This is a genomic window from Nonomuraea cavernae (assembly GCF_040655715.1).
GTDB lineage: Bacteria > Actinomycetota > Actinomycetes > Streptosporangiales > Streptosporangiaceae > Nonomuraea > Nonomuraea cavernae_A.
The window spans coordinates 1-57,671 of record NZ_JBFAKL010000041.1 but is presented as its reverse complement, the minus strand read 5'-3'; the positions used below and the strand labels follow the sequence as shown (position 1 = coordinate 57,671).

The window sequence follows — 57,671 nt, the reverse complement described above, 5'->3', positions numbered from 1 at the left end:
GCAGGGGAAGCCGGCCCGCAGCCGGAGCGTCCGAGCCGTGGTGAGTAACTCCAGATTGTCACGCATTGGCTTCTCCCCGTAATCGAAAGGCGCCTCATCGTGACACGGTCGTCACTCTCCGGGAAGACCCATGTTTTCGGGCGGAGTGGCTTTCTTCCCTCCCGGGTGGAAAAGATCTAGAGCCGGAAATCCAGGTCCGGGGTGATGTCCACCACGTCCATCTGGGCCTTCTGGAGCCGGCCTGAATGATCCCAGTTCATCGCCTGCCAGCGGGTGAACTGGTCGAGCACCCACATGCCCGACTGCCGGCTGCCGTTGCCCGACTTGCCGTTGCCGCCGAACGGAAGGTGCGCCTCGGCCCCGGAGGTGGAGTTGTTGACGCTGACCATCCCGGCCGAGACGCCCTCGCGGAAGCGGAAGGCGTGTTTGGGGTCGGTCGTGTAGATGGAGCTGGAGAGCCCGTAACCGGGGAGGTTGGCCAGCTCGACGGCCTCGTCGAAGGTCTGGAAGCCGGTCACGCCGACGATCGGCCCGAACGTCTCCTCCAGGAACAGCCGGTCGGTGGCCTGCACGCCGTCGACCACGACCGGGTGGTAGTAGAGCCCCCCGTCGCCGGTGAAGTCGCCGCGCGGGTTGTCGGGCGTGATCCTGCCGACCTCTCCCGGCACGACCCGGTGGTGGGGCTGGATCCAGGTCAGGTACTCCTCATAGCGGTCGGCGAACTTCTGGTCGAGCAGCGGCCCGGCCAGCACGTCCTGCGTGGGGTCGCCGATCCTGGCCTCGCGCACGGCGCGGGCGAACCGCTCGACGAACTCCTCGTGCACGCTCTCGTGCGCGATGACCGTGCCCAGGCTGGTGCAGCGCTGGCCGGCGGTGCCGAACCCGGCGAACAGCGCCCCCTCGACGGCGAGGTCGAGGTCGGCGTCGGGCATGATCACCATCGGGTTCTTGCCGCCCAGCTCCAGACAGGCCGACTGCAGGTGACGCCCGGTCAGCTCGCCGACGCGCCGGCCCACCTCGCTCGACCCGGTGAACCCGACCTTGTGCACCGTGCCCTCACCGAGCGCCCGCTCCAGCCCCTCGAACGTCTGGTCGCCGTCGGCGAACACGATGTTGAGCACCCCGTCGGGCAGCCCCGCCGCCACGAACAACTGGTACATGGCGTGCGCGGAGGCGGCGGCGTACTCGGCCGGCTTCCACACCACGGCGTTGCCGCACAGCAGTGCCGGAACGAGATACCAGGACGGCACCGCGACCGGGAAGTTGCCCGCCGTGATGACCGCGGCGACCCCCACCGGGGTGCGGAACGTGAACAGGTTCTTGTCCGGCATCTCCGACGGCACCGTCTGCCCATAGAGGCGACGCCCCTCGCCGAGGAAGAAGTCGCACGTGTCGACGATCTCCCGCACCTCGCCCAGCGCCTCGGCGTACGGCTTGCCGATCTCCTCGGTGACCAGCCGGGCCAGGCTCTCGGCGTTGGCCTCGACCAGCCGGCCGATCGACGCGATCACCCGCCCGCGGACCGGCGGCGGCACCTTGGACCACTCCCGCTGCGCCTCCTTGGCCGTACGGCAGGCGTCGGCGAAGGCGCCGGCGTCGGCCAGCCCGACGTCGGCCACCACCTGGCCGGTGCGCGCGGGGTTGGTGGACTGGTAGGCGCCGGCGCTGGGCACGTCCTTACCACCCACGACGGAGACAATCTGACGGGTCACCGGGTCCTCCTCGTAGTTACTCCGGACAGACAATCATCTCGCCGCAAAATACCCAAGACGCCACGATGTCAGCCTCGATCGTCGAGCCCGAGCGCGTCGGCCAGGTCCCGCAGGCACTCCTCGAAGACCGGCTCCAGGTCGGAGAAGGCGAAGTCGAGTTGGTGCAGCACCTCCATGCACAGCAGGCCGTACAGCCTGATCCAGCACGACAGGAAAACATGCACGGCCTCGGGCGGCAGGACCGCGCCGATCTCCGCGGAGTAGGCGCGCAGCTGGTCGCGTAGGGAGGGCGGCAGGTCGGAGAGGTCGGGCACCGGGAAGGGACGTGTCTGCCACAGCTGCACGATCGGCTCCAGGAAGACCTGCTCGAAGCGCTGCCCGGCCTCGTGGCGGGTGGAGCCGGAACGGCGGTCGGGCGGTGCTATGGGGCTGGCGAAGATCCAGCCGAACTCGGCCCGGTGTGTGGTCGCCCAGACGCGCATGGCGCGGCAGGCGGCCAGCAGTCGCAGGTCGAGCGCGCCGGGCGGCTGCGCGTCGCGGGCGGCCCGCATCTGCTCGGCCAGCTCCTGGTAGAAGTCGGCGGTGACCGCGGCGACGAGCTCCTCGTGGCCCGCGAAGTAGTGGTAGAGGGCAGGACCGCTCATGCCCACCTCCCGCGCGACCGCGTTGATCGTCACCGCCGCCGAACCCTGTGTGACGAGCAACCTGCGCGCGGCGGCGTGGATCTCCGCCAGGGTCTCCTGGCGGACCCGGTCGCGCCGTCTCGCGCTCTGCGGCGTCATCGCGGCCCTCCCTTCTCTGACGACGTTGACATCCTAGAGAGTCTATGTTTGTTTAATGCCTCTAAGATAACTTAGAGGCATTAAGGAGATGGACATGGCGCGTAACCCGCTGACGGCGGCCTTCGCCAGGTATGTCATGGAGGCGACGGTCGCCGAGACCGGTCTCGTCACCCCGGCGATGCGGCGGATCCGGCTGGTGGCCGACGAGCCCATCGCCTTCCCCTACACCCCCGGCCAGCACGTCCGGATCCAGATCAACGATCCCCTGTCGGTCCAGGGGATCCTGCGCCCGGCCGACACGCTGCGCACGTACACGATCTGGGAGTTTCAGCCGGAGGAGCGGGCGCTGGAACTGCGCGTGCACCTGTACGAAGGCGACGGCATCGGCCTGCGGTGGGCGCGGGAGGTGGAGGCCGGTGAGCGGGTCGCCTTCTGGTGGCCACAGGGCGACTTCTTCATCCGCGAGGCCCCTTACCACCTGTTCGTGGGCGAGGAGACGGCCGGCGCCGCCTTCGGGCCGATGTTGCGGGGGCTGGACGCCTCGGCCCGGGTGTACGGCGTGCTGGAGAGCGAATCCGCCCGGCACGATCTGCCGATGCCGGGGTCGCACCGGCTGCGCCGTGTCCACCGCGAGGGGGCCTCGGCCGCCTCCTCGGGAACGCTGCTCGCCGCCGTGGCCGCGCTCGACCTGCCCGGCGACGCGGGTGCCGCCTACGTGGCCGGCGAGGCCGGGACCTGCCGGCTCGTCCGCGACCATCTCGTACGCGAGCGCAACTGGCCCCGGAAGTCGATCAAGGTCAAGCCCTTCTGGGCTCCGGGCAAGCGTGGTCTCCACTGACTCGCGCGGCGGTGCCTTTCGAGCGGCGCATCTAATTGCTTACGTTGTAAGCTATTGTTCGACGGACAACTCCTTACGTCCTAAGGAATTAGATGATCTCCACGACCAAGGCCACGCTGCACGATGGCGCCACCATCGAGATCGAGGTGCACGGCGACGGCCCCGCCCTGCTGCTGCCGGTCGACCCCCGGCCCGTCGAAGGGCCGCAGGCGGACGAGATGCGCCGGTGGGGGGCCGACCCCGCCCTCGGCCGCTCGCTCATCGACGGGCTCCGCGACGCCTTCCGGGTCGTCGCGTTCGACTACGAGAAACACGTCCTGGCCGCGCCCAAGCCCAACACGCTAACCCCCGCCAACATCGCCGCCGACCTGCTCGCCGTCGCCGACGCCGCCGGGGCCGACCGGTTCGCCTACTACGGCTACTCATGGCTGGCGCTCAGCGGCCTGCAGCTGGCGATCCGGACCGACCGGCTGTCGGCCCTGGTCATGGGCGGCTACCCGCCGCTCGACGGGCCGTACACGGAGATGCTGGCCGTCACCCTGGCCGCCCACGCGATGTCCACCGCCCCCAAGACCGCCCCCGAAACCGGCACCCAGGCGACCCCCGAGACCGGCCCCGAGACCGGCGCGAGCGCCGGCGACCAGACGGCCTCCGGCGAGCCCGACTGGTCGACCGTCGAGGTGGCGACCACGCCCGACCAGACGCAGCAGTTCGTCACGCTGTACGAGGCGCTGCGCGGGTTCGACGACCGGGCGGCGCAGCCGGCGGTCCGCTGCCCGCGCCTGTGCTTCGCCGGGTCCGCCGACCAGATCGTCTACGACGAGCGCTGGGGCGGCGTGACCGTGGACCTCGGCGGCCCGCTCGTCCGCCGGCGCGCCGAGCTGGAAGCCCTCGGCTGGGAGGTGAGGGTGCTGGACGGGCTGGACCACATGACCGGCATGCAGGCAGCCGCCGTGCTGCCGATCATCCGGCCCTGGCTCGCCGCGGCCGCTCAGGTGTAGTAGCCCGCGACGGGGACGCGGCCCTGCTCCGGCAACGCCGGGCCCTCCAGGCGCACGCCGGGCGCGGCAGCGGGCGGCTTGAGGGCCGTGAGCTGCTCGGTGGACAACGCGTACACCACCCGGCCGAGGAAGGACCGCTCGATGGCGCCCATGCACATGCCGCACGGCTGGCAGCTGGTGTACATGGTGGTGTCGGCGGCGGTCGCCGGATCCAGCTCGCGGCCTGCCCACCTGGCCAGCTTCAGCTCGGGGTGGGCGGTGATGTCGCCGCCGGTGACGCTGGTGTTGCGGTCTTCGGCCAGCACGACCCCGTCGGGGCCGACCAGCAGCGAGCCGAAGGGCGGGTTGCCGCCCGCCCGCGCCTCGGCGGCCAGCTCGATGGCCCTGAGCAGGAAGCGTTCGTCGTCGGTCGTCATTGCCTCTCCATCGGCAGGTGGGCGCGTACGGTGGCGAGGGCCTGCCAGGCCACCTCGGGGCACAGCGTCTCGTCCGGGTCGCCGGCGAACGGGTCGAGCACCACAGTCTCGGCGCCGAGCAGGCGTAGCTGCCCGAGGTCGTCGACGACCTGCTCGATGGTGCCCTCGCCGGCGAGCCGGTCGTCATCGGTGATGGGCGCCTCGGTGAGCCGCAGCACGATCCTGGGCACCAGCTCGGGCACCGGCCGCCCCAGCTCGTCGGCGACGGCCTTCATCCGGTCCACCGCCGCCCGCAGCCGGGGCAGGGGGAGCCGCAGCGGGTGCCAGGCGTCGCCGAGCCGCACCGCCCGGCGCACGCCGGCGTCGCTGTTGCCGCCCACCCAGAGCGGGATCCGCCCCGCCCGGTAGTCGGCGTCGTCGGCCCAGGCGTCGCGCATCGCGCGCAGGTGCTCGTCGGTCAGCGCCCCGCGCCGCTCGAACGGCACCCCCAGCGCCTCGAACTCCTGCCGCGCCCAGCCGACGCCCACGCCGAGGACGAGCCGCCCCCCGCTGAGCTGGTTGAGATTGGCCGCCATGCGGGCGACCAGCAGCGGGTGCCGGTAGGGGACGATGAGCACCGTGGTGCCGAGCCGGATCCGGCCGGTGACGCCGGCCAGCCAGGACAGCGTGGTGAACGGCTCGTAGAACGGGGCCGGATACTGCTCGGCCACGTCGGGTGTCACCGCGATATGGTCCGACACCATGAGCAGGTCGTAGCCGAGGCCCTCCACCGTGCGCGCCCACTGACGCAGCACGCCGGGGTCGGTCCCTGGTCCGAAATTGGGAACGTTCACTCCTAGTCGCACCGATTCAGGCTATCGACCCGATCATCGGAGCTGAAGAGAACTATCCCCGGGTACGTCATGATTCGCCGTGGATATCCCGGTAGTTTGGCCGGATGGCCGACAATCTCGATCCGACCGACTGGGCGATCCTGGCCGAGCTTCAGCGGGATGGCCGCCTGCCGCTCACCGAGCTCGGCCGCCGGGTCAACCTCAGTCCTTCGGCGGCGACCGAGCGCGTGCGGCGGCTGGAGACGACCGGCGTCATCACCGGCTATCGGGCCGACGTCGACCTGGCCAAGGTCGGCCTCACCGTGCTCGCCGTAGTCCGCCTCAAGTACCCCGGCAGCAGCCACCAGCCGCTCCACCAGCTGCTCGCCGAACGCTCGGAGATTTTGGAGTGCCTGCGCACCACCGGCGACGACTGCTACACGCTCAAGGTGGCCGCCACCTCCATGGGCCACCTCGAACAGATCATCGACGAGCTGGCCGAGTTCGGCAGCACCACCACCAACGTCGTCTACAGCCAGACCCTGCCCTACCGGGGCCCCCGGAAGCTCCCGACCGTCGCGGGCACCGGCCGGGGCGCGGAACGGTGAGACGGTCGTCGTCGCTGAGAGCCTCTAGGGCGCGGGCGAGCCGGGCGACCAGCCCGTCGGCGGGAGGACGGGGTGATCCCGGGTCAGCCGGTGGCGCTGCCGGGATCGTCCATGGCCGAGAGGCGGTCGATCCACACGTCGGCGGCCTTCACCCGGCCAGGCTCCTTGTCGGGGCGCAGGCCGCGCCAGGAGGGGTGACGCAGCCGCCCGTCGGCCGTCACCTCGGCGTAGCGCACCTCGCCCACCAGGCGCGGCTCCACCCAGTGCGCGTCGCGGGCGTACTCGCGGGGGACCGGCTCCGCGAACGGTGAGTCCGGCCGTTCCAGCGGCGCCAGCCGTTCCCGCAGGTCGGTCAGCATGGCGTCGGTGAAACCCGTGCCGACGTGCCCGACGTACACCAGCCGGCCCGCCGGGTCGTGAGCCCCCAGCAGCAGCGAGCCGATCCGGCCGCCGCGCCGCCCCGAACCCGGCTTCCAGCCGCCGATGACGACCTCCCGGTGGGAGACGTTCTTCACCTTCGTCCACTCCGGGCTGCGCCGCCCCGGCCGGTAAGGGGAGGTGCGCCGCTTGACGACCACGCCCTCCAGGCCCAGTTCACGGCTGGCCGCCAGCCCCGCCCGCGAGCCGCCGCGGAAGGCCACCGGCGTCTGCCACCGGAAGCCGGGCGTGACCAGCCGTTCGAGCAGCTCGCGCCGCTCGTCATAGGGCAGCCGTATGACGCTGCGATCGTCGACGTGCAGCACATCGAAGATCATGTACGTGACGGGCACGGCCCTGACGAGCTGGGCCACCTTGAGCGGGTTGCGCTGCTGCATCCGGGGCGCCAGCGTGCCGAAGCTGGGCCGCCCGGCGTCGTCGAAGGCGATGATCTCGCCGTCGAGCACCACGTCATGACCGCCGACCGCCCCGGCCATCGGATACAGCTCCGGATAGGACGGTGTCATGTCCCTGCCGGTGCGCGACACCAGCCGCAACGCCCCCGCCTCGACGTAGGCCAGGCCGCGCACTCCGTCCCACTTCATCTCGGTGCTCCACGCGTCGTCCTGCGCGGCCGGCGGCAGAGAGCCGAGCTGGGCGAGCATCGGGTGGTAGGTGGGCAGGCGCCCCATGCAGGTGGGCCTTCCCCGCCCTTTCCGCGCGTACGGTGAAGGCCGCGGCAAGTCCCGGTAATGCCGGCGGATCTCTCAGACGGTGCTGAAGTCGGCGAAGTCGAAGCCCGGCGACACGACGCAGCTCACCAGCACGGCCTCGTCCCCGGCCGGCCGGGCCGACTGCCGGACACCGCCGGGCACCACGGCCTGCGGCACCTGTCCCGCCTCGACCAGCGGCCCCAGCACGACCGTCTCGTCACCGACGGTCAGCGACAACGGCCCGCCCCGGTGCCACAGCCACACCTCGTCCGACCGGACCCGGTGCGGGATCGACTCCTCGCCCGGCTGGAGCAGGAAGTAGATGCCCGTGGCGCTGGCCCTCGGGCCCGGGTAGCCGCCGGGGCTGACCTCGACCGGCGACCGCCAGGTCTCCCTGAACCAGCCGCCCTCTGGATGCGGCAGTAGGTCCAGGGCCCGTGCGATCGGCGGGCGTTCGACGAATCCGACGGGCGCGCCGGTCACATCGCGGCGCAGGAAGCGGGTGCCGTCGAGCACGAGCTGCCCGTCCAGGCCGCTGGCCAGCGCCTCGGCCTCGTCGGCCACCTCGACGGCGGGACCGTCCGGATAGATCGTCAACTCCACGCCGGTGAGTCTACGGCCCGAGTTCCCACCTCGATCCCCGCGTGTCGTGTGCCGTCTGGTGGGGCGGAGAACGAGGGTGGAGGGATCATCAGGAATAGGCGCGAATTGTCGGTCGTCCTGGCTAATGTGCGGCGAGTGTTCAAACGGTGGAGCCGTGATCAGGTGCTCGCTCTCGCCCCCGACGCGTCGTCACAGAAGGCGGCTCAGCGCGTGGCCGGGCCGGGCTCGTGGCCGGTGTGCGGCGCGGCCGGTGACGTGGTGTTCGGCGAGTGCGAGGGCAGCGGCGCCAAGCCCTACCTGGCCTGTGCCGACCTGAGCGAGCCCGCGTTCCGCTGCAGTTGCCCCAGCAGGAAGTTCCCGTGCAAGCACGCGCTCGGGCTGCTGCTCCTGTGGTCGGCGGGGGCGGTGCCCGACGCCGAGCCGCCGGCCTGGGCGGCCGAGTGGCTCGTCCAGCGTGCCGAGCGCGCCGCCAAGGCGGCCACCCGAGCCGAGGCCGTTCGCACCGCGCCCGGCACCGGCGCCACGTCCGGTTCCGATGGGACGTCCGGTTCCGATGGGACGTCCGGTTCCGATGGCACGTCCGGATCCGGTGCCGCGTCCGGTGCGGTGGCCGGTGGTGATCCCGCTCCCGCCGGCCGGGGCGGGGCGCGAGCCGCCGCTACGGAGTCCGCGCGGCACGCGCGCGTGACGGCGGGGCTGGCGGAGCTGGAGCGGTGGCTGGCCGACCAGACGCGCCAGGGGCTGGTCGGAGCCGGTGAGCGCGACTGGGACGAGCTTGCCAAGCGCTTGGTCGACGTCCAGGCGCCCGGCGTCGCGAGCGTCGTGTCGCGGCTGGCTCAGGTGCGGGCCGAGGACGACTGGCCGGGGCGGCTGCTGGAGGAATACTCCCTGGTCAACCTGCTGGCCGTGGCCTACCGGCGCCGCGCCGAGCTGCCGGAGGCGCTGGCCGCGACCGTGCTGACCCGCGTCGGCTTCCCGGTCACGCGCGAGGACGTGCTGGCCGGTCCCGTGATACGCGACCGCTGGGACGTGCTGGGCAGGCGCGACGAGGAGCAGGACCGCCTGACGGCCCGCCGCGTGTGGCTCCGCGGCCGAGGCACGGGCCGGGCCGCCCTGGTGCTGTCCTTCGCGCCGCAGGGGCAGGCCCTCGACACCTCCCTGGTCACGGGCGTCACGATCGACGCCGATCTGGCCTTCTATCCCGGCGCCGCGCCGCTGCGCGCCCTGGTCGCCGCCCGCCATTTCCCCGCTTCCGGAGGAGGAAAGGCGCCGGGGATCGTGTCCGGGCAGGGGACGCCGCCAGGGATCGCGTCCGGTGAGGTGATGCCACCGGGGATTACGTCCGGTGAGGGGACGCCGCCGGGGGTGACGCCCGACCAGGCGATGGACGAGGTCGCGGCGGCGCTGGCCGCCGACCCGTGGACCTCGTCCTGGCCTGTCGTGCTGGCCGGCGTGGTGCCCGCTCGGACGGCGCTCGGCGGCTTCCCGCTGCACCCGAGAGAGCACGACCCGTGGCGGCTGCTCGCCGTCTCCGGTGGCCATCCGGTCACCGTCGCGGCCGAGTGGACTCCACGCGGCCTGCACCCCCTGACCGTCTGGGACGACGAGGGAATGGCGGTGATCCTGTGAGCGATCGTGTGAGTTGGGACGCGCTGACGTCCACGGCCCTCGTCGGCACCGACCGCAGGCCGTACCAGGGGAGCCTGCTGGAGGACGCGGCCGTGGAGGTCGCGCGGCGGCGCGCCGGTCGCGGGCCGGTCACCGGGGGCGCGCCCGAGGACGGCGGGCACGGGCACGTACCTGTTGGGGACGCGCCTGAGCAGGGCCGGATCGAGGGCGGCGGGCGGGCGCACGGACATCCCGGGGAGGCGGCTGAGCAGGGCCGGATCGAGGATGGCGGGCGGGCGCCCGAAGAGGAGCAGGCGGCGGTCGCGCGGCCGGCGGCCGATCGGCTGGCGACGATCATGGCGGGCCAGCACGAGCGGCTGCTGCCCGAATGGCTGGCCGAGGCGGCGCGCGGCGGGCGGCGGGTGCCGCCGTTCGTGCTGCCCGAACTGCTCGACCGGGGCAGGCGCGACCGGTCGATCCGGGCGCACCTGGGCGTGCTCGCCGGGCAGCGCGGCCGGTGGCTGGCCGGACACAACCCGGCCTGGGCCTACCTGCTGGAAGAGCCGACCGGCGAGACCTGGGAGCTGGGCGGCACCGCCGACCGCCGCGCCCACCTGCGCCGGCTCCGCACATCCGACCCGAAGGCGGCCAGAGAGCTGCTGGAGGGCACCTGGGAACAGGAGACTCCCCAGGACCGGGCGGAGTTCGTCGGCGTGCTGGCCGCCGGGCTGTCCATGGATGACGAGCCGTTCCTGGAGCACGCCCTCGACGACCGCAGGCTTGAGGTGCGCCAGCAGGCCGCCAACCTGCTCACCCGCCTGCCCGGCTCGGGCCTGGCCGGGCGGATGGCCGCGCGCGCCCGCGACTGCGTCACCATCACCGGCGGCACGATCGCCGTCGAGGCGCCGGAGGCGTGCGACCGGGCGATGGAACGCGACGGCATCCGGCCCAAGCCGCCTCGCGGCACCGGCGAGCGGGCCTGGTGGCTGCAGCAGGTCATCGCCCGCGCCCCGCTGGCCATCTGGGAGCGACCGCCGGACACGCTGCTCGCGATGCGCATCCCCGAATGGGACGCCGAAATGAAGGCCGGCTGGATGCGGGCCGCGGTGCTGCAGCGCGACCCGGAGTGGGCGCGGGCGATGTTCGCCTGGGACCCGATCGCCGACCTGCTGGAGGCACTCGGTCCCGAGGAGCAGCAGCGGCTCGCCGCCGACTTCGTGAAGAGGCACGACCTGGACAGCCAGTTGATCATGGTGCTGGGCGGGGTCTCCCCGCACTGGCGGGAGGAGCTGGCCACGGCCGTGCTGCGCAAGATCCTCAAGGTGGCCGGCAGCCAGCCGTGGAACCTCGGCGAGCTGGTCAGGCTGGCGGGCGAGCGCATCGACCCCGGCCTGGCAGACCTGGCGGGGCGCTACTCGCCGGAGCCGCCCGTCCAGGAGGTCGCCGCCCTGCTGCGGTTCCGCGCAGACATGATCAAGGAGCTCACGTGAGCGAGGGAACGATGAAGACCAGCACCACGGCCACGGGGCCGGCGAAGGAGGCCTCATGACCGTCCTGCGGCCACATGCCGAAGACCAGTACGCCGAGGAGTTGTCGCTTCTCGCCAAGGACGACGACCGGCCGAGACCGCCCGGCTGGAAGCTGTCGCCGTGGGCGGTGACCACCTACCTCCTGGGCGACGGCGACCGGATCACGCCGAAATACGTGGGGGCCCGCCGCATCGTCGAGGTGGCCGTCGCCACCCTGGCCACCGACCGGGCGCTGCTGCTGCTCGGCGTGCCCGGCACGGCCAAGACCTGGCTGTCGGAGCACCTGGCCGCCGCGGTCAGCGGCGACTCCACGCTGCTCGTGCAGGGCACGGCCGGCACCGCGGAGGAGGCCATCCGCTACGGCTGGAACTACGCGAGGCTGCTGGCCGAGGGCCCGTCGATCGAGGCCCTGACGCCGTCGCCGGTGATGCGGGCGATGGCCGAGGGCCGTGTCGCCCGCGTCGAGGAGCTGACCCGGATGCCGTCCGACGTGCAGGACGCCCTGATCACCGTGCTGTCGGAGAAGACGCTGCCGATCCCGGAGCTCAACCGGGAGGTCCAGGCCGAACGCGGCTTCAACGTGATCGCCACCGCCAACGACCGCGACCGCGGCGTCAACGAGCTGTCCAGCGCGCTGCGCCGCCGCTTCAACACGGTCGTCCTGCCCGTCCCCGCCACGGCCGAGGAGGAGGTGGACATCGTCTCGCGGCGCGTCACCCAGCTCGGCCGCTCGCTGGAGCTGCCCGAGACCAGCACCGGCCTGGCCGAGATCCGCCGCGTGGTGACCGTCTTCCGCGAGCTGCGCGCCGGGGTCACCGAGGACGGCCGCACCAAGGTCAAGTCGCCGAGCGGCACCCTGTCCACAGCCGAGGCGATCTCCGTGCTGACCAGCGGCATCGCGCTCGCCGCGCACTTCGGTGACGGCGTCCTGCGGCCGGCCGACGTGGCCGCCGGGATCGTCGGCGCGGTGGTGCAGGAGCCGGTGTCGGACCGGGTGGTCTGGCGCGAGTACCTGGAGACCGTCGTGCGCGAGCGTTCAGACTGGCGCGACTTCTACCGAGCCTGCCGAGAGGTGTCGTGACCGTCTCGGTCCTCGGCGTACGCCACCACGGCCCGGGATCGGCCCGGGCCGTGCGCGAGGAGCTCCTGCGGCTCCGGCCCGACGCGATCCTGATCGAGGGCCCGCCGGAGGCCGACGCGCTCATCGAACTGGCGCCGGAGCTGGAGCCGCCGGTGGCGCTGCTGGCGCACGTCCCCGGCAGGCCGTCCGGCGCCGCCTACTGGCCGTTCGCCGCCTTCTCCCCGGAATGGCAGGCCATCCTGTACGGCACGGCGCACGGGATCCCGGTGCGCTTCTGCGACCTGCCCGCGGCCCACACGCTGGCCGAAGAGCCCGCGGACGACCCGCGGGCCGAGGCGGCCGAGCTGCGCGTCGACCCCATCGGGGCGCTCGCCCGCGCCGCCGGCCACGACGACCCCGAACGATGGTGGGAGGACGTCGTCGAGCACCGCGGCGACACTCCGTTCGAGGTGATCGCCGAGGCCATGGCCGCCGTCCGCGAGGGATACGCGCCGGACGAGCGGGAGGCCCGGCGCGAGGCGTACATGCGCAGGACCCTGCGCGCCACCGTCAAGGCGGGCTTCGAGCGGGTCGCGGTGATCTGCGGCGCCTGGCACGTGCCCGCCCTGGTCGAACCCCTCCCGCCGGCGAAGGCCGACGACGCGCTCCTGCGCGGCCTGCCCAAGGTCAAGCCCGAGATGACCTGGGTGCCGTGGACGCACGGGCGGCTGGCCTGGTGGAGCGGCTACGGCGCGGGCGTCGGCTCGCCCGGCTGGTACGACCACCTGTTCAGCGCCCCCGACCGGCCGGTGGAGCGCTGGCTGGCGCGCGCGGCCGCGGTCCTGCGCGACGAGGGGCTGGCCGTGTCGCCGGCGCACGTCATCGAGTCCGTACGGCTCGCGCAGGGCCTCGCGACGCTGCGCGGCCGCCCGCTGGCCGGGCTGGGCGAGGTCACCGAGGCGGCCCGGGCGGTGCTGTGCGAGGGCGACGACCTGGCGGTCGAGCTGATCCAGCGTCACCTGGTCGTCGGCGATCGGCTCGGCCACGTCAGCGACCGGACGCCCATGGTGCCGCTTCAGCGCGACCTGCGCGACCGGCAGCGGCGGCTCCGGCTCAGGCCCGAGGCGCTCGACCGGGAGCTGACCTTCGACCTGCGCAAGCCGCTCGACCTCGAGCGCAGCCATCTGCTGCACCGGCTGCGGCTGCTCGGCGTCGAGTGGGGCACGCTGGGGGAGTCGCGCGGCAAGGGCACCTTCAAGGAGACCTGGACCCTGTGCTGGCGCCCCGAGTACGACCTGGCGCTCATCGAGGCCGCCGCGCTCGGCGTCACGGTCGCTGGAGCCGCCGCGCAGCGCGCCCGCGATCTGGCCGCCGGCGAGCCGGTCCCGCTGGCCGACCTGACCGCGCTGGTGGAGCGGTGCCTGCTGGCCGAGTTGCCCGAGGCGTTGCCCGCCGTGCTGGCCGCCCTGTCGGCCAAGGCGGCGCTCGACACCGATGTCACCCGCCTGATGGCGGCGCTGCCCGCGATGGTCCGCGCGCACCGCTACGGCGACGTGCGCGGCACCCCGGCCGAGGGGCTCGCGGTGATCGTGCACTCGATGCTCGACCGGGTGTGCGTCGGGCTGCCCGTCGCGGTGACCGGCCTCGACGACGACGCGGCGGCCGGCCTGCTCGGCCACGTCGACGGCGTCCACGCGGCCGTCGCCCTGCTCGACGACCCACCCGTCGAGCCCGTCGAGCCCGTCGAGCCCGTCGAGCCCGTCGAGTCGGCCGAGCCCGTCGAGTCGGCCGAGCCCGCCGAACCCGCCGAGTCGGCCGAGTTCGTCGAGTCCGCCGAGTCCGTCGAGTCCGCCGAGTCCGCCGAACTCGTTGAGTCGGCCGAGTTCGCCGAGCCCGCTGAGCCGAGGCGGCGGTGGCTGGCCACGCTGCGCGGCCTGAGCGACCGGCCCGACCTGCACGGGCTGATCGAGGGCAGACTGACCCGCGTCCTGCTCGACGCCGGAGAGATCGCCGACGCGGGCGACCGGATGTCGCGGGCGATGTCCCGCGGCCAGACCCCGGCCAGGGCGGCAGCGTGGATCGAGGGGTTCCTGTCGGGCGGCGGGCTGCTGCTGGTGCACGACCAGCGGCTGCTGAGCCTGATCGACGGGTGGCTGACGGGTCTCGGCGGTGAGGAGTTCGTCGAGGTGCTGCCGCTGCTGCGGCGTACGTTCGGCGGCTTCGCCGTACCCGAGCGGAGGGCTGTGGGGGAGCGCGTCCGGTCGGCGGAGCGGCGGGCCGAGGCCGACGAGACGGACCTGGACGAGCGACGCGCGGCCGGCGCGGCGCGGACCGTGCTGGCGATCCTGGGGAGAGCGCATGGATGAGCGGTTGCGCAGGTGGCGGCTGGTGCTGGGCGGCGGTGAGGCCGACGGCACGGGCTGCGCGCTGCAGGGCGGCGACGCCGCGATGGACGGCGCCCTGGCCGCCCTCTACGGCGGCCAGGAAGGTCAGGGCGGTCAGGGAGGCCGCTCGGGAGGCAGGGAGGGCGGGCTGGGCGCGTCGGCGCCGCGCGTGGCGCGATGGCTGGGCGACATCCGGACCTACTTTCCGTCCACCGTCGTCCAGGTCATGCAGAAGGACGCGATCGAGCGGCTCGACCTGTCCAGGCTGCTGCTCGAACCCGAGATGCTCGAAGCCGTCGAGCCTGACGTGCACCTGGTCGGCACGCTGCTCGCGCTCAACCGGGTGATGCCCGACCAGGCCCGCGAGTCGGCCAGGGCCGTCGTGGCCACGGTCGTGCGGCAGCTCGAACGCCGGCTCGCCCAGAAGACCAGGGCGGCCGTCACCGGCGCGCTCGACCGCAGCGCCAGGACCCACCGACCCAAGCGCGTGGCGGACATCGACTGGGACCGGACGATCAGGGCCAACCTGAAGAACTACCTGCCGGAGAAGAACACCGTCGTGCCGTCGCGGCTCGTCGGCTACGCGCGCAGGCAGCGGGCGGTGCAGCGCGAGGTCGTGCTGTGCGTCGACCAGAGCGGCTCGATGGCCGCGTCGGTGGTCTATTCGAGCGTGTTCGGCGCGGTGCTGGCCTCGATGCGGTCACTCCGGACGTCGCTGGTGGTGTTCGACACGGCCGTGGTCGACCTCACCGACCAGTTGCACGACCCGGTGGAGCTGTTGTTCGGCACCCAGCTCGGCGGTGGCACCGACATCAACCGGGCCCTCGCCTACAGCCAGGGGCTCATCACCCGTCCCAGCGAGTCGATCTTCATCCTGATCAGCGACCTGTACGAGGGCGGCATCCGGCAGGAGATGCTGCGCCGGGTGGCCGCGATGACACAGGCCGGCGTGCAGGTGATCGTGCTGCTGGCGCTCTCCGACGAGGGCGCGCCGTTCTACGACCACGAGAACGCCGCCGCGCTCGCCACCATGGGTGTGCCCGCGTTCGCGTGCACACCCGACGCCTTCCCCGATCTGATGGCGGCGGCGATCGAACGGCGCTCGATCGCGCGCTGGGCCGAACGCCAGGGCGCGCTCAGCGCCTTGCCCTAGACCGCGCGTTTTGCCCAGTCCCTGCGGGCAGGCACACTGGTGGGGATCGCCAAATGAGGGGGGCACATGCCGCGTGTGCGGGAGCTGGAGGTGTTCCGCGTCGTTCTGCCGCACGGCAGGCGCACGGAGAGCCTGCTCGTGAAGCTCACCGACCAGGGCGGCATGACGGGGTGGGGTGAGACGGTGGGCCCCGCGCCCAAAGCCTGGTCCAGGCTGGAGGAGTCGCTGGCCGCCCTGCTCATCGGTGTCGACTGGGAGCACCCCGACAGCGTCCCGAGCGGCGACTCCGCCGTCGACATGGCCTGCTGGGACCTGTGGACCAGGATGCGCGGCATGCCGCTGGCCGACGCGATCGGCGGCACCCGCACCTCGCTGATGGCCACCGTCCGGCTCAGCCCCGACGCCTCGATCGAGAGCCTGGTGACCCGGGTCAACCAGCAGGTCTGCGCCGGCTACGGCCACGTGACGCTCGACATCCGGCCCGGCTCGGACGTCGAGCCGGTCCGCGCGGTCCGCGCCGCCTATCCCGCGCTGACCCTCGCCGTCGACTGCGGCGGAGCCTACACCGACCGCGAACAACTGGTGGCGCTCGACTCCTACGGCCTGGAGGTCATCGAGCGGCCCTTCCCCGTGTCCGACGTCTACGCGCACGCCTCGCTACAGGACGAGGTGGCCGCTTCGGTGGCCGTGGAGGTCTGCGCCACGTCCGACCTCGACGACTATCTGACGCTGCGGGCGGCCAGGGTGCTGCTCCTGCGGCCCACCGCCTTCCCGTCGATCAGCGAGGCCCGCCGCGCCCACGACCGCGCCGTGGCGGCCGGCTGGGACATCCAGTGCTCGGGCGGCCAGGGCGCGGGCCTGGCCAGGGCGGCGACGGTCGCGGTCGCCAGCCTTCCCGGCTGCACGCTGCCCTGCGACGTCACCCAGCCGCCGCGCAACAACCAGATCGTCACCCCGATCGTGGGCGCCAACGCCGGGGTCATCGCGGTCCCGCTCACCCAGCCCGGTCTCGGCCACTCGGTCGACGAGACCCGCGTCCGCCGCCTGGCCAAGGACGTCTTCACCTCGTGAACCCGGTGCGGGCAGGCAGGCCCGTTCCGGGATGGCCGGGCCCACGTCGGCGCGTGACACGTACGTGATCACCACGCCCTACTTTCATTCCGAAATATCGGGACAGAGGTGGTGGGTGTGGAGTTATCCAGACGGAGGGTGCTGCGTCTCCTGCTGACCAGGCACCTGAACGCCTTCGTGCCGGCCTGGCTGCAGGTGCTCTGCGGCATCGTCGTGCTGATCGGCGCCGGCATCGGCGGCGTCACCCTCATCGCGGTGTTCGACGGCGGTCTTGTGCTCGCCGTGGCGTGGGGCGCACTGACCTGTGTGTTCCTGTACGCCCTCGTCATGAGCCTCGGCCCCAGGGTCTGGTGGGACAATCCCGCCCTCAGGCTCGACGATCATCCTCGGCTCAGGAAGGTCTTCCTCGAGGCCGTGGAACTGGCGGGAGCCGGGACCGTCCCCAAGGTACGCCTCTGGATTGTGCCGACCCTGGGGGTGCAGACGGGGCACAGAAGAAAACTTCTGCTTGGGCTCCCTCTGGTGACTGAATTGGAAGAGGACGAACTACGTGCGCTGATAGTGCGGCATCTGCTCTGGTCACGGCTGTCGCGGCGCGATCAATGGGTTGCGAGACTCAATTGGAAAGACCTAGCACGTGCGGCATCCGGCGAGCCGTATCCCGATCGCGCTCGGCTTCGAGCGCAGGCCAAGAGGCTCCGGCAGGAGTTGTGGCGGGAGACCGCCGCTCTTGTCGGCCAGGAGACGCTCGCTCGGGCAACCCGGCGAGAGATCATGATCGACCATGCTTTCGCCTGGCATGTTCACCGCTATGTAAGGCTCTGGGCCGACCATCATTGGGGCTTTCCCTCCGACGCCTTCGAGTCCTTCCGGTGGAAAGTCCGGGAGGACGGCCTGCTGTCGCGGATCCAGCCAAGCGTCGACACGTACGTCGTGGAGAAGCTCGACCGGCACGAGAGGGAGCTGCTGCTGGAGTTGGGCTGGGACACCGGAGCGCCGGTCGCACCCGCGACCGACCCCGTGGTTGATCGCTTCCCGGCCAGGCTCGAACGCCGGATGGCACATCTACCTGCACGCCGACCCCTTCGCCCAGCGGGTGCTCGTCGGCCGGCTGGGGGATCGGGTGGACGTGGTGGAACTGGCCGGCGAGGTCGCGCGCGGCCTGCCGTACGGGCTGGAACTGGGGCTGGACCTGAACGAGAGGGATCCTGACGAGGACGTCCGGAGACTGGCCGCCGAGTCGCTGGCGGCCGGCGATCCGATCGGGTGGTTCGAGCGGCTCTACGCCGAATCCGGCACGGGCGACGCGATCGTGTCGTGGGACTTCCGGCGGCCGCACGTCATGCTCGTCGACTGGGCCTCGAAGCGCGGCCTGCGGGGTAAGGGACTCAGAGCGCTCGTGGTCGGCGCGGGCCTGGGGAACGATGCCCAGTACATCGCGGGGCTCGGCTTCGAGACGGTCGCGTTCGATGTGAGCGAGTCGGCCGTGCGGCTGGCGGGGGAGCGGTTCCCGGGCAGGAGCGTGCGCTACGTCGTGGCCGACCTGCTGGATCCGCCCGGCGAGTGGCGGGAGGCGTTCGACCTGGTCGTGGAGATCTCTACGGTGCAGGCGCTGCCCGAGGCACTGCACGCCGAGGCCATCGCACGGGTGTCCTCCTTCGTGGGGCCGGGCGGGACGCTGGTGGTGATCACGTCGGCTCGGGACGAAGGGGGGCCGGTGTTCGCGCCGCCGTGGCCGCTCACACCGTCCGAGATCGCCGCCTTCGCCACCGGCGGGGTTGTGGTGGAGGAGAGCGAGGACTTCCCCGACGCCGTGCGCCACCGCTGCCGCGCCACCTTCCACCGGCCCGCCTGACGTTCGACCCGGCGGGCGGATCGGCCTCCGGGTCCGGCCGGTGCCGTCACAGCACTCCGCAGCCCTCGGTGAGCTCCTGGGTGGGGGCCGGGGTGGCGGACTTCTTCGGCGTGCCGCGGAGGCTGCTCGTCGGGCTGCTCGCCGGGGTGCTCCTCGGTGACGACGCGGGTGACGACGCGGGTGACGACGCCGGTGAGGACGTCGGCGAAGGGGCCGCCGAGGCCGCGACCAGGCTCGTGGCGCCGGAGTCGCGGATGGCCTTGGCGGTGAAGGCGCGGATCTTCTCCCAGTCGGGGTAGCCGGTGGAGATCAGCGGGGGCACGAACTGGATGCTCGTCACCTTCGCGTTCTTGACCTGGAGCGCCAGCGGCACCAGGTGCTTCAGCATGGGCCGCGGGATGTCCGTCTTGATCAGCTCTTTGGTGGCCAGCGCGATCTGGGTGAACCGGGTCAGCACGGTGGCGGGATCGGCCTGGTCGAGCAGCGCGCCGAGCACGCACCGCTGGCGGCGCATCCTGGTGTAGTCGTCGCTGTTGGTGCGCGAACGGGCGTACCACATCGCGTCCTCGCCCCTCAGCCGGCGCGTCCCCTGCTTGACCAGGCCCTCGTTGTACGTGCCGAACACCACGTCCTGCTCGACGCTCAGCGTGACCCCGCCGATCGCGTCGATCAGCCGGGCGAACCCCCACATGTTCACCAGGGCGTACCAGTCGACGTCGACCCCCAGGGTGTAGCCGATCGTGTCCATCAGCACCTTCGGGCCCTGGTGCTGCCTGCCGCCGAAGATCTCCGGGTGCGCGTCCGAGTACTCCCAGACGCTGTTGAGCAGGTCGCTGCGCCCGCCGCCGGGATCGGCCGGCAGCCGGAAGCCGGCGGGGAAGCGCCGGGCCATCGGCGTGCCGGGGCGAAAGCGGACGTTCTCCAGGTTGCGCGGCAGGCTGATCAGCACCGTGCTGCCGGTTCCCACGTCGATGCTGGCCAGGTTCATGCTGTCGGTGCGCACACCCGGCCGGTCACCGGCGGCGTCGCCGCCGAGCAGCAGGATGTTGACCCGCTGCCGCCCGGCCCACGGGTTCTCCGGGCGCACCCGCTCCTCTGCCTGGGGGTCGGGCACGGGGTTGACGAAGATGTCGTTGAGCGTCTGCTGGGAGGTCCAGACGTACTCCGCGGTCAGGCCGAACGGCAGCACGACCACGACCGCCAGCAGCCCCGCCAAGGTGCCCGTGAGCACCTGCCCGCCCTGGGAGAGCGCGTTGGGCCGGAGCACCGTGAACGAGTGGACGATCAGGGCGAACCACGCCAGGCCGAGGACGGCCGAGCCGGCGGCGATCGCGATGAGCCAGCTGTTCTCGGTCAGCATGCCGAGCAGGTTGTCGGTGGTCAGCGCGACCGCGAGCAACGCGAGCAGCCCGGCCGCGTGGCAGGAGAGCAGCACCAGCCCGGTCCGCCGCCAGCCCGCGCGCAGATGCGCCGCCCCGGGGGCCAGCACCGCCAGCACCAGCCAGCCGAGGAACGCCCCGGCGCTCACCGGTTTCGTTGCCTGCCTCACGCCATCCCCGTTTCCCCGTGCTCCACCGTAGACGCGCACTCCGCTACCTGAGGTGTCCCGCTGGACGCCCACTTCAGGTGCGAACGCCGCTTCCAGAAGCGGCCGCTGGACGCGGCCCACTTTAGGCCGAATCGAGGGGGCATCTTACGGCTTAAACACGAAATATGCCGTTATATGAGAGTGGACAGCAGTGACCGAATAAGATTCGGTCATGGCCTTCTCCGAGATCGAGTACGCCGTGGCGGACCGCATCGCGACCGTCACATTGAAGCGCCCGGACCGGCTCAACGCCTTCACCTTGACGATGCGCGGAGAGTTGATCGAGGCGTTCGATCTCGCGGACGCCGACGACGACGTGCGCGCCGTGGTCGTCACCGGCGCCGGCCGGGCCTTCTGCGCCGGCGCCGACCTGGGCGGGGGCGGCGGCACGTTCGCCCGCGGGGACCACGGCGACCACCGGGGAGAGCTCGTCGACGGCTACCCGCGCGACGGCGGAGGCACGGTCGCCCTGCGCATCGCCCAGTCGCTGAAGCCGGTCATCGGCGCCATCAACGGCGCCGCCGTCGGAGTGGGCGTCACGATGACGCTGCCGATGGACGTCAGGCTCGCGGCCGACACCGCGAAGTTCGGCTTCGTGTTCGCCCGCCGCGGCATCGTCCCCGAGGCCGCCTCCAGCTGGTTTCTGCCCAGGATCGTGGGCATCGCCCAGGCCATGGAATGGGCCGCGACGGGCCGCGTCTTCCCCGCCGCCGAGGCCCTCGAAGCCCGGCTGGTCTCGCGCCTGTATCCGCCGGACGAGCTGCTGCCCGCCGCCTACGCGCTGGCCCGCGAGATCGCCGGCAACACCTCGGCCATCTCGATCGCCGCCGTCCGCAGGCTGATGTGGTCGGGGCTGTCGGCGTCGTCGCCGTGGGAGGCGCACGCGGCCGACTCCAGGCTGATGGCCGAGCTGGGCTCCTCCGAGGACGCCGTCGAGGGCGTGATGTCCTTCCTGGAGAAGCGGCCTGCCGAGTTCCCGATGAAGGTCAGCCGGGATCTGCCGGACGGTATACCGTCCTGGCCGGACGATCCCTATCGTGTCTAGCATGTACGAGATCACCGTTCTGCCCATGCCGCCCGACTTCGAGGGCGAGGTCGTGGCGACACTGGTGTCCCGGCGGACCGAGGCGTCCCGCCGAGCGGTGCTCTACCTTCACGGCTTCACCGACTACTTCTTCCAGGACCACCTGGCCGAGCACTACCTCGACCGCGGCATCGACTTCTACGCGCTCGACCTGCGTAAATACGGAAGATCGCTGCTGCCGCACCAGACCAGGGGCCTGATCAGGAGCGTCACCGACTACTTCCCCGAGATCGACGAGGCCGTCCGCGTCATCCGGCGGGACCACGACGAGCTCACCGTCAACGCCCATTCGACCGGCGGCCTGATCGCCGCGCTGTGGGCCGACCGGGTCCGCGGCCGGGGCCTCGTGCAGGGGCTGGTGCTCAACAGCCCGTTCTTCGATCTCAACGTGCCCGCGCCGCTCCGCCTGGCCGCCGACCTGCTCAAGACCCCGCTCTCCTACACCAGCCGGCCGCTGCCCCTGGGCGTCAGCAGCGTCTACGGCCAGAGCCTGCACAGCTCCGAGCAGGGCGAATGGGACTACGACCTGGAGCTCAAGCCGCTCGGCGGCTTCTCCGTGCACGCCATGTGGCTGGCCGCCGTCCGCCGCGCGCAGCGCCGCCTGCACGCCGGGCTCGCGGTCGAGGCGCCGGTGCTCGTCCTCGCCTCGGCCAGGGGCCTCCGGGTACGCGACTTCGTCCCCGAGGCCCGTTCGGCCGACATCGTGCTCGACCCTCGGCAGATCGCCCGCTGGTCCACGTCGATCGGCCCGCACGTCACCTGCGTCCGCATCGCCGACGGCGTGCACGACCTGGTGTTGTCGAGCGAGCCGGTGCGCAAGCAGGTGTTCGCGGAGATCGACCGCTGGCTGAACGCGTACGTCGGGCCGGCGGTCCGGCACGGGTAGCCGACTCCCCTGCCCGTGACCGCCTGGAGAACGAGCGCCTACCAGGGGAACGAGAACAACCCGTAGTAGGCGGCCGCCACCAGCAGCAACCCCGTGCCGCCCAGCACCCCCGCGATCGCCACGTGCTGCCACCGGCTCAGCCGCATGCCCTCGCGCAGCGCCGCCACGACCGCTGCCACCGCCGTGACCTCCTGCACCAGCATCAGCACGGCCATGCCGCGCACGACCAGCCAGCCGGCCAGCACAGCGGGCCAGGCCCCGGCCTGGTTCACCGAGAACAGCACCAGCACCATGATGAACGCGACCACCGAGAGCAGCAGCCCCAGACCGGTCCACGCCATCCGGCTCAGTCTGCGCCTGATCGGCGGCCACAGCCTGGCGTTGGCCTCGACCTGCGCGAGGGGCCGGCCGCGCAGCCGTACCAGCATGACGGCGACCGGGCCCGCCACGTAGCCGACGGCGGCCAGGCAGATGGTCAGCCCCAGCACCGTGCCGCCCGCGTACCACGGCGCGGCCGGCACGTCGCTGGCCTCGAACCGCTGCACCGGAGTGGTGCCGGCCATGCGCACCTCGGGCCGGGCCGTTCCCGGCAGACCGGTGATCCAGTTGGTGAGCGTCTCCAGATAGCCCGGCGCGAAGTCGCCGCCGTTGACCCGCATGGCGTGGTCGGCTCTGCCCATGAAGCGGATCGTGTACTGGTCGTTGCCCGCTTCGGCCAGTGCCGTGGTCAGCGCCCTGGTGGACTCGACGAACGGGATGGACGGGTCGGTCGTGCCGTAGAGGGCCAGCACCGGCTGCCTCATCTGACGCAGCGCCGGCATCGCGTCGTAGCGCAAAAAGTCGAAGCCGATCCCGCCCATCGCCCTGGTCAGCAGGTCGCGCACACCGATCGGGGCGCGCAGGCGGAGCAACTGCTCGTTCAGTGCCCAGGCCACCTGCCGGAGCGGCGAGACGTTCGGCGAGGACACCAGCACCGTGAACCCCACCGCGGAGCTCTTGGCGGCGGCGATCGGCGCCACCCATCCGCCCTCACTGACCGCCCATAACCCGATCCGCGCCGGATCGACGTCCGGCCGCTTGGCCAGGTGCTCCACCATGTGGAGCGCGTCGTCGGCGAGCAGCGAGAAGTCGCGGTCGCGGAAGTTGTAGCCGGCGGTCCGCTTGTCGAACGCGAGCGTCACCACGCCCGCCTTGGCCAGGAACTCCGCCTGCGACGTGAATTCGGTCCGCGAGCCGTTGCCCGACCCCGACACGAACACCAGCGCCGGATGCCTGCCCGGCGTGAGCGGCGCCCGGACGGTGCCCACCAGCCGCTGCCCCTCCGCCGGGACGGAGATCTCCTCGCGGCTGATCGGATCGACCGCCACGACGGAGCGCAGCTCGCTCGGCGGCTGCGCCGGTAACGCCTGGAACTCCTGGTCGGCCCTGAGCGGTGGCGGGTCGAACGCGGGTGGCAGGACGTATCCGACGGATGCCAGAGCCACCAGCATCAGACCGGCTGCGACGCTCAAGGTGCCACGGCCAGTGCGCATCGGCCTCCCCATGTGCCTTGGTTTGCCCGTCGATCATTCAGCCTACTCCCCGCTGGTGAGGCGCATGGGGCCGCATTTGTCGGTGAGAACTGTTAGCTTCCTGCGAATGCGGATCCTGCACACCAGCGACTGGCACCTGGGGCGCTCGTTCCATCGTGAGAGCCTGCTCGACGGCCAGGCCGCGTTCGTCGACCACCTGGTCGAGACCGTGCGCGCCGAACGGGTCGACGTGGTGGCGGTGTCCGGCGACGTCTACGACCGGGCCCTCCCGCCGGTCGACGCCGTGACCCTGTGCAACGAGGCGCTGGGGCGGCTGGTCGCCGCGGGCGCGCGGACCGTGCTGATCAGCGGCAACCACGACTCCGCGCGGCGGCTCGGCTTCGGCGCCTCCCTGTTCGACGCCGCGGGCGTGCACCTGCGCACCGACCCGTCGCAGGCGTGGGAGCCCGTGGTGATCGACGACGTGGCCTTCTACGGCATTCCCTACCTGGAGCCCGAGCTGGTCCGCACCCCCTGGGAGCTGCCCGACCGCAGCCACACCGCCGCGCTCACCCACGCCATGACCCGCGTCCGCGCCGACGCCGCCCACCACAGCCGCTCGGTCGTCCTGGCCCACGCCTTCGTCACCGGCGGCCAGGCCAGCGACAGCGAGCGCGACATCAGCGTGGGCGGGGTCGCCCACGTGCCGCTGACGGCGTTCGACGGGGTCGACTACGTCGCGCTCGGCCACCTGCACGGGCGCCAGCGCATGTCCGAGACCGTCCGCTACTCCGGCTCCCCGCTGGCCTACTCGTTCTCCGAGGCCGACCACGTCAAGGGCTCGTGGCTGGTCACGCTCGGCTCGGGCGTGGAGTTCGTGCCGGCTCCGGTGCCACGGCCGGTCGGCCGGCTGCGCGGCCACCTCGACGACCTGCTGACCTCGCCCGCCCATGCCCGCTTCGAGGACCACTGGCTGCAGGTGGTGCTGACCGACCCCACGCGCCCCAAGTCGGCCATGGACCGGCTGCGCGCCCGCTTCCCGCACACGCTGGCGCTCTCCTTCGACCCCGAGGGCGGCGCTCCCGCCGCCCAGCCCGTGCGGCTCAGCGGGCGCCCGGAGGCCGACGTCGCGCTCGACTTCGTCCGCGAGGTACGCGGCGAGCCTGCCGCGGCCGACGAGGAAAAGCTGCTAAGACAGGCGGTCGAGGCGTCCCGGGTGAAGGAGACGATGGCGTAGATGCGGCCACACCGGCTCTCCCTGACGGCGTTCGGGTCGTTCCCCGGTTCGGAGACGGTCGACTTCGACGCGCTGGCGCAGGCGGGCCTCTTCCTCGTGCACGGGCCCACTGGCGCGGGCAAGACGACGATCCTCGACGCGCTCTGCTTCGCCCTCTACGGGCAGGTGCCCGGCCAGCGCAACAGCGCCCGCGCTCTGCGCTGTGACCACGCCGCCCCTTCCGTCGGCCCGTCGGTCACGCTGGAGGTGACCGTACGCGGCCGGCGCCTGCGCATCCAGCGTTCTCCCGCCTGGCAGCGGCCCAAGCTCCGCGGCACGGGTTTCACCGAGGAGAAGGCCAAGGTCATCGTCGAGGAGCGGGCCGGGGCCGGCTGGCAGGGCCTCACCACCCGGGCCGACGAGGCGGGTGACCTCATCGGCGGGCTGCTCGGCATGAACGCCGACCAGTTCTGCCAGGTCGCGATGCTGCCCCAGGGCGACTTCGCCCGGTTCCTGCGAGCCGACGGCGACGACCGCCGCAAGCTTCTCGAACGCCTCTTCACGGTCAAGGTGTTCACCCAGACGGAGTCGTGGCTGGCCGAGCACCGCAAGCAGTCCTGGCGCGAGGCCCAGGACCTGCGCCAGCAGGTCGACTTCGCCATCCAGCGCCTGGAGGAGGCCGCCGGAGACACCCTCAACCAGTCCTCACCGGTCACCACCTCCCAGCCCTCGTCAGCCGGCGCCGCCGATGCGGGCCAGGAGCTCCTGTTCAGCGATCCCTTGTCCGGATCGTCATCGCCCGGCTCAGCCGATGACGGGGAGGGCGCGACGGCGCTCGGCCACGACGGCGCCGAGGCGGCGGTCGCGGGAGAGGCGTCGGCCCTTGACGGAGCGGCTGAGATCGACAGCGCCGATCAGGGGTCGGCCGAGGCCGGAGTGCCGTCGGTCGAGGATGATCCTCTCGGCTGGGCCGGAGCACTGCGCGACGCGGCCCGGGCCGTGGTCACCCGGCGCACCGAGCAGCACGCGCGGGCGGAGCAGGCGTCGCGGCAGGCGCGCCTTACGTTCGAGCAGGCCGCGGCGCTGGCCGACCGCCGGCGCCGTCATGCCGAGGCGCTGACCCTGCGTCGCACTCTGGACGAACGTGCCGATGAGCGAGCGGACCTCCAGGCGATCCTCGACGACGCGGCTCGGGCCGCGGCCGTGATTCCGCTGATCACGGCCGCCAGGCAGCGCGCCGAGGCCGCGGCCAAGGCCACGTCACTCGCGGCCGACGCCGTGGCCCGCGCCCGCCCCCTGCTGGGCCGCGCGATCGACGCTCCATCCGCCGACTCCCGGCCCGGCATCCCCTCGACCGCGTCGGGTGGGCCCGCGCCGTCGCCGCGTGGTCCTGCGGCCTTGCCCGGCAGCCCCGCGGCCTTGCCCGGCAGCCCCGCGGCCTTGCCGGACAGTCCTGCGGCCTTGCCGGACAGTCCTGCGGTGTCGCCGCGCGGCCTGGAGGCGTCGCCGGAGCGGCTCGCTGAGCTGGAGAGGCAGCGGCAGGCCGAGATCGCGCGGCTGTCCGAGCTGCTCACCGAGGAGGCCAGGCTCCTGGTCGTCCGGAGAGACCTGCAGCGGGCCGAGGAGGAGCTCGCCGGGCTGGCCAAGGAGGACGATGCGACCGCCACCCGGTTGGCCGCCCTGCCCGAGCTCATGGCCGAAGCCGAACACCGTGCCGAGCAGGCCCGCCTCGACGCCGTCAGGATCCCGGCGGCCGAAGCCGTACGGGCCGCCGCGACCGAGCTGATCGCCGCTGATCGCGGGCTGGCCGCGCTGGACGCCGAGCTGGACGGGCTGACGCAGCGTGCGGCCGAGGTGGGGGCCGCCGAGGCCGAGCTGCCCCAGCTGCTCGCCGACGTGTCGGGGCGACTCGCCGGCGTACGCGCGGAGATCGCGGCGATCCCGGCGGCGGCCGCGACGCTTGACGCCGCCCGGACCGTCCACGACGCGGCCCTGCGCCGTGACGCCCTGGCCGGTGAGCTGGAGGCGGCGACGGCCACCCACCAGGCCCTGGTCGACAGAGCCCAAGGTCTGAGGGAGCAGTGGCTGGACCTCCGCCAGGCGCGCATCGACGGCATGGCGGCCGAGCTGGCCCGTGACCTGTCCGACGGCCGGCCCTGCGCGGTGTGCGGCTCCGAGCACCACCCCGCCCCGGCCTCGCCCGCCCCCAGCGCGCCCTCGGCGGACGATGAGCTGGCAGCCGAGCACGCCCGTGAAGGAGCGCACGCCGAACGCGAGGCCGCCGAGCGTACCCTCGCCACCCTTGAGTCACGCCACGCCGACGCGGTGGCGGCCACGGGCGGTCTCGACGCCGACGCCGCCGAGGCGGCGGTGCTGCGAGCCGAGCAGGAGCTCGTCCGCCTGGAGGGGATCGCCGCCATCGAGCCCGCCCTCGCCGCCGAGCTCGACCGCGTCGAGGCCGACCGCGAGCGCGTCACCGACCGCGCCCGCCGGCTGGCCGAAGACCTCGCGGCCCACCGCGCCCACCACACCCACCTCCAGGCCGAACGCGCCCGCCTCGCCGCCCGGCTCACCGGCGGCGGTCTGGGTCCCGCGTCGGACACCAGCACCGAGGGTCCCGCTCGGCTCGACCCGAGCGGCCTGAGCGACCCCAGCGGCTTGAGTGACCCCAGCGGTCTGGGCGGCCCGAGCGGTCTGGGCGGGTTGGGCGGGTTGGGCGCCGACGTCCAGGCCGCCGACGTCCAGGCCGTCGAGGTGCTGGCGGCGGCCGAGCGGGAGCTGCACCGGCTCACGGCGTCGGCGGCGAGAGAGCCGGAGCTGGCCGCCGAGGCGGCGCGGCTCGGCGAGGAGCGGGTCTCGCTGGAGGAGCGGGCGCGCAGGGTCACGGCCAGGCTGGCCGCCTGCCGCACTCGCCAGGAGGAGCTCAGCGGCGACGCGGGGAGGTTGACCGCGCGGCTCGACAGCGCGCGCGGCGACGACCCGACGCTGACCGCGCGCCTGTCCAGGCTCAGCGACGAGGCGGAGCTGCTGCGGGAGGCGCTGGAGGCCACGCGGCAGGCCATGTCCGCCGAGGAGGAGCGGACGAGAGCCGCCGAGGCGGCCGAACGGGCTGCCCTGGAGGCGGGATTCGACGAGGTCGACGAGGTCGCCGACGCCGCCAGAACCCCGGCCGAGCTGGAGAGCAAGGCCGAGCGGTTGCGGCGGCTGGACGATCAGTACGCCGCCGTGAGCGGCATCCTGGCCGACCCCGAGCTGCTGGCGGCGGCCGAGGAGCCGGCGCCCGACCTGGAGGCGATCGAGGCGGAGCGCGAGGCGGCGCAGCAGGCGCACACGGCCCTGGCCTCCGCGCTCGACCAGGCCGTGGCCAGGGCTCATCGGCTGGACGAGCTCCACGGTGAGCTGGCGGCAGGTCTGGCCACCTGGCAGCCCGCCGCCGATCGGCACAGGCTGGCCGAGCGCCTGGCGGCCCTGGCCAGCGGCACCTCCAGCGACAACCAGTGGAGCATGAGCCTGTCGTCGTACGTGCTCGGCGAGCGGCTCAGGCAGGTGGTCGACGCCGCCAACGAGCGCCTCGACCACATGTCCGCCGGGCGCTACCTCCTGCGGCACGACCTGCGCAAGACGGCCGGCGCACGGGGGCGTTCGGGGGGCGGGCTCGGGTTGCGCATCTCCGACGGGTGGACGGGCGTCGAGCGCGACCCGGCGACGCTCTCGGGCGGGGAGAGCTTCATCACCTCGCTGGCGCTCGCCCTCGGGCTGGCCGACGTCGTCACGGCCGAGGCCGGTGGAGCGGAGATCGGCACCCTCTTCGTGGACGAGGGGTTCGGCACCCTCGACGAGGACACGCTCGACGGTGTCCTCGACATCCTCGACGAGCTACGCGACGGCGGGCGCGCCGTCGGCGTCATCAGTCACGTCGCCGAGCTGCGCTCGCGCATTCCGGCCCAGCTCAAGGTCTCCAAGACCCGCGCCGGGTCCAGTCTCACCATCCTGTGACGGTGCGGCCAGGCCGCTGCGCTGTCCTGGCCGCACCGTCATCGACGGCGCTGAATCCCGGCGGCCCCGGTGTCCGCCCGTCCGTCACGATGACGGCCCTGGTCGGGTGACATCATGTGGGTCATCGCCGCGAATCTGTGATCATCGGAGCCGGTTGATCATGTAGCCTTCCCTCACTGACTGTTCGTGGTTGCGGTGAATGCGGGAGGGCGGTCTGGCGACTCCGTGGAATCCGCAGGAGGCGTTGGTGACGCCATGCCTTCACAGTCCGCCGTGTCCGCAGCCGGGTCCGTGCCTGCCCGATTCGCTGCGCAGTGACCGGCCGGCCGCGAGTGTCGTTCCAGAGCGTGCGGCTGGTCCCGCGGATTCCGATGGCATCGTGTTCGCTGAGCGGAAGTTGCTGGCGCTGAGCGATCTGCTGGGGGAGCTGGCGATCGGGTTAGGTGGGCTGGCTGGTGCGCATGAGGCGAGCGCGCGCGGCACCCGTACGGCCGCGACCGGCGACGACTACGGCAACGCGTTCTGGAGCCGGCAGGGGAGCCGGTTCGAGCGTGCGGCCCGGCTGTTGCGGTTGATCGCCGAGCAGTCGGACACTGCGGCCGGTCACACCACTCAGACCCGGCGCGTCTATCAGGCGGCTGACGATGCTTCGACATCGCGGGACGGATACTGATGGATCCGAACGTCTTCGTGCCGGATGTGCTGAAGCCGTTCTGGCCTTATATCGCGGGTGGGGTGTTCCCCGAGCAGCGCTACGACGACATGGTCGCGAAGGCTGACGAGCAGGATGTGATAGCCGACAAGCTTGGCCGGTTACGCAAGGAAGCGGGCGACGGGGTGGTCGCGCTGCTCCAGAGTGGCGCGTGGGAGGGCGTGGCCAAGGCCGAGTTCGTGCAGTTGCTCGGGGAGCTCGTGCGTGACGCCGGCGGCGACCCGGCCGAGGCGGACCGGGATCCGGTCGCCGTGCTGGCTTATGTGGAGCACGAGTTGCGGCAGGGCGCGGACATGACCCGCAAGCACGCGACGGATGTGGAGCACACCCAGTGGATGATGATCGCCGGGGCGATACTGACCGCCTTGGCGATCCTTCGGCTGCTGGCGTTCGCGGTGGCGAATCCGGGCGCGACGGCGCTGATCTGGAGCAGGCTCGGGTTCGAGCGGGTGCGCAATCAGGCGATCAAGGGGATCGTGCTGAGGAACATGCTCTTGTTCGGGGCCATCATGGGTGGTCTGGATGGGGGTGTCCAGTTCGGACAACTGCTGGCCGGACATCGTGATGAGATCAACTTTGAGTCGTTGCTGTGGTCGTCCGGCACTGGCGCGCTGACCGGCGCGTTGTTCGGCGGGATGAAGATCGGGGCGGCCAAACTGGTGACCGACGACATGGTCGGCGCGGTCGCCAAGAACGAGGCCAAGACCGTGCGGACGTTGCTGGCCGGCGCATCCGACACGGTGATGGGGCAGGCGGTGATGGGCGGTGTGTCGGGCGCGACCGCCGGCGCGGTCACGCTCGGGGCGACGGGGCAACTCACCCGTGACAACCTGCTGTTCTCCCTCACCTCTGGCGTGCTCGGCGGCATCGGGCCCACCGCCGCCCGTCCCAGGGCCATGACCGAGGGCGGGCCCGGTCTCCTGCCCGCACGGCACTCCGGCGCCGCGGACCTCGCCGGCACCGACCGGCCCGGCGGGACGCCTCGCCCTGGGGAGGACGGTGCGGCCCCCCCGCGCCCCTCACAACCTGAGGCCTCTCCCGCGCGTGGTCAGGCCCCTCCCGCTGAGCGACCCACGATGCTCGCCCAGCAGCCGGGAGGCTCTCGGATACGACCGGACCAGCAGGTCTGGCCCCAGCCCAAACCAGAGGCCGTGCTCCGGCCCGTGGACGACGGCAGACCGGCCGCCCTCGCGGTCTCGAACAGAGGTGACCGGGCCGGGCCGATGCCGTACAGGAGTACGAACGACGGCGCCGGCACTCCGGTGGCGAACAGGAACGTCGGCGACCGGCCCGGGATGGCGGACAGGAGGGCAGGCGACGGACCAGCGGCGCCGGTGGCGGGCAGGAATGTGGATGACTGGCCCAGGACTCCGGCGCCGGACGGAAGGGCAGGCGAGCCCGCCGCCCCGGTGGCTCGGCCATCCCATGACGCCGCGGCGTCCCATCCGGGTGCCCGGCCTGTCCCCCTTCCTGAGTCGGCTCCCATGGTGGACCAGGGCCCGCGTGCCCAGCCGCCCGCCGTGCTCGCCGACGGAGACGGCATGCCCCCGCGGGCGCACCAGTCGGCGGATCCGCCGGACGCGGGACACGGGGGTTGGCGGCCCGGGGCGGAGCCCGTGCCGCCGTTCAGGAACGCGGAGGCCGCGACGGGCCAGACGGTGGCCGGCATCCTGGGCCTGGGCGATGTCTCGCCCGCGCGGGCCGAGGTCATGGGGCGGTTCGACCGGCTCGCTCCCGAAGTGCTCGCGCTGCACCCGTCGGCGAGCAGGACACTCAACAACCTGGTGGAGTTCCACGGCGGCCGGCACGTCGTCACGTCATACGTGAGGGCCGTGGAGGCCGGGCATCCGGTCGCCCGCGCGGCCGACGCCGAGTCCCTGGCCAGGGGGATCGCCGATTTCATGCGGAGTGAGGGTCCGCCGGAACCGTACGGCCGCAGACGGCACGCGGAGATCGCGAGACGGCATCCGGAGCTGTCCTTCGCTGAGGTGGAGCAACTCCGGCTGCGCTCGTACCGGCAGCACGGCCTGGAGCCGCCGCCCCTGTCCCGGGAGAGCACCGCCGCCTTCCTCGAGCAGGTCTGGCGAGAGCGCTCATCCATCGGCAGCGAGCACCATGTCTACGACAGGTATGCCGATGGGGCAAAAATCAAACCGCTCCACCGGACCCCCGAGTCCTACCTGAACCCGCTGGTGGAGACGGCCCGCGCCAGGTCGGAGGCCGACTCGTTCACGCAGCGGACGGAGAGGAGCGTCAGCTCCCTCGACTACACGCATGTCGGCAACGGCATGGAGTTCTTCTCCTTCCGCCGCACGGACGGTGACGTCGTCGCCACCCAACGTCTCTACCTGCATGCCACGCCCGACATGGCGCCGGAGCTGATGAGCGCCCTGGTCAAGAACGTCGTGGACGAGCCTCAGCGTTTCCCCGGTGTGCACTCGGCCAAGATCAGTGGCTACCGGGAAGTCACCCTCCGTGGAGACGGAATCGTGGTGTACCTGGCGGATCGCGCGGCGGCCGACAGAGTGTTGCAGTGGCTTGACGAGTACGGCGATCGCCATCCCGGCGTCTTCCTGCGGGACACGCCGCCGATGACCCTGCCGCTGAGGGAAGGCGTCGGCCTCGGGATGGAGCCCACCCGGAGCGGGACCAGCTTCGGGCAACTCCGTTCGCGGAGCGTCTTCCAGGCCCTCCGGGAGACCGAGTCGGCGGGTGGTGACCTCAACCTGTTCAGGCAGAAGGTCGACGAACACTTCCGAAGGGCCGGCATCGACCCCGTCAATCCGCATGCGAACCAGAGGACGGGTTCGCAGCGCGCGTACCCGGACGATTCGCTGCCTGCGGCCGAGCTCGCGTCGCCGTTCGTCAAGGGTGGGAGAGCAGCCGGCGCGCCCTTGGAGCTGGTGGGCCTGTGGATGGCCGACTCACTGGGCCTGGGCGAGCCTTCGCCGGCGCAGGCCAGGGTCTTGGGTGAGTTCGACCGGCTCGCCCCCGGCGTGGTCGCGGATTCGCGGTCGTCGAGTCGAACGCTCAACCGGCTGGTGGAGCTTCACGGTCCGCGTCACGCCGTCGAAACGTACGTGGCGGCCGTGGAGGCTGGACATGAGCCGGTCATCCGTGCACCCGACGCCGAACTGCTGGCCAGGGGGCTCGCCGACTTCATACGCCAGCAAGAGAGCCCGCTGGACGCGAACCGCCTCTGGACGCACGCGGACCTCGCGAGGCGGCATCCGGAACTCTCCTTCGCGGAAGTGGAGGAAGTGCGGCAGCACTTGTACCGGCAGCAGGGCCTGGAGGCACCTGCCCTGTCCAGGCTGAGCACTGACGACTTCCTCGAACGGGTCTGGGCCCGGGAGCAAAAAGTGTCTCTGAAAAGAGACGACATCTACAGCATGTACGCCGTGGAGACCGAAAAACCGCTTCACCGGACCCCCGAGTCCTACATGAAGGAACTTGCGGACTTGGCTCGCACCAGGCCGGAGGGCTATTCGGTCTCGCAGCGGAGGGGAGAAATGGCGGGGCTCGTCGAGGAGGATCTTGTCAACCAGGTCAGTGCTTGGGACTTCTTCCACTTCATCCGCGAGGACAGGTCCGGTAACAGCACTACTCAACGTCTCTACTTGCATGTCGTGCCCGACGGGGCCCCGACGTTGATGAGAGCCCTGGTCAGAGAAGTCGTGGACGCGCCTGAGGATTTTCCGGGTGTGCGCGCCGCCAAGATCAGTGGCTTCGAGGCGATCAAGCAACGTGGAGATGGGATCGTGATCTACCTGACGGACCAGGCGGCGACGGACAGGGTGCTCCAGTGGCTCGTCGAGTACGACGAGCGTCATCCCGGCCTTTTCCTGCCGGCCGTGCCGCCGATGACGCAGCCGGTGATGGACGGTGTCGGTCTCGGTGCCGAGCCACGTGTGTCCGGGAACAGTTTCGGCTCTCTGCGGTCCGACCTCATCTTCGAGGCCCTCGTGGACACGCGGTCGGCGGGTGGTGACCTGAGCATGTTCAAGCGGAAGGTCGACGAATACTTCCGGAGGGGCGGCGTCGAACCTGACAATCCGCACGTCAATGCGAGTGGAGATAGACGGTGACGGATGAGTTGGACTCCGCCAGGGAGTTCGTGGACGGATTTCTCGCGGGTGAGGTCGACGAGGTGACCCATCCGGCGTTGGAGGCGGATGATCTGCTGATGTCGGCCGTGCTCAGGCTTGACGCGGGAGATCCCCGATGGATCTTGGCACGCACCGCGGACTCCAGTGTGCTGGTGAGTCTGCGTATGAGATTGCTGTGGCCGATGATGCGCCACTATGCCGAGGGTTACGACATCCTCCACGGGGAGGACCCAGAGGCGGTGCGGCACATGCCCGCCCCGCGGCGGCACAGCGGTCAAGAGGACGCGAATCATGCATGAGGAACTGCACGCGCAGTTGGAGAAGATGGTCGCGGAGTACGAACGGCAGGCGGCCGAGATCCGGACCGCCTACGCACGGCTGCGCGAGGTGGAGGCCACGGCCACTTCGAAGGACGGCCTGGTGACCGTGAAAGCCGGGCAGCAGAGCCGCATCACGCACATCGAGCTGGATCCGCGCATCACCCGAAAGCTGTCCGCGTCGGAGATCGCCGCGTCGATCATGGAGCAGATCGAGGCGGCGACCTCGGAGGTGAGCCGGCAGACCACCGACCTGCTGGCACCACTCGCGCCGGACGGCGTCGACCTCGAAGGACTGCTCGGCGCCGACGCCGACCTCGGCGCGCTCCTGCCCAGCCTGCGCCCGGAAGAGCCTCGGGACCGGCGGTCAGGGACCATGGGCGGGTAGTCCGACGGTTTGCGCGTCGGACACCGTCAGGCCGCGGTTCTTGACGAAGCGGCGCACGTCCTGGCTGAGCGACGAGGGCTCCCTTGGTATCGCCCATCGTGGGGGCCGGAGTGTGCCGTCACCGTGGGGCAGGCCGAGGTGGTGTGGCGGTCACTGTGGAGTCAGGCCGAGGTCGAACCGCACGTCGACGTCGTCGTTGAGTTTGAGCGCGCCGAACAGCCCGGAGTAAGGCCGAATACCCCAGCGGGTCTGGGTGATGGTGGCCGTGCCGTGGACGCGGTCGCCGGCCAGCGTGCCCGACACGGTGACCGGCCGTGTGACGCCGGCCAGCGTGAGGTCGCCCTCTACCTGGAACGACTCCGGATCGCCGGAGATCCGGGCCGAGCGGAAGGTGATCGTCGGGTGACGGTCGGTCTGGAGGACCTTCTCGCGCATGAGCTTCTGGATCTCCCGCCGGTCGCCGTCGGTGAGCGGTTTGATGCCGCCGGTGCCCTCCTTGACCTCCAGCGACGAGGCGTCGAGCTCCAGCGTCACCGACGAGCCGGCTGGACCGGCGGGGTCGACCACGGCCTCACCTCGCCATCGGGTCACCTCGATGGTCAGGTCGTGGCCCGCCTTCGCGCCCAGTCCGGTGCGGGTCGTATGGACGAGAAGGGAGCCTGAGCCGGGGCCCAGTGAATAGGTTCCAGGGTCCATTCCTCCAGGCTAGCCTCACGGTCACGCAGGACTCGGTCCGGGCAGGACTCAGCCGACCGGGGCATCGGCCGGTGAGGATCCCGGCCGACCAGGGCTTCGGCTGGTGAGGGCCCCGGGCGGGCAGGGCATCGAGCGACCGGGGCGGACTCCCAGGGCTCAGCCGGCCTCGTAGCCGGGGAACAGCAGCGACAGCTCGCGCGGGTAGGTCGCGATCAGGCGCAACTCGTCGTCGGTGAGCGGCCGGCCGGTCATCGCGTTGCAGAGCTGCACCAGCCGGAACGCCAGGTCCTCCTCCCGCACCTCGACTCCCAGGCCCTCCATGACGTGGCCGAACCCGGCCTTCCCGCCGTACTCGCCGGTCAGCACGACCCGCCCGTGGCGCGCGTGCCAGTCCTCGGGGAACGGCCCCAGCGTCGCCTCGTCGTACAGCTCGTAGTTGCCGTGGTCCTTCAGCGCGCCGTCGGCGTGGATGCCGCTCTCGTGCGCGAACGCGTTGCGCCCCACTCCCACCTGGTTGTACGGCAGCGGCTGCCCGAGCGCGTAGGCCGCCCACAGCCCGAACCTGCGGGCCCACGACAGGTCGAGAGCGTCACCGATCTCCGCGTTGAGCCCGAAGCCGTGCTCGAACGCCAGGATCGTGGACAGCAGGTCGGCGTTGCCGGAACGTTCGCCGACGCCGTTCACGCAGGTGTTGACCCACGCGTCCTGGCCGGCGTCCAGATCGCCGAGCGCGCCCGACACCGAGTTGGCCACCGCCATGCCGAGGTCGTTGTGGCAGTGCGTCTCGACCGGCATCCCCGCGGACGAGGCCAGCTTGGCGAACCGCTCGCGGATTCGGTCAGGCGTGTCGCCGCCGATCGTGTCGCAGTAGCGCACCCGGTCGGCCCCCGCCTCCTTGGCCGCCAGCGCGAACTCCAGCAGGAACCCGTCATCGGTGCGCGACCCGTCCTCGGCGTTGACCCCCACGGTGTGGGCGCCCGCCACCTTGGCCGCCCTGACGGCGGCGGTCATCTCCCTGATGATCGAGCCGCGGTCGAGACGGCCCCGGAACTTGTTCTGAATCATGTAGTCCGAGGTGGAGATCGACAGGTTGTAGTGCCGCAGCCCCAGCGGCGCGGCCTTCTCCACGTCCCCCGCCACGCCCCGGCACCACCCGGACAGCCGAAGGTCGCCGAACGCGCCCGCCTCGGCCAGGGCCACCTGCGCCTTCACGTACGGGACCTCGTGGAACAGAAAGGGAAAACCGATCTCGGACTGCGCCACGCCGAGCTTGGCCAGATAGAAGTTGACCATGGTCTTGCCGAACTTCGACAGGCCGGTGCGCGCGGTCTGCACGCCGTCCCGGTTCGTCACGTCGAGAAAGTGAACTTTTGGCATGGCTTCACGTTGACACGGTCTCTCAATGTGTATCAATATTGATTTTCATCAACATTGTGAGGTGCGAGCGTGGAGTGGATCGACGCGGCCACGGCGGCCGAGCGGCTCGGCGTGAAGCCGGCCACGCTCTACGCCTATGTCAGCAGGGGCGTGCTCAAGCGCCGCCACGGCGAGGACGGGCGGCGCAGCCTGTTCGACGCCGCCGAGATCGAGCGGCTGGCCCGCCGCGGCCGTCCCCGCAGCCAGCCGCCGGAGCTGGTCATCGAGTCGGCCATCACGGCCCTCGTCCTGGACCGTCCGCACTACCGCGGTCACGACGCGCTGGCGCTGGCACAGGGGACGGGCTTCGAGGCCGTGGCCGAGTGGCTCTGGACCGCGGACCCCGCCGTCCTGGACGCACCTGCCAACGGTGTCACCCCTCGCGCGGCCGGCCTGGCGGGCGAGGGGCGTCGGGACGAGGCGGCCCCCCGGCGTCCGGGGGATCTCCGCGACCGTGCGGCGCCTGTGTGGGCAGCCGACCCCGAGGCGCTGCGAGCCGCGGTGACGGCGCAGCGTGGCCTCCCCGAGGGCATCCTGCCGCTCGACCGCCTCCAGGTCATCATCACGGTCCTCGGCGCCTCCGACTCACTCCGCTACCACCTCGACCCCGAATCCGTCACCGCCACGGCCCGCCGTCTCATCGCCGGCCTCGTCGAAGCCCTCCCTCTCGTCCAGCCTCACGCGGTGGCCGGTGGCGCGTCGATCGCCAAGCGGCTCTGGCCGCGGTTGAGCCCGCTCCCCGCCACCCCGGCCCTGGTCCGCGCTCTGGAGGCCGCGCTCGTGCTGCTCGCCGACCACGAGCTGGCGGCCTCGACCCTGGCCGCGCGGGTGGCCGCGTCCGCCCGCGCCGACCCGTACGCCGTGGTGCTCACCGGCCTCGGCGTGCTCGGCGGCCCCCTGCACGGCGGTGCCTCCTACGCCGCCGAGCGGCTGCTGGCCGAGGTCGCCACCCCCGCCCAGGCCCACCGCGTCATCGCCGACCGGATCCGCCGAGGCGAGCGCATCCCGGGCTTCGGCCACAGCGTCTACAAGAACGGCGACGCCCGGGGAAGCCTCCTGATGGATCTGGTCGCCGAGGCGGTGCCGGGCCACGAGCGGCTGGCCGCGGCCCAGGCCGTGCTTGAGGAGGTCCGCCGGCGCCGCCTCCCCGAGCGGAACGTCGACTTCGCCCTCGCCACCCTCGTCGCGGCCACCGGCATGATCAGCGGCGCCGGCGAGGCCGTCTTCGCCATCGCCAGGACCGCCGGCTGGCTGGCCCACGCCATGGAGGAGTACGCCACCGGCTCCCTGCTCCGGCTACGCGCCGCCTACGTCGGCCCGCCGATCAGGTGACGCGACCCGGTGACCGGCGCGCAGCAGCACCTCCCGCAATGCCCTGGCGTTCTTCACGACCAGGCTGGATCCGGTGCGCTGGGCGACCACCGTGACCTCCGCGATCTCACCCGAGGCGTCGCAGCGTGCCGCGCACTCCACGGCGAGCGCGAGCAGTTCGCCCGCGCCATGAACCGGCTTGTCGTCCAGCAGACGGGGCAGGGCGCCTTCGAACACGGACCACACGACGCCGTGCGCGCCCGTGTCGGCCATCATGCGCAGGGTCTCGGCCAGGCGGTTGGCCGGGAGCCCTCCTCGATGGACGAGGGCGGCGAGCTGGCACCCGAACAGGCCGGCGTCGAGCTGGCCCCGGGCGGCGAGCACCAGCACCGCGTCCACCGCGGGCCCCCGGTCCACCGGACGGCTGGTCCCCATGCTGTCGGCCAGCAGCAGGTGCACCGCGAACCCCGCGGGGCCGCCGGACTCCGCCATGAACGGGAGCGCCGCCGTCCAGCCCCGGTCATTCTCGTGATCCTCGAAGTAGTCGCGGGCGGCGACCACATCGCGATGATGGGGAAGCTGCGCGAACCAGAACATCTGAGGCGGCTCCACGACGTACTGGCGGCGCTGCTGGTGGGGCCCGATCAGGTCGGCCACTGCCTGGGGCGGCGCGGGATCGAGGGTCAGCCCGGGAGCCGCCGGTGACCGCGGCTGGTTCCGGCGCGGCTGCGTGTCCAGCCCCCAGCCCGGTGGTTCGGACTCCTGGTGCGGCAGGCCGCCCGTGCGCAGCCAGTCCGCCGTCCGCTTCCCGGCCGCAGAGCCGAGGCTCTCGGCCGCGACGAGCACCTGCGAGTCCGCTCCCGGGGTGACGCGCAGCAACGCCTGCGCCAGGTCAACCGGGGCGGGGGTGACGCCGAGCCTCTCGCACGCCGTGAGGCGTTCCACCAGTACGGCCGCGTCCAGCGCGCCGGTGGAGTGGGTCGGCACGGCCAGCAGGAACGGCTGGACGCCGGCCATCACCAGCTCGCTCGCCTCCACCAGGCGCGCCGCGAGCAGTTCCCCGGCCAGGGAGAACCTGGCCCTGCCGCGGCGGCGGCGAAGGCCCGTGTCCGGCTCGAGTTCCGCCACCGCCCGGGCCACCCCGTGCAGGTCCGCGGGCACGCAGTCGAACAGCGTCCGGGGCTGCTTGCGCAGCACCGGCTTCAGCGCGGCGGCCAGTGCGGCCCGGTCCAGGTGGGCGTGCCGCACCAGGCCGTCCAGGGCCCGCTCGAACGCCACCACGTCCTGATCGCCCGCGACGACCGCCGCGACCTCCTCGGCGACCTCGGCCACCGTCGCGAGGGGACCCGGCACCAGCCTCGGCCCGGACACGACCGGCAGCACGTCGGCGCGCTCCTCGGTGGTGCCGGCCGACGGCATGCCGAACAGCACGGCGGCCCGCGCGGACAGCCCCAGGCCGAGCCGCTCCGCCGCCGTCCGCAGCTCCGGCAGCACCGATTCCCCCGCGGCCTTGAGATGACGGCCGATCACCGCGAGGGCACGCTCCTGCAGTGCGGCGTCCCGGTGGTCGAACGCCGTGGCCGCGGCCGTCACGACCTGACCCGCGCGAGCCGGATCCCGTTTCGCGACCCGGTCGAGCCACGAGAGCTGGGCGCGGACCAGCTTCTTCTCCGGCCGGAGCAGGACCCGCTCGCCGGCCTCCTCCACCAGCTCCCACTCGACCAGCCCGAGCTCGTCCAGCCCGGCGAGAACCTCCTGGCCGTGGTCGGCCACCGGCGGCGACCCGTCCAGCAGCGCCAGGTAGTCCCGGGCCACGGCCGCCTGCTCGGCGGGCGTGGGCACCATGACCCGCAGGCAGTCAAGCCACGGCCGCATCTCCATCCGCGTGCCGTCCTGAAGGAGGCGTTCGAGGCAGCGGTCGAGGAGCTCGACCCGGGGGCCGGAGACCCGCGCCTGCTCGGCCGGGGTGAGCTCCATGGCCTTCAGCACGTCCATGCCCCACGGCAGGTTGCCGGAAAGGTGCGCGTAGCACCGGTCCGCCAGCAAGTCCCGATCGATCAGCCCCGGCTCGGCGAGACTGATCGCGGCCAGTTGCGCCAGCGGCAGCTCCACTCCCGGCCGCGCCAGTGCCACGGGCAGGAGCCGTGCTGTCCACGGGTCGTTGACCAGCCGTTCCTGAAAGCCGGCGCCTGGCACCCCGCCCTTCAGATGGGCGGGGCGCCGCACGTACCAGATGCAGCGATCGTGCAGCCAGGTGGTAAGGAAGGCGTCCGAGGTCGGCACCGGGCACCCCGTGTCGTGCACGAGATGCTCGACGAAGGCGAACCTGTACGTGGACTCGGACCACGCCTCCTCGCCCAGCAGCCCTGCCAGCTCGGCGCGCCACTCGACAGGACGCAGGCCGATGACGTCCACCAGCCAGGCGCCGTCCTCGCCCAGCCCTCTCAACGAGCGGCGGTTCGCGGCCACGCGGAACCACCCGGCCGCCGCCGAGGCGCTGTCCTGACACCCCAGCTCGGCGGCCAGCTGCGCGTCCAGCTCGGTCGCGGAATGCCCGCCCCAATCGGTGTCCATCACCGCACGCCGGGCCGCCAGGGCGACGTCGTTCTCCTTGCGCCGATCCGGTGTCATCCCGCCCAGCTCGCGGACCACGCCCGCGACGTCCCCGGCCTCCACGAGGTCCGGCAAGTTCATCGTGCCTCCTCCGCCATCGCGTCCCGGACCATGCGCACCGCGAGCGCGTGCTTGCACGGTCCGCGCCCTCCCCGGTACTTCGCCCACCACAGGCAGGTGCAGCTCAACCGCCCCGCCTCGTCCATCCGGACCACCTGGACGTGATCGTCCTTCCCGACCGAGGCCAGCGCGCCGTCCAGCCGGACCGAACCCTCCGCGACCAGCGTCCGCGCCCCACGCAGCCGGGGGATTGTCCGACTCCACGCGACCCGCCGAGTACGGCAGGCTCCGGTGGAAGTACGCCGCCTCCGCGAGGTCGTAGCCGATCTGCCCACCGCTCCCCAGCACCGTCAGCGCGACGCGGACCCGCTCAGGCGGCAGATGGGCCTGCCTGGCCAGCTCGGCCACGTCGACCGTCGGTTCCCAGGCCAGCAGCGCCGAGACCAGTTCCGCGTCGTCCGCCGCGGGTCCGGTGGCCAGGTCGTGCAGCACGCCGCCCTCCCCGGAGAACCCGCGCGAGGCGTCCTGCGACAGCATCAGCGTCAACCGCATCCCCGGCAGCACCACCTCCCACGCCACGGCAGCCGCGTCCTGTCCCGCCGCGATCGGCGCGTACACCCGCAGGGCCGACGCGTGCCGCAACACCTGCCGCAGAGTCAGCAGCCGCTCGGGGCCGGGCAGGCAGACCGCACCCGGCGCGGGCCGGCTCACCGGGCGCAGGGTGCGGCCCATGGGCACCACCCAGTGCGCCGCCCGAGCACCGGAGGACTTCGGCAGCGCCCGCAGCACCGCGGCCGCCTCCGCCGCCGGCACCTCGGCGCGCAGCTCGAACCCGGCCGCCAGCACCTGAGCCTCGGCGAACCCACGGACCCAGCGCCGCGGCAGCGGAACCTTCTTCTCCACGAACCGGCCGTCGAACGTGCTGACCTCCAACGCCTCCGGCCCGACCGCCAGGTGCAGGGGGTCCATCCCACCGAGCCGGGCGAGCGCTCTGCGCAGCGGCGGGTTGACGTCGACGTTGGTGGTGCCGTGACCGACCTTGTCCCCGTCGAGACCGGGTGCCAGCACGTCGAGACGCGCGTAGACCCCGCAGCAACCGGAGAACGACTCGAACCGCAACCGGTCACCGCCCGCGGTCACCACCGGATCCAGCGAGGACGACGCGCGAGGCAGGTGATAACGGGCGGCGGCCACGTCGGCGACCGCCAGCAAGGCGACCGCGGACGGGACCGGCGCGGTCAGGAAACCGCTGAACAACCGTGGATTGGCCGCCGCACCCTCGGGTGTGGCGCCGCCGGAGGTCTCCAGCGCGAGGGTGCGCCCGTCGGCCGATTCGAGCACGGCGGACGAGCGGATATAGGTGTAAATCTGCGTCGATGAAGTCATCGCGAACAACCTATGGGCAGATGGCGAAAATAGATCAACAAGTGCTGAAAACCGCAGCAGGGCGAGGAGGTCAAGAAGATCTCCGCCTGGGCGGCCGTCCTGTTCGCCCCGACGGTGGTCGGCGGCATCTACGGGATGAACTTCGACGACATGCCCGAGACGCACTGCGCCTTCGGTTACCTGTTCGCGATCCTGCTCATGGCGGCGGGCGACCTGCCCACCTACTCGGCCCGGGTCGACCTCGGCGAGCTCGCCGCCGCGGCCGGTTGGTCGGTGCGTCAAGCCGCCGACGCACGGACGCTGCGCGCGGAGTTCGCGAAGGCGCTGAGCCGGGCGGCCCGACCTTCCTGCACGTCCGGATCGACCCGGGCAACGCCTCGGGTGTCCCGAAGCTGCTGGAGGACCCGGTCGTGATCGGCCGCAGGTTTCGCGACCGGCCGGCCTCCCGCTGACTTCTCCACCGCCGCACCTCACCTCATCGGCGGCCTGCGGATCACCAGACTGAGCCGCAGGCCGTTTGGCGACGTCAGTGCTCCACGCAGGCAATGGGCGACGAAGGTGCTCGTCGTAGGGCAAAACGTGACACGTCGTGGGTCACGGTCTTTCCACGTAGGCCGCGAGCGCGCGGACCCGGTCGGCGTGCTCGTCGTGGCCGACGATCACCGGCGGCTCGTTGTAGGGCATGGCGTCGGACGAGCGACGTAGCTTGATGTACTGGCCGCAGGCGTCGATCGCGTACGGCTCCATGTCGTCCTGCAGCGCCCCGATCACCGTGATCCCGTACGTCTCGCCGATCCGGCGGAACAGCGCGACCGCCTCGCGCCGGTGCTCCTTGCCGAGGTTGCGCCCCAGCTCGTCGAGCACCAGGCACAGGTGACCGCCACCGGACGACGCGATGGCCGCCGCGCACACGAGCTTGACGGCCTTCTCGTCCATGAGCGCCGTGTTGGCCCTGCGGTTGTAGGGGACGAACCCCTGCCCCTCTCCGCGCCGCCACTTGGGCGTCACCCGCCACTGCCAGCGCTGCTCCGGATCCGCCGGCGCGGGCGGCACCGGGAACTCCAGCGTCGCGCCGTAACCGCCGTAGCCGGTGTCGAGCTTCTCGAACTCCTCGGCCACCCGGGTGAGCCTCGCCTTGATCGCCGCGCTCAACGCCGCCCGGTGCACGGCCGTGGAGTGCGCCGCCTCCTCGGCGCCCTTGGCCGCCGCGGCCAGGTCACGCTGCCGCGACACGAGCTGAGCCTCGATCTGCCGCCGCTGGTGCTTTTCGTACTCCTCCTGCCCCCGCAGGTAGGACGCCAGCGCTCCGCACACCGCCGCGAACGTCGCCTGCTCGCGCGCCGTGCTCCCGCCCCGCTCGGCCAGCAGGAACCGCAGCTCCTCGGGGATCTCTGCGTCCTCCTCGGGGAACGTGTCACGCAACGCCTGGTCGAAATGGCGCTCGGCGATCCGCCACCACTCGTCGGCGGTGCGCGGACGCTCCTCTTCGGGCAGCGCCCGGAGCCACTCGCGCGCCGCCTCGACGGTGCCGCCCCAGTCGGCGGCCAGCGCGTCGAGCTTGAGCGCCTCCCGCTCGGAGCTCACGCGCGCCTCCTGCTCGCGCGCCTGGGCACGCTCGCTCTCGTGCCGCTGCCGCCGGCCCTCCAGCCGCTCGATCTCCATGTCGCGCGTGCGGGCCCGGAAGTCGAGCGCGCCCGCCTGACGCTCGGCCTCGGCCACCGCGGGCCCGACCTCGCTGAGCGCCCCGGCCAGCTCGGCCAGTCTGGCCCGCTGACCGGCCAGCCGCGTCTCCAGCTGGGCGAGCCGCACCCCGGCCTGCGCGCCCTCGACCCGCCGCTGCGCCGCCGCGACGGCTTCCTCCCTCTCGTGTACGGTCTGCGCCGCGGTCTCCTGGATGTCACGGGCCCGGTTGAGCCGCTGCTCGGCCGCCTTGATGCGCGCCTCGCGCCCGGTCGCCACCCCGTCGAACGCCCCCACCACGCTCACCCCGGCGGCACTGACCAGCACCGACCCAGGCAACCCGGCGAGCGCCGCGACGGCGGCATCCAACTGCCCGGCGTCGACGATGACGGCATGCTCGTTCGGCCACCCCCGCAGACCGTCCAACCCCAGCCCCGCACCGCCGTTGCCCGTACTGGCGTTGCCCGTACTGGCATTGCCCGCGCCGCTGTTGCTCGCACCGGGATGGACGCCCCCGTCTGCCTCGCCATCCTTGCCGCCGCCGTCTGCGCCGCCGTCCACGATCGGCGCGGCGTCCGCGGCGTCCGCGGCGTCCGCGGCGTCCGCGACGCCTGGGCCGGCCGCGTGGGCGTAGTCGCGCGCCTGCTCGGCCACGTCGAGAGCGTCGAGCAAACCCGTCGCGTCCACACCTGCGGCGGCCAGCGCGTTGAGCTGGGCCGCCGCCGGGCCGCCTTCGGCGTCGTCGAGCGCGGCCTGGGCGGAGCTCACCTCCTGGTCGGCCACGCCGAGGGCCTTCAACGCCTCGTTGAGCCGCTGCCGGGCCTCCGTAAGCTCCCGTTGGGCGGCCGGCACGTCGCGGCCGTCGGCGAACCGCCGGGTCTCCTCCAGCGCCGGAAGCCGGCCACGCAGCTCGTCGGCGGAGTTTTCGGCCACCGCCCGGTCGGCCTCGAGCTTGGCGGCCCGCGCCTGGAGCGCCGCCAGCTCCTTGCGCGCCTCGCTGACCCGCCGATCGAGCGTGTCGTCCTTCAGCGTGGCGATCTCCGCCTTGACCATGGCGATCGCCTCGCCGGCCGTCTCACCCGCCGCGAGGTGCCGGTCGAGCTCGGCGGCCATGATCTCGTCCTTGGCCGCCGCGTCGGCCAGCTTGCGCGCCTGCCGGCCGCGCCAGCACCGCAGCGCGTCGGCCAGCCGCACCCTCGCCTGATCGCGACGGTCGAAGGTGCCCAGCAGCGCCTTCGACTCCGCCTCGAACTCGGCCAGCCGGTCGCGCGCCTGCGCGGCCCGCACCCGCTTGGCGTGCTCGTCGCGACGCGCCTCCCGCTCCTGCTCCAGCTCGGCGTCGAGGCCCGTCAACGCCGCGATGGCCTCGAACACGCGCTCCGGCGAGATCTCGTTGAGCGGCTGGGAGAGCAGGTTGGTGGCCACCTTGCTGCGGACCGACGTGGAAAGGAAGGACACGCACCGCACCCGGTCGCCGTAGAGCACCTTCGTCAGGTCGCGGGCCACCACGTCGCGCCGCCCGGCGGACCGGGGCAGCGACGCCCAGATCTCGTCGGCCCGGGCCACCCGCTCGGCCTCGGACGCGGCCGACGCCAGCCGCACGCCGTCGCGCCAGCGGATCTCCAGATGCGGCGCCTCCTGGTTGACCCTGAGCCACACGGTGACGGCTCCACCGGAGGTGTCGGGCAGCGCGAACAACTCCTCATCGCCCGCGCCGGAGCGCGCCCCGTCGCCCGGAGAGCCGCCGCCGGGGGCGGGTGGCGATCCGTCGCCGGAGCTGCCCGGGGCTTGTGGCGATCCGTCACCGAGACTGCCAGAGATGTGCGGGGGGCCGTCGGGGTGGCCGAACACGCCGACGATGTAGCCGTGGTCGGCGCTGGCCCACTGGCGGGCGCCCGCGCCGCTGGCCAGCTCGGCGTTGAACAGCAGCTCCGACACCGCCTTGGCGCCGGAGGCGAAGCGCCACTGCTCGTCACCCAGCAGCGCCGTGATCGAGGCGATGAACGACGACTTGCCCGCGCCGTTGGAGTCCTTGGGCCCCGCCCCGGCCACCACGATGAGCGTGCCAGGCACGGTCGGCACCGGATGGGTCGAAAGCCGTGAGATGTTGACCGCCTGCACGGCGATCAGCACCCGGTCTCCGACCACGTTCTCCACCTGCGACACCCGAACCCCCGTCACTCTCGCATCCGTCATCCGCCCTGCCCGGCCATCGCCGCCGTGCCCCGCCGCGCGGCCGGTCACCTGGTTGTTCGCCGCGCGCGCACGGCCGCGGCCAGCGGCGTGTGCGGCCCGGCCGCCAGGATCAGCTCCTCCTGCAACCGCCGCCGCGCCACCGGAGTGAGCCGGTGGAACTGTGGGCCAGGCACGTAGCCACCCGCCTCCTCGCCGGCCTTCACCTGCGTCAGCAGGCCGGCGTGGCGCAGCCTGCGCAGCGCCGCCTCCAGCTCGCCGATCGGCAGCTGGGTGTGGCGGCGAAGCTCCTCGGCCGGCGTGGGATGCGGCGACGCCCAGGTGTCCTCGGGCAGCAGGCCCTCCGCCCGGGGGATCGCCACCGAGTGCACCAGCACCAGGGTCAGCACCGCCCGCTCGCCCTCGCCCAGCCGGGCGCCCGCCCCGGCGGCGCCATCGTCGTAGCCCGAGATCCAGCGCTCCCTGTGCTGGATCAGCGTGCGCCCGCGCCGGGCCAGCATCTCGCCCAGCGTGTGCCGCAACGCGGGATCGCGCAGCGCTCCGAACCGGGCCTCCTGCACGGGCTCGGCGGCGTGCTCCACCGCCATGAACGCCGCGACCAGCTCGGCCCGCCGCCGCTCGTCGTAGCCGTCGAGCAGGTCACCGAACTCCGCGGCGTCCTCCTCGACCCGCCCTCCGAGCGCCGGAGCCGTGTGATCCGCGGCCACCAGGTCGGCGTCGGCCACCACGGTCAGCTCGCTCCGCTCAGGCTGGGGAATGCGGCGTACGAGCTCCTTGAGCTGCGCGTGCGACTCCACCGGCCACAGCGCGCACCGGGGCCCGAGCGAGACGAGGCCGTCGGACATGACGATCCACGCGGAGTCGTGCAACCGGCGCAGCGCCCCGATCGCCCAGTTGCGCATGAGGTCGTCGCTCCGCCCGATCAGCGTCCGGTAGGTGTCGAGCACCAGCTCGACCGGAGCGGGCTCGCCGGGCCACGGATCCACTGACAGGTCGGGCCAGCAGCAGGTGAGGCACGCCGCGAGCACCCGCCGGGTCTCACCGGAGCGCTCCACCGGGACGGGCGCCACCTGGTATTCGTCCAGCAGCGACGGCGTCGCCCCGTCGGGCCACACCGGCAGTGCCTCGCCGCTGGAGTCGGAACGCGTGAGCCGGAGCATGCCCGCGGGCGCCGGCTCCCCGGCGCCCAGCCGGAGCGGACCGCCCGAACGCGCCCGCACATGCGCCTTGGCCTGCCCCTGCGGCGCCGTGTCCCGGACGGGCGAGGGCGCGGAGGATTCGGGGACGGTCACGGGGTGCGCTCCAGGTGTCCGTGGGACAGCCACGCGGGCCGGCGCGCCGGATCGATGGTGAGGTCGTCGGACCACACCAGCCGGTAGGGCAGCTCGGGACGCAGATCGACGGAGGTCAGGTCGGCGAGCAGGCGGCGCGCGGACGGCCAGTCGGACGCCAGCACGTCGGTCAGGGCCACCCGTGACGACGCCCCCAGCAGGGACTCCGCGACGGCGGCGAGGCGTTCGACCGCGGCGCCGGGAGAGGAGTCGAGCGAGCCCTCGGGGCCGGGGTCGGGCAGCGTGGAACGCGGGGGAGTGGGCTGCGCCGGAGCCGGGCGCGGCGCCTCGTCGACCGCGCGGGCGATCGCCGCCGGGTCGTGCCAGGGCGCCGGGGCGTCGAAGACGAAGTCGTCGAGCACCGAGGCGAGCCGCTCCTTGGACGCCGTCTGGGTGAACGTGCGCCACGTCTCCGTCGGGAGCAGCGTCAGGTTGCGGGTGGTGCCCGCCGAGTCGGCCAGCCGGCCGGCCGCGCGCCGGGAGGCGTCGCTGTAGGCGTAGATGGCCGAGCGCAGGTCGGTGCAGACCCGGTCGAGCTCGGGCCAGCGGGTCAGGATCGTGCCGTGCAGGCTCTGCGCCCGGCGGGCGATCTCCTCGGTGCCCCACAGCTTGGGCGCCTGCTCGCGCAGCTCCTCGATGGTGCCCATGGTGAGCGTGATCAGCTCCAGCGCCCACAGCCGGAACGCGCGGGCCAGGTTGGCGGCGCTCTGCCGGGCTTCGTCCATGGTGGTGCGGGGATCGGCGACGTTGAGGTCTTCGAGGGCCAGCAGCCGGTGCATCTCGGACTGGCCGCCGTCGTCCATCATCCGGCGGATGAACATCAGCCCGACCACGCTGGTGAACGACGCCCGGTAGCGCAACTGGTTGGGCTTGGGGAACACCTCGCGGATCGCGCCCAGCCCCTTGAGCACGCGCAGCCGGTTGTCGAACTGGTCACCCGGATAGGCGCGGCAGGCGAAGCGCATCTGCTCGTGCGTCAGCCACTCCTCGCCCGCCTCGGCGAACGCCGCGAACAGCGTCTCGGCGATGTCGACCAGGGCGGGATCGTCGACGACCGCGCCGCTGTCGCGGGCCAGCGCGGCGAACATCCGGCGGTAGGTCGACAGCACCGCCTCCTCCGAGAGGGCGGCGTCGAGAGTCAGAGGCTGTTCGGGCACGGGCTCTAAGGTAAGGCTTCGCACCGACAATCCTGGACCGCGCAGCGCGCAAGCCCGCCAGTGGTCAGAGCGGATTCATCAGGTAGGCCCCGGCCACCACCGAGGCGCACGCCACCAGCAGGAAGAAGAACACGTAGAAGCCGCCGGGCAGGAACGTCAGCCGGGCCAGCTGGTCGGCGTCGGAGTCGCGGGCCTCGCGCCTGCGGCGCTTGCGTTGCAGCTCGACGATCGGCCGCACCCCGCCGAGCAGCAGGAACCAGACCGCGGCCAGGGCCGCCGCCTGCTGCACCTCGTTCGGCGCGTACATCGACAGGGCGAACACCGCGCCGCCGGTCGCCAGCAGGATCAGCGCGCCGTACAGATTGCGGATCAGCAGCAGCATGCAGACGAGGAAGAGCAGCACGACCCAGATCAGCAGCGTGATGCGGCCCTGCTCGGTCAGCAAGGCGGCGGCGAGCCCGAGCAGCGACGGCGCGAGGTAGCCGGCGAGCGCGGTCAGCACCATGCCGGGGCCGTTGGGCCTGCCCCGGGTCAGCGTCACGCCCGAGGTGTCGGAGTGGAGCCGGATGCCTTCGAGTTTGCGCCGGGTGAGCAGCGCCATCAGCGCGTGGCCGCCCTCGTGCGCGATCGTGATCAGCCCTCGGGACAGCTGCCAGGAGGTGCGGAAGGAGACGATCACGAGCGCGGCGAGTGCCGAGATCACCACGACCCACGGGTCGGGGGCGGGTTGAACCTCGATCAGGTGGGCCCAGAGCTTGTCCATCAGGAGAAAACCCTATCCGGGTAAAGTCTCGGCTGTGCTCACAGAATCCGATTCTGATGCCGGAGTGCCGGAGTGGTGGCGATCACTGGGCCTGCCCGGCCTGATCGACCTGCACGTCCACTTCCTGCCCGAGCGGATGGAGCGCAGGGTCTGGCACCACTTCGAGCACGGCGGCCCGCTCATGGGCGGTGGCTGGAAGATCGAGTACCAGTGGCCGGTGGAGCAGCGCGTCGCCCGGCTGCGCGAGCTGGGCGTGCGGTCGTTCCCCGCGCTCGCCTACGCGCACCGGCCGGACATGGCCGCCGATCTGAACGACTGGACCCTGGACTTCGCCCGCCGCACCCCGGGCTGCCTGCCGTCGGCGACCTTCTACCCCGAGCCCGGAGCCGCCGGCTACGTGCGGCGGGCGCTGGCGGACGGGGCGCGGATCTTCAAGGTGCATCTCCAGGTGGGCGGGTTCGATCCGCGGGCGGAGGAGCTCGACGAGATCTGGGGGCTGCTGGCCGAGTCGGGCCTGCCGGTGATCGTGCACGCCAGCTCGGTGCCGGTGCCCGGCGGCCACATCGGGCCCGAGCCGATCGGCGAGGTGCTGCGCAGGCATCCCCGGCTCCGGGTGGTGATCGCCCACCTGGGCATGCCGGAGTACGACCCGTTCTTCGACCTGGCCGCCCGCTATGAGCGGGTGGCGCTGGACACCACGATGGCCTTCACCGACTTCGCCGAGCGCGACATGCCGTTTCCGGCGCGGTTGCGGCCCGCTTTGTTCGATTTGGGGCTGGCGGGGAAGGTGGTGCTGGGCAGCGACTTCCCGACGATTCCGCACGCGTACGCGCACCAGCTGCGGGCGCTCGACCGGCTCGGTCTCGGCGACGACTGGGTGAGGGCCGTCTGCTGGCACAACGGCGTGGCCATGGTCTCATAGGAGGGTGAACGATCGGCACGTGGCGCTGATAGGCGCCTTCTATGAAGCTCTGGGGCGCGTCGACTACGCCGCCATGGAGCGCTGCTACCACCCCGAGGTGAGCTATGGCGACCCGATCTTCCAGGAGGTCGAGGGGCGCGACAGGGTCATGGCGATGTGGCGACTGCAGCTCGGGGTTCGTGACGGTCTCAGGTCCGACTACAGTGCCGTGACGGCCGACGACCGCAGCGGCAGCGCCCACTGGACCGTCCGGTACGTCTTCTTGAGCACCGGACGCGAGGTGGTCAACGAGGTCGACGTGCTGTTCAGGTTCGAGGACGACCTGATCGTCCGCCACCACGACGACTTCGATTTCAAACGCTGGTCCCGGATGGCCCTCGGCAGGCCGCACGGCCTGCTTTTCGGCTGGACGCCGATGTGGCGCAAGACCATCCGCGACCGGGCGACACACGAGCTCGACAAGTTAACGTAGAGGAGCTGTATGGCACGGACGAAGGGCTTCCGGCAAGGCGGCTCCAGCCGTGAGAAAGCACCCGAGCACTCGATGGACCCCCGCGCCACCGACGAGGCCCCCAGCCGGCCGACCGTCATCGACAACGCGATCTACCAGGACGGCCGGCGCGTCGACACCCCCCAGTCGCTCGCCGACGCCTTCGAACGCCTCAAGCAGACGCCGGACGGCCTCGCCTGGATCGGCCTCTACCGGCCGCAGGAGTGGGAGCTGGCGCAGCTCGCGGAGGAGTTCGAGCTGCACGAGCTGGCGCTGGAGGACGCCGTCGTCGGCTCGCAGCGGCCGAAGTACGACCGCTACGGCGACACGTTGTTCGTGGTGCTGCGCGCGGCCGACTACCTCGACGACGTCGAGCAGGTCGCGTTCGGCGAGCTGCACGTCTTCGTCGGCCCCAACTTCGTGCTCACCGTACGGCACGCCGAGGCGCCCGACCTGCAGGCCGTCCGCAAGCGCATGGAGTCCGACCCCGAGCTGCTGCGGCAGGGCCCGCAGGCCGTGCTGTACGCCGTCCTCGACGCCGTGGTCGACGGCTACGCCCCGGTGGTGGCCGGGCTGCAGAAGGACATCGAGGAGATCGAGGCGCAGGTGTTCGGCGGCGACCCGGCGGTCTCGCGGCGCGTCTACCAGCTGTCGGGCGAGGTGATCGAGTTCCAGCGGGCCACGGCGCCGCTGGCGCGGATGATCGACGGCTTCATCGCCGGGGCCGACAAGTACGGCGTCAACAAGGAGCTGCAGAGCTACCTGCGCGACGTGGCCGACCACGTCATCACCGTGAACGAGCGGCTGGCCGGGTTCCGCCAGATGCTGCAGAACATCCTGCTGGTCAACTCGACGCTGGTGACCCAGGCCCAGAACTCCGAGATGGCCAAGATGACCGAGGCCAGCATCCAGCAGGGCGAGGAGGTCAAGAAGATCTCCGCCTGGGCGGCCATCCTGTTCGCGCCGACGCTGGTCGGCACCATCTACGGGATGAACTTCGACGTCATGCCCGAGACTCACTGGTCGTTCGGCTACCCGTTCGCGATCGTCCTCATGGGGGCCGTCTGCCTGGTGCTCTACCTGGTCTTCAAGGGCCGCGACTGGCTTTGACGCGCTCCCCGGCGAAGTGCGTCAGCCCCAGATCGATGCCCACCTCGGCCTGAAGATCGGAGCACTGGCCCACATCTCGGTAGCGGTCGCGTCGTACGTTTTACTGGAGGTTCGAGGGGAAAGCCTGGGACGCCCATCGAGAGGAGCGCGCGTGAAGTTCGTGACTCCGCGACTGCCCCGCCGTACGACCGCCGCGCGGGTGGACGGCGACCATGCGGTGGAGATCGGCGAGCTGGTCGGCACGGGGCGCCGCGGTGCCTGACCGGCCCCGCGCCGCCGTTCGGGAGGCCGCCCGCCTGCGCTGGCTGGAGGAGGGCAGCTCCTACTTCGCCGCCCGGCTGCGCGGCTGCGACCTCGACCGGCCGAGCCTGCTGCCGGGCTGGACGGGCCGCCACCTGGTGGCGCACGTCGCCTCCAACGCGCGCGCTCTGGGCAGGCTCGTGCACTGGGCGCATACGGGGGAGGAGACCCCGATGTACGCCAGGGGCGGAGCGCGCGAGGCCGAGATCGAGGAGCTGGCCCGGTTGTCGCCAGCCGCGCTCACCGAGCTGGCGGAGCGGACGGCGGCCGAGCTGCGGTCGGACCTCGCCGCGCTGAGCGAGTCCGACCTGGCCGAGCGGGTGCGCACCGCGCGGGGCCGCCTGGTGCCGGCGTCGGAGATCATCTGGATGCGCGCCCGCGAGGTGTGGGTGCACGCGGTGGACCTGGATTCGGGCGGCCGGTTCGAGGACTTCCCGCCCGACTTCGTGGACGCGCTGCTCACGGACGTGACCGGGCTGTGGGAGCGCCGCGGGCAGGGGCCCGGACTGGTGCTCCGGCCGGACGACAGGCAACGCTCCTGGGCGGTGAGCGTGCCGCCGCCCACCGGCCCGCCGGACGAGCCGGGCGTCCCGTGCGAGGTACGCGGTACCGCCGCGCGGCTGGCGGCCTGGGTCACCGGGCGCGGCCCGGCCCCCGATCCGGCCGCGCCGCCCGTCGGCCGCTGGCTCTAGACCGGCGGTTCGCCGACGGGGACCGGACCCGGACCCGGACCCGGGACCTCGCCGCCCACCCCTACCCCGGCTGGTCGTACGGCGGCTGAACGGGCCACGGGAGCATGACCGGCCCACCGGGCGTGTGCACGGTGATCACCCCGTCCACGATCGAGACCCGCGCGTCCGCCGCTCCGGGCACGATCACGGTCAGCAGCCGGGGCGCCTCCGGAGACGACACGGTCACCGCCTCGGCCGTCCGCAGATATCCGGTCGAGATGGTGCTGTTGCCCACCGTCTGCCCACCGGCCGGGCCAGCCAGGCCGGCTGATGGGAGCGCGAGGTGGAGGAGGGTCACGCGCCAGTCGCCGTCGCCGAGGACCACCACGCCGTCGCGATGGGAGACCGGCCGGAGCGACGGGTCGAAGTGCCAGCGGCTGCGCGACGCGGACCCGGCGGGGACCGAGTCCAGCACGGTCATCAGGTCGGGCCCGTGCTCGACCGGGATCTCGCGGGTACGGCACACGCCGTAGGCGTCGTCGGTGAGCCGGAAGGTCTGCCGCGAAGGGCTCAGGGTGGAGCCGGTCAGGCGGGTGGGCGTGCCCGGCCGGAACCCGGCACCCACCACGATCGGAACGTTGTGCGCCTCGGGTGAGCGGGTCCACTCGGCGTAGGCGGTCTTCTCGTAGGAGTGAAAACCGGCCTCGACCAGGATGTTCCGGCCGTGCGCGTGGTAGGTGACACCGAGGTGGTCCTCGTGCCCGTGCAACCGCCGTCCCGGCCCGAACCTGACCGAATAGTAGGCGGACCGCGGGTCGCCCCAGGAGGTTCGGCCGAAGACGTAACCGCCGTCGAACACCTTCACCACCGGCTCGCCGTGCCCGAAGGCGGTCGCGAAGGCGGGCGCGCGGGTGCCCGCCGGGCTGTCCCCGATGGGCACCAGACGGCCGTCGGGCTGGGTGGCGTGCGCGATGTACGTCTCGAGCGAGGCGCGGCGGCCGGTGAGCCGCGTGGGCACCGGCGCGCCGCTCTCCTCGATCGCGCGCAGTGCCACGCCCAGCCGCCGGTGGACGTAGAGGCCGTATCTCGGGGCCTGCTCGTGCAGCACGCCCTGCGCGTCGATGGACAGTTCGGCCGAGGCGGTCATCCGCCGGATCGCCAGCTTGCGCCACCCGTCCCGGCCCAGGCGGCTGCCGACCACCAGCAGCCCGATGTCCTGGTCCAGCCCGTGGTTGTGGCCCTGCCGGTACAACGCGGAATCGGCCAGGACCTCGCCGTGCTCGGCCAGGCCGTCCCAGAGGCGGTCAGTCCGTACGTGCGCGCTGAGGCAGACGAGCACCGGGGCGCGCAGCGCGACCGCGTGCTCGGCCCAGGCCCAGGGGCTGACGCCGGGTCCGCCCCGGGGGTTCTCACGCAGCCAGTCATGGGTGACCGCGGCGGCCCGGTCGAGAAGGTCCTGGTCGCCGGTCCGCTCGTACGCGGCGACCAGCCGCCCCGCCCAGCGCAGCGTGTGCAGGTTCAGCGCCCACGAGCGGTTCCCGTGCGGGTTCGACCGCCAGTCGACGTCCGTGCCCAGGTCCACGGGCGGCAGGCCGGCGAACCTGACCCGGCCGCGCATCACCTCCGGTACGTCGACCACGGGAAACTGGTCGGCCAGGCAGATGGCCCGGCCGGATCGGCTACGCCAGAACACCTCAACGCTCCTGATTCCGGGCGCGCGAAACCCACGCGCGGTGCGATGAACGAAGGCGCGTCGCGGCCTTCCAGCCGCTCTTCCAGCCGCGGAACGTGCCCGGGCATCGGGCATCCGCGTGTGACCGCGTCTACGGGCGGTCACCCGCCTCGCCGGTTACGGCATCCGGGCCGGGTCGCCGGGGGGCTAGCGGTGTGTGGGGGCGGGTGGGGCCGTGTCGGTCCAGCCGGCGTCCAGGACCAGTTCGAGCCGTTCGGTCGTGCCGTCCGGGCCGGTGTCGGCGCAGGACAGGACCTGTGAGCTGGCCGGGTCGATGATCAGGATCCGGCGCACCCCCGGGCCGGGGGTGAAGGCGAACGCTTCGCCCGGCCGGCCCCGCTGGTCGGTGCGGCCACCCAGGTAACGGACGTCCGGCAGGTCGGCGAGCAGCCGGTAGGCGGCGGCCCGGACGCCGGGCGGGGACGGCTTGCTCCACAGCAGCCCGCTGAGCGCGTCGGCCATGACCCCGTCGCCGGAGTTCGCGGGCAGGCTCCCGGCCACCCACGCGCGCAGCGCGCCGGAGTCGGACGGCAGTCGCAGGATCTGCTCCAAGGTCAGGTCCCGCCCGGCCATGCTGAAGGGCGCCCTCCCGGTCACCCTGGTGACCGTGAGCGGCTCACCCAGCGCCCCCTGCCCGCGCCAGGCCCGGCCGTCTCCGTCGACCCACAGCTCGGTGACCCCTGTCTCCGGGCGCAGCTTCCTGACGTGCCAGTACGCTCCTCCGCTCGTGGGACCCGAGGCGGCCGTGGAGGCGGCCGCGAGCAGGATCGACCGTCCGGACAGGCCATCCCGCGACGGCAGGGTGAACGCCACCGCGAGCACCGCCGCGGCGAGGCAGGTGACGGCCGCCGTCCAGGACAGGCGCCTGCGGATGACGCGCCGCGGTTCGGCCGCCAGCCGCTGCCGCACCCTGACCTTGGCTGTGGGATCGGGCTGCGGGTCGCCGTACAGGTCGCGGATCCGCTGCAGGTCATCCACGGTCGGCCTCCTCCAGGACGTGCATCGGATTGCTGCCGCCCAGGGCGCCGCGCAGCTTCTTCCTGGCCCGGTTCAGCCGCGAACCGACGGTGCCGTACGGGATGCCGAGCGCCGTGCCGATCTCCTGGTGGCTCAGCCCGGCCAGGGCGACGAGCAGCACGACGTCGCGGTCGCGCTGGTCGAGCTGGGCCAGGGCCGCCGCGAGGTCAGGCCGCAGGCTCTGCGCGCTGACCCGTACCGTGACCCGGTCCTCGGGGCCGGGCGCGTCGGCGTCCGGCCCGTGCCGGCCGAGCGCCCGCAGCGTCCGGGCCTCCAGGCGGCGATGCTTGCCGACCAGCTTCGTGGCGATCCCGTACAGCCAGGCCCGCACGCTCGCGCGGTCCGGGTCGTAGGCCGCGCGCTTGCGGAACGCGACGAGGAACACGTCGGCGACGACGTCCTCGGCGCTGTCCGGGCCGAGCCGCTGGGCGACGTAACCGTGGATCTCGCCGAAGTAGGCGTCGAACACCTCGGCGAACACCTCGCCGTCGGCGAGCGAGCGCCGCGCGGACACGGCTTCCCCTGGCGGGCCGGCGGCCCACGACATCGCCGTCACGATTCTTCCCCCGACATGTGCTCCCCTCCGGACGCGATCAGCGGACACCTCTTATCCCCCGATGGGCCGGATCGCTTTCACGGCGGCATCACGCCGGACGAACGCGGCCGGGCGTTCTTCCGTGCGGAACGCGCGGCCAGGTTACGCCGAACGGCTCCAGCCCGTGGATCGGGCTGGAGCCGTACGCGCTCAGCGGGAGGTCAGAGCGGCGGGTTGGCGTTCTGCAGCAACTGCCGGAACTGGGCGGAGAACCAGTGGCCGGACAGCGGCGCGTTGGGCAGCGAACCGGTCAGGTTGTTGCCGTTGCGGTCGTTACCGGTGTAGGTCGGGTCGCACATCCGGTCGAAGCCCTTGCCCTCGTCGTTGGCGATCTCCGTGCTGGAGCCGTCCGACTCGCCGGGCGGCTTGATCCAGACGTAGGCGTCCAGGCCCGTCGCCGGGTTGGCGCGCGGACGCTCGCCGAGGCCGGCGCCGCTCTGGTTGCACCAGTTGCCGGCGTGGATCCGCCGGTCGGTGCGGGACTGGTCGACGAACGTGTTCACGTCGGTCGAGGTGCTGGGACCGGTGGGCCTTGCGCTGCCGCCCCAGCCGTTGCGCGAGGTGTCGATCAGCATGCCGATGGTGTTCGGGAAGCCCTTGGACACCAGGGCCGTCCGGAACGCCTGGGCGAAGGTCAGCTCGTCGACGTAGTCGTTCCAGTCGAGCCACGTCGACTGCCGGACCGAGGTGCCGTTGACGGTGGTACCGATGGAGAAGTGCGGCTCGGTCAGGGCCGAGTAGTTGGCCGTGTTGGTGATGAACCCGTCGATGCTGGCGTAGCCGGCCGTGGTGCCGCGGGCGGTCGAGGCGATCAGGTCGGCGGTCGGGCCGAAGTTGCTGGACCAGCCGATCCAGCCGTGGTGCGCGGCGTCGAGGTAGGTGTAGACGTTCGAGATCGCGTGCAGCTTGTTCAGCGCGTACTGGACGCCCTGCACGTACGCGCCGGACGACTGCGCCTCCTGGCACTTGGCCAAGCCGAGGTTGGTGATCAGGTTGGGCAGGGAGTCGATCTCGACGATGGTGACGATCCGCAGGGCGGCGTACTTGGGGTCGGCCATGATGGCGGCGATCGGATCGATGTACTCGGTCTTGTACCTGTTAAGGCCGTTCTGGGCGATGAGGAGCTCGCCGTTGGAGGCCAGGGCCGAGCAGTCGCGGTTGGGCAGGTTGTAGATGACGACCTGGATGGTCAGCGGCGCGCTGCCGTTGGCGGCGTCCTGGGTGACGGCCGCGTCCAGGTGGGCGCGCAGGCCCCGGCCGCTCGTGGTGCCGTTGATGGCCGCGATGCGGTCCATCCACACGCCGGTCGAGATGTTGGCCACGGCCGAGCCGCCGGGCTCCGCCGACGCCTTGGCCGACCAGTCGGCGTTCACGTAGCCGGTGGCCCCCGCGTACGGGTTGTCCACGTGGCCGGTGCCGCCGCCGGTGTCGTTGTCGGCTTCGGTGGCGGTGACGGTGACGCTGGTCAGGCCGGTGGAGGCGACGGTGATGGGCCGGGTGCCGTTGGTGGTGTCACTGTCCTCGGCTGCGGCGACGGTCACGTTCTGCGGGGTGTTCCAGTTGGCCGTGGTGAAGGTCAGCGACGCGCCGGAGGTGATGGTCAGGCTGGTGTCGCCGCTGCCGGCCGTGGAGGTGACGGTGACGTTCGCCGTGGGCTGGGTCCGCAGGCGCACCGAGTAGGTGGCGCTGGAGCCTTCGGGGACGGTCAGCGCGGTGGGGGTGACGACCAGTGCCTGCTGGCCGGGGTCGGGTCCGGGGCCTGATCCGCCGCAGGTGACGCCGTTGATGGCGAAGGTGGCGGGGTTGGTGTTGGTCGTGGTGTAGGTGCCGTTGAAGCCGATGGTCCATTGGGCTCCGGT

44 protein-coding genes and 1 pseudogene (1 of these 45 running past the window's edge) are annotated in these 57,671 nt (G+C 72.3%); 25 read left to right on the top strand and 20 right to left on the bottom strand.

Going from position 1 to position 57,671, the window contains the following annotated elements; translation table 11 throughout:
* From AB0I38_RS37965 to AB0I38_RS37955, 3 genes are all read right to left on the bottom strand, one after another.
* A protein-coding gene (locus AB0I38_RS37965) for a CehA/McbA family metallohydrolase (protein ID WP_358494020.1) crosses the window boundary here: on the bottom strand, positions 1 to 66 show its 5' portion. Its footprint begins 1,233 nt before the window's first position; the window shows 66 of its 1,299 coding nt (coding positions 1-66); the start codon lies at positions 64 to 66; the stop codon falls past the left edge of the window.
* A gap of 110 nt (positions 67 to 176) precedes the next feature.
* On the bottom strand, positions 177 to 1,712 hold the full coding sequence (locus AB0I38_RS37960; protein ID WP_358494015.1) for an aldehyde dehydrogenase family protein: 1,536 nt from the start codon (positions 1,710 to 1,712) through the stop codon (positions 177 to 179).
* 68 nt (positions 1,713 to 1,780) lie between these two features.
* Entirely contained in the window at positions 1,781 to 2,494 is a 714-nt protein-coding gene (locus AB0I38_RS37955) for a TetR/AcrR family transcriptional regulator (protein WP_358494008.1), read from the bottom strand.
* Positions 2,495 to 2,588: 94 nt separating this feature from the next.
* On the opposite strand from AB0I38_RS37955, the gene AB0I38_RS37950 reads away from it, so the two are divergent.
* Both AB0I38_RS37950 and AB0I38_RS37945 read left to right on the top strand, forming a co-directional pair.
* Complete coding sequence (locus tag AB0I38_RS37950; protein WP_358494000.1) at positions 2,589 to 3,332, top strand: siderophore-interacting protein; 744 nt, start codon at positions 2,589 to 2,591, stop codon at positions 3,330 to 3,332.
* A gap of 92 nt (positions 3,333 to 3,424) precedes the next feature.
* Positions 3,425 to 4,333 carry an alpha/beta fold hydrolase gene (locus AB0I38_RS37945; RefSeq protein WP_358493995.1) on the top strand — a complete coding sequence of 303 codons (909 nt, stop codon included), beginning with the start codon at positions 3,425 to 3,427 and terminating at the stop codon, positions 4,331 to 4,333.
* Here AB0I38_RS37945 and AB0I38_RS37940 read toward each other — a convergent pair.
* Entirely contained in the window at positions 4,324 to 4,749 is a 426-nt protein-coding gene (locus AB0I38_RS37940) for a nucleoside deaminase (protein ID WP_358493991.1), read from the bottom strand. The genes AB0I38_RS37945 and AB0I38_RS37940 overlap by 10 nt on opposite strands.
* Positions 4,746 to 5,594, bottom strand: a complete 849-nt coding sequence (locus AB0I38_RS37935) for an LLM class flavin-dependent oxidoreductase (protein WP_358493987.1) — start codon at positions 5,592 to 5,594, stop codon at positions 4,746 to 4,748. Before AB0I38_RS37935 ends, AB0I38_RS37940 begins: the two co-directional genes overlap by 4 nt.
* A gap of 92 nt (positions 5,595 to 5,686) precedes the next feature.
* On the opposite strand from AB0I38_RS37935, the gene AB0I38_RS37930 reads away from it, so the two are divergent.
* A complete protein-coding gene (locus tag AB0I38_RS37930) occupies positions 5,687 to 6,169 on the top strand; it encodes an Lrp/AsnC family transcriptional regulator (RefSeq protein ID WP_358493981.1) in 483 nt (160 codons plus the stop codon).
* Positions 6,170 to 6,252: 83 nt separating this feature from the next.
* Here AB0I38_RS37930 and ligD read toward each other — a convergent pair whose 3' ends face one another.
* Together ligD and AB0I38_RS37920 are read right to left on the bottom strand one after the other, a co-directional pair.
* A complete protein-coding gene (ligD, locus tag AB0I38_RS37925; protein WP_358493974.1) occupies positions 6,253 to 7,278 on the bottom strand; it encodes a non-homologous end-joining DNA ligase in 1,026 nt (341 codons plus the stop codon).
* Positions 7,279 to 7,353: 75 nt separating this feature from the next.
* A complete protein-coding gene (locus AB0I38_RS37920; RefSeq protein WP_358493969.1) occupies positions 7,354 to 7,902 on the bottom strand; it encodes a cupin domain-containing protein in 549 nt (182 codons plus the stop codon).
* 135 nt (positions 7,903 to 8,037) lie between these two features.
* Between AB0I38_RS37920 and AB0I38_RS37915 the strand changes: the two genes are divergently transcribed.
* The 8 genes from AB0I38_RS37915 to AB0I38_RS37880 all read left to right on the top strand — a co-directional run bounded on the left by AB0I38_RS37915 (position 8,038) and on the right by AB0I38_RS37880 (position 18,562).
* Positions 8,038 to 9,531, top strand: coding sequence for an SWIM zinc finger family protein (locus tag AB0I38_RS37915; protein WP_358493966.1), 1,494 nt, complete (start codon positions 8,038 to 8,040; stop codon positions 9,529 to 9,531).
* Positions 9,528 to 11,000, top strand: coding sequence for a DUF5691 domain-containing protein (locus AB0I38_RS37910; protein WP_358493962.1), 1,473 nt, complete (start codon positions 9,528 to 9,530; stop codon positions 10,998 to 11,000). Before AB0I38_RS37915 ends, AB0I38_RS37910 begins: the two co-directional genes overlap by 4 nt.
* A gap of 55 nt (positions 11,001 to 11,055) precedes the next feature.
* Positions 11,056 to 12,120, top strand: a complete 1,065-nt coding sequence (locus tag AB0I38_RS37905) for an AAA family ATPase (RefSeq protein ID WP_358493957.1) — start codon at positions 11,056 to 11,058, stop codon at positions 12,118 to 12,120.
* Complete coding sequence (locus AB0I38_RS37900) at positions 12,117 to 14,465, top strand: DUF5682 family protein (RefSeq protein WP_358493953.1); 2,349 nt, start codon at positions 12,117 to 12,119, stop codon at positions 14,463 to 14,465. Before AB0I38_RS37905 ends, AB0I38_RS37900 begins: the two co-directional genes overlap by 4 nt.
* Positions 14,458 to 15,636, top strand: a complete 1,179-nt coding sequence (locus AB0I38_RS37895) for a VWA domain-containing protein (protein ID WP_358493950.1) — start codon at positions 14,458 to 14,460, stop codon at positions 15,634 to 15,636. The genes AB0I38_RS37900 and AB0I38_RS37895 overlap by 8 nt, the downstream gene beginning before the upstream one ends.
* Before the next feature lie 66 nt (positions 15,637 to 15,702).
* Positions 15,703 to 16,707, top strand: a complete 1,005-nt coding sequence (locus AB0I38_RS37890; protein WP_358493945.1) for an enolase C-terminal domain-like protein — start codon at positions 15,703 to 15,705, stop codon at positions 16,705 to 16,707.
* A 138-nt stretch (positions 16,708 to 16,845) separates the two neighbouring features.
* Positions 16,846 to 17,919, top strand: a complete 1,074-nt coding sequence (locus tag AB0I38_RS37885; RefSeq protein WP_358493941.1) for a hypothetical protein — start codon at positions 16,846 to 16,848, stop codon at positions 17,917 to 17,919.
* Positions 17,831 to 18,562 (top strand): class I SAM-dependent methyltransferase, encoded by a 732-nt coding sequence (locus AB0I38_RS37880; protein ID WP_358493936.1) that lies wholly within the window; start codon positions 17,831 to 17,833, stop codon positions 18,560 to 18,562. The genes AB0I38_RS37885 and AB0I38_RS37880 overlap by 89 nt, the downstream gene beginning before the upstream one ends.
* Before the next feature lie 46 nt (positions 18,563 to 18,608).
* Here the strand turns inward: AB0I38_RS37880 and AB0I38_RS37875 are convergent, their stop codons facing one another.
* Positions 18,609 to 20,111: an LCP family protein gene (locus tag AB0I38_RS37875; RefSeq protein ID WP_358493932.1), complete on the bottom strand. Its 1,503-nt coding sequence runs from the start codon at positions 20,109 to 20,111 to the stop codon at positions 18,609 to 18,611.
* 211 nt (positions 20,112 to 20,322) lie between these two features.
* Here AB0I38_RS37875 and AB0I38_RS37870 point away from each other — a divergent pair, with 211 nt between their 5' ends.
* Together AB0I38_RS37870 and AB0I38_RS37865 are read left to right on the top strand one after the other, a co-directional pair.
* Positions 20,323 to 21,195 carry an enoyl-CoA hydratase-related protein gene (locus AB0I38_RS37870; RefSeq protein WP_358493927.1) on the top strand — a complete coding sequence of 291 codons (873 nt, stop codon included), beginning with the start codon at positions 20,323 to 20,325 and terminating at the stop codon, positions 21,193 to 21,195.
* 1 nt (position 21,196) lies between these two features.
* Entirely contained in the window at positions 21,197 to 22,120 is a 924-nt protein-coding gene (locus tag AB0I38_RS37865; RefSeq protein ID WP_358493922.1) for an alpha/beta hydrolase, read from the top strand.
* A gap of 38 nt (positions 22,121 to 22,158) precedes the next feature.
* Here AB0I38_RS37865 and AB0I38_RS37860 read toward each other — a convergent pair whose 3' ends face one another.
* Positions 22,159 to 23,652 carry an alpha/beta hydrolase family protein gene (locus AB0I38_RS37860; protein ID WP_358493917.1) on the bottom strand — a complete coding sequence of 498 codons (1,494 nt, stop codon included), beginning with the start codon at positions 23,650 to 23,652 and terminating at the stop codon, positions 22,159 to 22,161.
* A gap of 106 nt (positions 23,653 to 23,758) precedes the next feature.
* Here AB0I38_RS37860 and AB0I38_RS37855 point away from each other — a divergent pair, with 106 nt between their 5' ends.
* The 6 genes from AB0I38_RS37855 (at position 23,759) to AB0I38_RS37830 (ending at position 34,369) form a co-directional block, all read left to right on the top strand.
* Positions 23,759 to 24,868, top strand: coding sequence for an exonuclease SbcCD subunit D (locus AB0I38_RS37855; protein WP_358493914.1), 1,110 nt, complete (start codon positions 23,759 to 23,761; stop codon positions 24,866 to 24,868).
* Positions 24,869 to 28,843, top strand: coding sequence for an AAA family ATPase (locus AB0I38_RS37850; RefSeq protein ID WP_358493910.1), 3,975 nt, complete (start codon positions 24,869 to 24,871; stop codon positions 28,841 to 28,843).
* 379 nt (positions 28,844 to 29,222) lie between these two features.
* On the top strand, positions 29,223 to 29,516 hold the full coding sequence (locus AB0I38_RS37845) for a hypothetical protein (protein WP_358493905.1): 294 nt from the start codon (positions 29,223 to 29,225) through the stop codon (positions 29,514 to 29,516).
* Positions 29,516 to 33,643, top strand: a complete 4,128-nt coding sequence (locus AB0I38_RS37840) for a T3SS effector HopA1 family protein (RefSeq protein ID WP_358493900.1) — start codon at positions 29,516 to 29,518, stop codon at positions 33,641 to 33,643. The genes AB0I38_RS37845 and AB0I38_RS37840 overlap by 1 nt, the downstream gene beginning before the upstream one ends.
* Positions 33,640 to 33,963 carry a hypothetical protein gene (locus tag AB0I38_RS37835; protein WP_358493895.1) on the top strand — a complete coding sequence of 108 codons (324 nt, stop codon included), beginning with the start codon at positions 33,640 to 33,642 and terminating at the stop codon, positions 33,961 to 33,963. Before AB0I38_RS37840 ends, AB0I38_RS37835 begins: the two co-directional genes overlap by 4 nt.
* The gene (locus AB0I38_RS37830) at positions 33,956 to 34,369 is read left to right on the top strand and encodes a YbaB/EbfC family nucleoid-associated protein (RefSeq protein ID WP_358493888.1); all 414 of its coding nucleotides are present in this window, start codon (positions 33,956 to 33,958) and stop codon (positions 34,367 to 34,369) included. The genes AB0I38_RS37835 and AB0I38_RS37830 overlap by 8 nt, the downstream gene beginning before the upstream one ends.
* A 150-nt stretch (positions 34,370 to 34,519) precedes the next feature.
* On the opposite strand, the gene AB0I38_RS37825 is transcribed toward AB0I38_RS37830, so the two are convergent.
* Both AB0I38_RS37825 and AB0I38_RS37820 read right to left on the bottom strand, forming a co-directional pair.
* Entirely contained in the window at positions 34,520 to 35,065 is a 546-nt protein-coding gene (locus AB0I38_RS37825) for a YceI family protein (protein WP_358493879.1), read from the bottom strand.
* Positions 35,066 to 35,221: 156 nt separating this feature from the next.
* Positions 35,222 to 36,442 carry a LeuA family protein gene (locus AB0I38_RS37820; RefSeq protein WP_358493875.1) on the bottom strand — a complete coding sequence of 407 codons (1,221 nt, stop codon included), beginning with the start codon at positions 36,440 to 36,442 and terminating at the stop codon, positions 35,222 to 35,224.
* 69 nt (positions 36,443 to 36,511) lie between these two features.
* On the opposite strand from AB0I38_RS37820, the gene AB0I38_RS37815 reads away from it, so the two are divergent.
* Positions 36,512 to 37,813, top strand: a complete 1,302-nt coding sequence (locus AB0I38_RS37815; protein WP_358493870.1) for a citrate/2-methylcitrate synthase — start codon at positions 36,512 to 36,514, stop codon at positions 37,811 to 37,813.
* Here AB0I38_RS37815 and AB0I38_RS40465 read toward each other — a convergent pair.
* A complete protein-coding gene (locus AB0I38_RS40465) occupies positions 37,778 to 41,851 on the bottom strand; it encodes a hypothetical protein (protein ID WP_436838823.1) in 4,074 nt (1,357 codons plus the stop codon). The two genes, AB0I38_RS37815 and AB0I38_RS40465, sit on opposite strands and share 36 nt — an antisense overlap.
* A 66-nt stretch (positions 41,852 to 41,917) precedes the next feature.
* Between AB0I38_RS40465 and AB0I38_RS37795 the strand changes: the two are divergent.
* Positions 41,918 to 42,265 (top strand): annotated as a pseudogene (locus AB0I38_RS37795) (CorA family divalent cation transporter); the annotation flags it as partial.
* A 180-nt stretch (positions 42,266 to 42,445) separates the two neighbouring features.
* Here AB0I38_RS37795 and AB0I38_RS37790 read toward each other — a convergent pair.
* The 4 genes from AB0I38_RS37790 to AB0I38_RS37775 form a co-directional block, all read right to left on the bottom strand.
* A complete protein-coding gene (locus AB0I38_RS37790; RefSeq protein WP_436838822.1) occupies positions 42,446 to 45,727 on the bottom strand; it encodes a chromosome partitioning protein ParA in 3,282 nt (1,093 codons plus the stop codon).
* A gap of 44 nt (positions 45,728 to 45,771) precedes the next feature.
* Positions 45,772 to 47,016, bottom strand: a complete 1,245-nt coding sequence (locus tag AB0I38_RS37785) for a hypothetical protein (protein WP_358493858.1) — start codon at positions 47,014 to 47,016, stop codon at positions 45,772 to 45,774.
* Complete coding sequence (locus AB0I38_RS37780) at positions 47,013 to 48,212, bottom strand: hypothetical protein (protein ID WP_358493855.1); 1,200 nt, start codon at positions 48,210 to 48,212, stop codon at positions 47,013 to 47,015. The genes AB0I38_RS37785 and AB0I38_RS37780 overlap by 4 nt, the downstream gene beginning before the upstream one ends.
* 64 nt (positions 48,213 to 48,276) lie before the next feature.
* Positions 48,277 to 48,975: a M50 family metallopeptidase gene (locus AB0I38_RS37775; protein ID WP_358493851.1), complete on the bottom strand. Its 699-nt coding sequence runs from the start codon at positions 48,973 to 48,975 to the stop codon at positions 48,277 to 48,279.
* 34 nt (positions 48,976 to 49,009) lie between these two features.
* On the opposite strand from AB0I38_RS37775, the gene AB0I38_RS37770 reads away from it, so the two are divergent.
* The 4 genes from AB0I38_RS37770 to AB0I38_RS37755 all read left to right on the top strand — a co-directional run bounded on the left by AB0I38_RS37770 (position 49,010) and on the right by AB0I38_RS37755 (position 52,489).
* The gene (locus AB0I38_RS37770; protein ID WP_358493847.1) at positions 49,010 to 49,897 is read left to right on the top strand and encodes an amidohydrolase family protein; all 888 of its coding nucleotides are present in this window, start codon (positions 49,010 to 49,012) and stop codon (positions 49,895 to 49,897) included.
* 4 nt (positions 49,898 to 49,901) lie between these two features.
* Entirely contained in the window at positions 49,902 to 50,369 is a 468-nt protein-coding gene (locus AB0I38_RS37765) for a nuclear transport factor 2 family protein (RefSeq protein WP_358493843.1), read from the top strand.
* 9 nt (positions 50,370 to 50,378) lie between these two features.
* Complete coding sequence (locus tag AB0I38_RS37760; RefSeq protein WP_358493836.1) at positions 50,379 to 51,497, top strand: magnesium and cobalt transport protein CorA; 1,119 nt, start codon at positions 50,379 to 50,381, stop codon at positions 51,495 to 51,497.
* A 254-nt stretch (positions 51,498 to 51,751) separates the two neighbouring features.
* Positions 51,752 to 52,489 carry a maleylpyruvate isomerase family mycothiol-dependent enzyme gene (locus tag AB0I38_RS37755; protein WP_358493831.1) on the top strand — a complete coding sequence of 246 codons (738 nt, stop codon included), beginning with the start codon at positions 51,752 to 51,754 and terminating at the stop codon, positions 52,487 to 52,489.
* Positions 52,490 to 52,550: 61 nt separating this feature from the next.
* Here AB0I38_RS37755 and AB0I38_RS37750 read toward each other — a convergent pair whose 3' ends face one another.
* The 4 genes from AB0I38_RS37750 to AB0I38_RS37735 all read right to left on the bottom strand — a co-directional run.
* The gene (locus AB0I38_RS37750) at positions 52,551 to 54,161 is read right to left on the bottom strand and encodes a heparinase II/III domain-containing protein (protein WP_358493826.1); all 1,611 of its coding nucleotides are present in this window, start codon (positions 54,159 to 54,161) and stop codon (positions 52,551 to 52,553) included.
* A 186-nt stretch (positions 54,162 to 54,347) separates the two neighbouring features.
* Positions 54,348 to 55,178, bottom strand: coding sequence for a CU044_5270 family protein (locus AB0I38_RS37745; protein ID WP_358493820.1), 831 nt, complete (start codon positions 55,176 to 55,178; stop codon positions 54,348 to 54,350).
* The gene (locus AB0I38_RS37740) at positions 55,171 to 55,764 is read right to left on the bottom strand and encodes an RNA polymerase sigma factor (RefSeq protein WP_358494061.1); all 594 of its coding nucleotides are present in this window, start codon (positions 55,762 to 55,764) and stop codon (positions 55,171 to 55,173) included. The genes AB0I38_RS37745 and AB0I38_RS37740 overlap by 8 nt, the downstream gene beginning before the upstream one ends.
* A gap of 209 nt (positions 55,765 to 55,973) precedes the next feature.
* The coding region (locus AB0I38_RS37735; protein ID WP_436838821.1) for a glycoside hydrolase family 6 protein at positions 55,974 to 57,671 on the bottom strand (1,698 nt) is incomplete at its 5' end.

Coding starts and splice junctions, on each gene's coding strand:
- AB0I38_RS37955 (WP_358494008.1), bottom strand. CDS start 2,494: ATGACGCCGCAGAGCGCGAGACGGCGCGACCGGGTCCGCCAGGAGACC.
- AB0I38_RS37950 (WP_358494000.1), top strand. CDS start 2,589: ATGGCGCGTAACCCGCTGACGGCGGCCTTCGCCAGGTATGTCATGGAG.
- AB0I38_RS37945 (WP_358493995.1), top strand. CDS start 3,425: ATGATCTCCACGACCAAGGCCACGCTGCACGATGGCGCCACCATCGAG.
- AB0I38_RS37940 (WP_358493991.1), bottom strand. CDS start 4,749: ATGACGACCGACGACGAACGCTTCCTGCTCAGGGCCATCGAGCTGGCC.
- AB0I38_RS37930 (WP_358493981.1), top strand. CDS start 5,687: ATGGCCGACAATCTCGATCCGACCGACTGGGCGATCCTGGCCGAGCTT.
- ligD (WP_358493974.1), bottom strand. CDS start 7,278: ATGGGGCGCCTGCCCACCTACCACCCGATGCTCGCCCAGCTCGGCTCT.
- AB0I38_RS37905 (WP_358493957.1), top strand. CDS start 11,056: ATGACCGTCCTGCGGCCACATGCCGAAGACCAGTACGCCGAGGAGTTG.
- AB0I38_RS37895 (WP_358493950.1), top strand. CDS start 14,458: ATGGATGAGCGGTTGCGCAGGTGGCGGCTGGTGCTGGGCGGCGGTGAG.
- AB0I38_RS37890 (WP_358493945.1), top strand. CDS start 15,703: ATGCCGCGTGTGCGGGAGCTGGAGGTGTTCCGCGTCGTTCTGCCGCAC.
- AB0I38_RS37870 (WP_358493927.1), top strand. CDS start 20,323: ATGGCCTTCTCCGAGATCGAGTACGCCGTGGCGGACCGCATCGCGACC.
- AB0I38_RS37865 (WP_358493922.1), top strand. CDS start 21,197: ATGTACGAGATCACCGTTCTGCCCATGCCGCCCGACTTCGAGGGCGAG.
- AB0I38_RS37860 (WP_358493917.1), bottom strand. CDS start 23,652: ATGCGCACTGGCCGTGGCACCTTGAGCGTCGCAGCCGGTCTGATGCTG.
- AB0I38_RS37855 (WP_358493914.1), top strand. CDS start 23,759: ATGCGGATCCTGCACACCAGCGACTGGCACCTGGGGCGCTCGTTCCAT.
- AB0I38_RS37850 (WP_358493910.1), top strand. CDS start 24,869: ATGCGGCCACACCGGCTCTCCCTGACGGCGTTCGGGTCGTTCCCCGGT.
- AB0I38_RS37840 (WP_358493900.1), top strand. CDS start 29,516: ATGGATCCGAACGTCTTCGTGCCGGATGTGCTGAAGCCGTTCTGGCCT.
- AB0I38_RS37830 (WP_358493888.1), top strand. CDS start 33,956: ATGCATGAGGAACTGCACGCGCAGTTGGAGAAGATGGTCGCGGAGTAC.
- AB0I38_RS37825 (WP_358493879.1), bottom strand. CDS start 35,065: ATGGACCCTGGAACCTATTCACTGGGCCCCGGCTCAGGCTCCCTTCTC.
- AB0I38_RS37820 (WP_358493875.1), bottom strand. CDS start 36,442: ATGCCAAAAGTTCACTTTCTCGACGTGACGAACCGGGACGGCGTGCAG.
- AB0I38_RS40465 (WP_436838823.1), bottom strand. CDS start 41,851: ATGACTTCATCGACGCAGATTTACACCTATATCCGCTCGTCCGCCGTG.
- AB0I38_RS37790 (WP_436838822.1), bottom strand. CDS start 45,727: ATGACGGATGCGAGAGTGACGGGGGTTCGGGTGTCGCAGGTGGAGAAC.
- AB0I38_RS37775 (WP_358493851.1), bottom strand. CDS start 48,975: ATGGACAAGCTCTGGGCCCACCTGATCGAGGTTCAACCCGCCCCCGAC.
- AB0I38_RS37760 (WP_358493836.1), top strand. CDS start 50,379: ATGGCACGGACGAAGGGCTTCCGGCAAGGCGGCTCCAGCCGTGAGAAA.
- AB0I38_RS37740 (WP_358494061.1), bottom strand. CDS start 55,764: ATGTCGTGGGCCGCCGGCCCGCCAGGGGAAGCCGTGTCCGCGCGGCGC.